Here is a 55,818-nt window from a genome sequence, read left to right on the forward strand (position 1 = left end):
AGCAGCCCGGACGGGTGCGCATGCCCTTTGCGCGCATGGAAAGCTGGATTGCCGCCGTTGACGAGGATCGCATCTATTTCAAAGGCGAAGTAGTGATGGACCCCGGCGGCAACCTTCCGATCTGGGCCAGCAATTTTGTGCAGCGCCAGGGGCCTTACATCACCATGATCAACCTGCTGAAACGGCTGGACCGGAAGTCCTGAGCCTCGGACACCAAGCACAGGCCATTCAGCCCCCCCGATTAAAGAAACAGCAACAAAGCCCCGGCTAAACCCCGCCGGGCTTTGCTAGACTCAGACAAAACCGAATCACGAGCCGCCATGCCGTTGCGCATCAGCTTTTTCCTGTGCACCCTGCTGCTCTTGGCCGGGTGCGCCAACAACAGTGTCTTCACCCCTTATCCGGTTCGCGCCGGAGTCTATACCCACGCCATCAGCTCCCATAACCTGACCCCCGCCCTGACGGAAACCCGTAAAATCGGCAGCGGCCGTGATGTGCTGCTGGCGCGCCTGGAAGAAGGACGGCTGGCCCAGCTGGAGGGTGACTATCCCGCCAGCCTCAAGGCCTTTGCCGAAGCCGACCGCCTGATCCGCCAGGCAGAAGACAAGGCGCTGATTTCCGCGAGCCAGACCGCCAATCAGGGACTGTCGCTGGTCAGCAACGACAACGCCATTCCCTATCGCAGCCCCGCTTATGAGCAAGTGCTGCTGCACAGCTACCAGGCGCTGAACTATGTGGCCGCCAACAATCGTGAAGGCGCGCTGGTGGAAATGCGGCAGGCGCAGCGCCTGCAGGACAAGGCCCGTGACGCCCATGACGGCGAGGACACCTCCACCGGCCTCTCAACTGCCGCGATGGAACACTATAACGGTGAACTGACCAACCTCGACAATCTGGCCAAACGCACCGGCTCCGCCGTGCAGAACCCGTGGTCGCTGTATCTGGCCGGGGTGCTGTATGAGTCCGGCAAGCAGTGGGACGACGCCTATATCGACTACAAGCGCGCCCTGTCGCTGGCCCCGGACCATCCGCAACTGCAACTGGACGTCATCCGCCTGGCCCTGCAACTGAACCGCCGTGAAGACCTTTCACCGCTGAAGCTACCGGCCGCACCTGCTCCGCGCAAACCCAGGGAGAATGAAGGCTTCGTCGTGGTGATGTACGAAGAAGGCCTGGCGCCGCCGCGTCAGGAACTGTTCCTGCCCTTCCCGTGGCCGGAAGCCTGGTATGTGCTGGCCATTCCCTACTATCCGCAGGCCTGGCAGGCCGCCACCCCGTTGCGGGTGGAGGCCGCCGCCCTGAAACAACCGGTGCAGACGCAACCGCTGGCCGACATCCAGGCCTTGTCCGCCCGCGCCCTGCGTGACCGCATGCTGTCGTTGCTGACCCGGCAGACACTGCGCGCCCAGACCAAGCACCAGATGCAAAAAGAAAGCCGCGACAAAGGCGGTGAACTGCTGGGGATGCTGGTGGGTGCTTACAACCTGATCAGCGAACAGGCCGACCTGCGCAGCTGGCTGACCTTACCCCGATTCGCCCATATCGCCCGCTTTCCCTTACCGGAAGGCGAGCATGAAATTCGCCTGAACGGCGCTTCCACCGTCCGGCTGACCGTCAACCGCCAGCGCCTTACCCTGTTGCGGGTGGTGCAGGTGGACAACCAGTTTTACACGGCCGCCTGGCCGCTTTAGGAGAACACCATGAAACATACCGCCCTGATCAGCACCGCCATCCTCACGGCGGCTTTGGGAGGCTGCGCCAGCGTCCATTATGGCGATGCGCAGGCCCCGGAGACCGTCACTGAACGCTTCGGCTCCACCGACCTGCAAATGACTGCCAAGAGCATGACCGAATCGCTGCTGGCCTCGCCGGTGATTGGTGAAGCCACGGCCGCCAGCAAGCGCCCGGTGCTGTTTGTGGAACGCATTGCCAACAAGACTGACGAACACATCGACACCGAGTCCGTGCTGGACAGCATGACCACCAAGCTGCTGCAATCCGGCAAGGTGCGGCTGGTGGACATGTCGCGGGTGGAATCGGCGCGCTCGCAATTGAAGTTCCAGAACAACGATGAGCTGGTGGACCCCAAGACCGCCATCCGTTTCGGACAGATGATTGGCGCGGAATACATGTACTACGGCAACCTGAGCAGCATCTACAAGGAAGCGGGCGGCACCGGCGATGTGTACAGCAAGTTCACCAAGACCAAGTCGGTCTATTACAAGTTCACGCTGAAGCTGATGAACCTGAAGACCGGACTGGTGGAATGGCAGGACGAACAGGAAATCCGCAAGACCGCGAAGAAGGGGTTGCTGGGGCTGTGAGTGTCAGGCGGAGTGATTTACTCCGCCGCTACATCCCGCTCCAGCACCGCCAGCAGTTCCCGGAAATCTTCCGGCAGGGGTGACTCAAAGCTCATGTCCTCACCGCTGGCCGGGTGCACCAGGCCCAGCCGCCGGGCATGCAGCGCCTGACGAGGAAAGTGCTGCAACATCTCCAGCAGCTCCTGCGTGGCGCCCTTGGGGTGGCGGTGACGCCCGCCATACACCGGGTCGCCCAGCAGCGGATGGCCCTTGTGCGCAAAATGGACACGGATCTGGTGGGTGCGGCCGGTTTCCAGCTGCACCCGCACATGGGTATGGCCCCGGAAACGCTTGATGACCCGGTAGTGCGTCACCGCCGGCTTGCCGCCGGTGATCACGGCCATGCGCACCCGCTCGGTGGGGTGGCGGCCAATGGGGGCATTAATGGTGCCGCCGCTGACCAGCACGCCCTGCACCACCGCCTCGTATTCCCGATGCACTGACTTCTCGGACAACTGCTCCACCAGATCCGCCTGGGCAGGCAAGGTCTTTGCCACCACCAGCAGGCCGCTGGTGTCCTTGTCGATGCGGTGCACCAGACCGGCGCGGGGAATGTGCTGCAGGTCGGGGCAATGCGCCAGCAAGGCGTTCAGCAGCGTACCGTCCGGATTGCCCGCGCCAGGATGCACCACCAGTCCGGCGGGCTTGTCCAGCACCAGCAGGTGTTCGTCTTCATAGAGGATGGTCAGCGGCATCGCTTGCGGCAGGGCATGGGTTTCAATGTCCAGCACCACGTTCAGCACCAGATCCTCGCCGCCGGCCACGCGGTCTTTGGGGCGGCCGGTCTTGCCGCCGACGGTGAGGTGGCCGTCCTGAATCCAGGTTTTCAGCCGCTCACGCGAATATTCGCCGAACAGGTGCGCGGCCGCCTGATCCAGCCGCATGCCGGACATATCGGGCGGCACACGGGATTCCAGGATCTGGCAATGTTGGGTTTCTGTAGACATATTTGGCGCGCCGTTGGATAAAGTGCTTAAATACGCGCAATTCTACCCCCTTTTGAGAGAGATTATGCGTCGGTTCGCCGCCCTCGCACTGGCCGCTGCACTGGCTGCGTGCAGTTCCGCCCCTGATAAAAACCGTTCACTGACCGAAAAAGAGTATTACGACGCCGCCCAGAAGTCGCTGCGCTACGGGAATTTCGAAACCGCCGGCAAGCATCTGGAAGCCCTGGAGTCGCATTACCCGGTTGGCGCCTACACGGAACAGGCGCAACTGGAACTGATTTTCGCCCGTCTCAAGCACATGGATTATCCGGGTGCGCAGTCCGCCGCCGACCGCTTCATCCGCCTGCACCCGCAGCATGCCAAGCTGGACTACGCCTATTACCTGAAAGGCCTGGCCGGTTTCGAGTCCGGACGCGACTCCTTTCTCACCTTTTTCAACCAGAACGAGGCGCATCGCGACCAGAGCAACGGCCGCAAGGCCTTTGACCAGTTCCGTGAACTGCTGGCACGCTTCCCGGACAGTCCCTATGCCGCCGACGCCCGCCAGCGCATGGTCAGCCTGCGCAACCAGTTTGCCGAAGCCGAGATGCACTCGGCCCGCTATTACCTGAAGCGCGGCGCCTGGGTCAGCGCCCTGAACCGCGCCCGCTGGGTTATCGAGAACTACCCGCAAACCCCGCAGACCCCGGAAGCGCTGGCCATGACCGCCTATTGCCAGCAGCAACTGGGCATGACGGACTTGGCCGCCAACAACTTGGCGCTGCTGAAGCTGAACCACCCGGACTATGTGGACGAAAAAGGCCGCCCGCGCATTGACCTGGGGCCTCAAAATGAAAAGCGTTCCTGGCTGAACATGGCCACCTGGGGCCTGGTGGGCAGCAAGAATGCCGACAATGACTTCCCGGCGAGCCCTCCCGTCCCCCCTGTGTCCGCCCCCCAACCCTGAACCCGGAGCCTGCCATGCGCGAGCCGCTGAAAATACGTATTACGCGGGAAGAAGACTACCGCTTTACCGTCGATTTCGGCGAAGCCATGGCCTTACTGGAAGCCGACCTGCCCGCACCGCTGGGCCAGGGCGCCGGTCCCTCTCCCGAACATCTGCTGGCCGCCGCCGTGGCCAATTGTCTTTCCGCCAGCCTGGTGTTTGCCCTGCGCAAGTTCAAGCAGGACGCGGGCGCCATGGAAACCGTAGTCAGCTGTTCGGTCGGCCGCAACGAGCAGAACCGCATGCGCATTTCCGGCATGGAAGCCGTGATCAATCTGGGCCGTCCGGCCGAGGGCATTGAGCATCTGGAACGGGTGCTGGGCCAGTTCGAGGACTTCTGCACCGTTTCACAAAGCGTGCAAAGCGGCATTCCGCTCAGCATCCACGTGGAAGACAGCACCGGCCTCCGCCTGAAGTGATCGCGCTTAATTGACACCGATGACCTGCCGCTCCTTGTAGCGGTAGTAACCCGAAGCCTCCTCATTACGCAGCAGTTGCGCCTCGCCTTCGCCAAACAGCTTGTTCTGCAAGGCGTTCAGCTGCAATTGCAGGGTTTGCCCCTGATACTGCTTTTCCAACGCCGCCCGTTGCGCCATATAGCTCTCTCCGGAGCTGAAGCGCTGGGTGCGCTGCTCGTCCAGCACCTCCAAGCGCTCCAGGGCGTCCTGCTTCAACCCCAGCTTGCTGCGCAGTTCGCGCAATACCTGCCGCTGCTGCTCGGGTGTTTGCCGGTGCAAATCCTCCTGTACTGACCCCAGCTTCAGGAAGCCTTCCATCAACTGCACCGGATGTGACTGCTCCGGGTTGAGCGAGTCCTGACCATAAACCGTTGCCAGCGTCTTCACATAACTGTCCACTTTATGGCTGACCGGCTGTCCGGACTGGTCAATCTTGCGCAACGCATCCTCCACTTTCTCCTGCTTCAGATCCTGTTCCCAAATGACATAAGCATCCTTGCCGAAAAACTGCACACGCTTGTCCCACAAAGCTTTGCGCCGTTCTTCCAGACTGGCGTAAACCAGCTTGCCCTGCGACATCTTCAGCCAGTCGCTATAGCTGTCGTAGGCTTCCAGAGTGGCTAGCAAGGCCTCAGCCTGTTCCGGGAATATCTGCCGCAGCAAATCCCGCAGCCGGGCCTGCCAGTCGTTGGGATATTTCTTTTGCAGCATCTTGGTCAGGGTTTCAATGACGCGGATGCGCCAGTAGGGTTGGTCCAGCTTGTCACCGAAGCGGTCCCGCATGGCCTTGGCCAGTTGCTGCTCGTCGGGCGGCAACTGGCTGAGCGGGCCGCTGGTGTAGATGGGAGCCGCCAGCCGGACATCGGCCGTTGTCGGCGGCGTGTCCGTCGCGGCGATCGCCTCTTCAGCAACGTCCGGCTTTTTCAGCGCCAGAAACAGCAGCACACCAATGCTGGCCAGCATCACGGCCAGACTGGCGAATACCCACAGACGTTTTTTCACAACCCTGCACTCCTCGGCTGACGCCGTATTCTTCTTCTGCCCCGATTATGCCCACAGTGATGATGAAACGTACAGTTACCAGCGGTTTAATTAGTCGACGAACGGCTATTGCATGTTTTTCAACCATACGCATAATTGTGAGCAAGGTCTCGCTTTTTGGGGACTGTCAGGGAACATGTTCTTAAGGACAGATTCAACACGCCAAACCACGAGCAATCGTGGGACGGAAAGCCGCGAGTCCCTCCGGGATAGTCGGGCCGCCTCAGGGGCTGAGCATGCCTCCACAGACGCCAAATTTCCGCCTTGCGTGTTGCCGCAGTCAAACCAGAACTATAAAGGTCGGCGCACATGAACTTCAAGAAACTGGCAGCGGTCGCTGCCACCGTCATGATCACGCTGGGGCTTGGAACCCAGCAGGCGGCAGCCGAAGAAGCTGCCAAAACCAAATATCCCGTTGTTCTCGCCCACGGCATGGCCGGTTGGGACTCGCTGTTGGGCATTGATTATTTTGGCGATGAATGGGGCACCTTCGCCCTGGACGGTTGTTCCTTCCTCGAAATCAACGGCTGCAATGACTGGGTGCCCGGCGACCAGAAAGCCGAAGCCTTCCAGGTGACCTCGCTGGGCTCTTCCGAACTGCGCGGCCTGCAACTGGCCGATCAGGTGGAAAGCTACATGGCGGCCCAGGGCACGCAATACATCAACCTGGTGGGCCACTCGCAAGGCGGTTTCGACATCCGCAAAGTGGCGCATGTGCTGAAGGCCCGCAAGGGTTATGTGGTGGTGAAGGACCTGATCAGCTTGTCCTCCCCGCATCGCGGCAGCCCTTATGCCAAGAAGATCCTGGACAAGTATGCCCGCAACGGCGACCAGTTCTGCTGGAACCTGCCCTGGGACGGTAATCCCGCCAATGACCCCTGTGGCGTGTTGGTCGCCCAGATGGCCGACATCCTCTATAACGCTGTCAACACCGTGTCCGGCCAGTCGGCCCGCAACAGCATCATCGAAGGCGGCCTGCAACTGGTTTATAACGACTATGACCCCGATGACGGCAAGACCACCGGCTCCAAGGTCTTCAACCAGAACTACAACCTGACCGGCAGCGGTGGCGCAGCGGTGGCGGCACGCATCAGCTCGCTGATTACCGCACAGGACGACGGCAACCTGATGCCGCTGCTGAGTGCACTGGGCGCCATTATCGGCTTCAATGCGGACGGCGACGGCTATTGCGTGGATGACTGCGACAACGACGGCGCCTCCGGGGCCGGTGACGGCAGCACTTATGACATGGACGACGACGGTCTGGTGGGCATCAACTCGCAGCAGATCGGCACCCGCCTCAGCTATAACGAAAATGACTGGAAATGCGCCTGGTACGGTTGCTGGAACCCGCTGGACACCCTGGCCTCGGTCAGCGCCACCGGTTATGTGTCTGACGTGAACAACCCCAGTTCTATCCAGATGACCAGCCACACCGGCAAGATCAGCCAGGACCATCTGGATGTGACCGGTCTTGGCCCCGACACCTTTGACGAAATGGAGTTTTACGCGTCTATCAGCCAGTTCATTGCAGCCGGCGGCAACTGACGTTCTCCCTACCCCGGAGTCGTGCAGATCGAGAATACCCCCGCTTACCGGCGGGGGTTCTTGTTTTCGGGGTGCACGTGTTTCCCGCTTCGCCATCCTCCCGCCGCTTGTGCTAAGGTTCGCCTTCCCCGATTTTGCAAGGACACCGCCATGTTTTTCCCCACCGCCCCCTGGCCTGGCCTGTTGTATGTGATGACCGGCTTTGGCACCGTCTTGCTACTGGGCCTGACGCTGGTGCTGGGCGGCCAGGAGTCCACCCGGCTGGTGGCGGGTGCGCCCTTTGCGGTTTGGGTGTTGTGCGCGGTGTACATGGTGCGCGGTTTCCGGCTGGAGGGCCAGACGCTGTACATCAAGCGGCTGTTTCAGGAAACAGCCATTCCGCTGCAAGGCCTGGAGAAAGCCGAACATCGCCCGGCCGCACTGCTGGACGCGCGCCGCACCCTGGGCAACGGCGGGTTGTTTGCCTTTACCGGTCATTTCAGCAACGCCACGTTGGGCAGTTTCCGCATGTATGCCACCGACCCGGCGCTGGCCGTGACGCTGTACCTGCCCGACCGGATTGTGGTGGTGACCCCGGCCGACACGACCGCCTTCCTGAAAGCCGTGCAGCACCCGGAACCGGTGGCGGTGATTGATTAAGCGGGTCGCCAATCCGCTTTAAATATGATACTTTTACAATCATCGAATTAACTTGCGGCCTTCGCCATGACTTCCATTCACGATCTTTCCCAGGCGTTCAAGGCGTTGTCCAACCCCAACCGCCTGCAGATGTATCTGGAACTGTTGCAGCAACGGGAAACCGTGGTGGCTTCGGAGCCGGAGAAGGAATGCCGTTGCGGGCTGACCGAGCTGATGACCAAGCTGAACGTGGGCGCCCCGACGGTGTCGCACCATGTCAAGGAACTGGTCAACGCCCGACTGATTCGGGTGGAGCGTCAAGGCAAGTATTTGACCTGCTATTTGAACGAGGAGATGCGGGCCGCGCTGGAAGGATTCTTTGCGCAGGTGAAGTGAGACCGACTCCCTCTCCCCCTGTGGGAGAGGGCTGGGGAGAGGGGTGCGGAAAGGCGCCCGAACACCCCGGCATCTCTGAAGCCACGGCAGCACCCCTCTCCCCGACCCTCTCCCACAAGGGGAGAGGGAGCTTCAAGCCCTCTCATCCCCCTGCAAATACCGGCCTGTGACACGGTAAAACGCCGTTGAGGTCTTCTCCCCGGCCTTGCCGTCTTCCAGCAACTGGATACCGGCAATGCGGTTCAATTGCTGCTGCAATTCCTTGGCCAGCGGGTTGAACTGCGCGGGGTTGTAGCGGACGCTATCGAAACGCGCCCACACCGAGACCGGTTGCGCCTCCCCTGCCACCAGCTCCCCATTCGGCCCGAAAGCCACCTCTCCCCTTTCCGCCAGCCGCCGCAAGATGGCGGCCACGCCCAGTTGCTTGTTGATGTAGGTGGCGGACCAGACGCCGTCGCGCGGGTAGCCGCCAGCGGTGTAGTGATTGGTTTGGCCCCACAGGTACGGGGTGAGGACGTCGGGGTGGTACAGGCGGTAGCCGAAGCCGTTGTAGCTTTCCAGTTGGTAGAGCATGCCGGGCAGGCTCCAGTCCTTGCATTGGTGGAGCTTTTGCAGGGTGAGTGCGTCGCGGGCGCTGTCCTCGAAGCTGAACGGGGGTTTGCCTTTGAGGGGGCGTCCGGCGGGCACTTGCACGGTGCGGGCGGTGAGCGGGTCGCCGTTGTGCAGGTGTTTGCTGAAGACGAGGCTGCATTCGCGGTAGTGCACCAGGCCGATGAAGAACCAGGGGATGCCCAGCGGCTGGCCGATGCTTTGGTAGCGTTGGCGGTTGGCGGCGATTTTTTCGGCCAGGGCGGTGACGGCGGGCAGGGATTTGGGGGTGATGCGGCAGGTCTGGAACAGGTGCAGGTAGTGGTTGCGCAGGGTTGGGGTGAGTTTGAGGGTGGGCATGGGGGTGCTCCTTGCGGGTTCAGATTCGGTCGAGGGGGCTGGCGACACCCAGCGGGCCTTTGTTGAGTACGTGGGTGTAGATCATGGTTTCGTAGCGGAATTTGGCGTTGACGATGCTGTCCAGCCAGGGCAAATCTACGTTGAGCACATGGCGGTACAGGAAAAGCAGTGCGGCTTTGGCCTGGTTTTGAGTGGAGGCGAATACTTGTTGGTCGGTGGCCAGCCATGAGAGGAAAGCAGTGACTTCTGTGGCTCCCATTTTGGCGGGGTGCTGCATGTTGTTGTGCCGGATGTATTTGATAATCCAGTGTCGATAGGCTTCTTCGGTGCGTTTGCTGAAGTTGCGGAGGCGGATTGCGTTGTGCAGCTGTTCCAGCAGGCGGGGTTGACGAGGCGTGTCTGTGGTGCTAGTTTTCATGAGGTTCCGTCCATTGGATTTCGGTCGCCTAGAGCCGGAAACTACCGGAAGATTGGCGTGTAAGCTGCTAATCTTAAAGGAAGTTCGCTGGAAGGCAACCCTTTTTAGGCGAATTTGATTTATGGCGACAGGTGTCGTCGAAGTGAAGTTATACGAACTAAACAAACCGAGAGTCCATCATTGATAAGTAAAGCGTCTGAATTACTTGAACTCTTTATCAAAGAAGAGACCAAAAAATTAGCCGGCATTAAAATGCCACATATGCCGACGTTGGGTAGCGCATATGAGGAAGTAACAAAGCAAGGCATAGATCAAAACTTTGCCATACCTAAGCATTTAGATTTGAGCGTGGTTTCTGGCTTTGTATCCATAGGTGGCGAAATGCTACCCGAGCAAATTGACTGCATGCTTGTTCATGGGCAAGGTGAGAGATACGGACTTACAGAGCAATATATTTATGATGTAGAGCATATTCTCTGCATTTTTGAGGTAAAGAAAACACTAAAAAAAGCTGATTATATTGATGCGATGGATCATCTTGCTAGCATACGAAGGAGGTTTGCTGAGCATTTCGAGTACAAACTAATCAACGAAGGTTATGAGCCGGATATTACTGCAGCGAGAAGGCACTTCTCTCAAATAACAGGAAAGGTTGCCCCTGAGTATTATTCAGGAATCCATGAGTTATCTGAGAGTGATGGCATTCTATTTTACTGTCTTGTGCAAGAGTCTTTAGCGCCAGCCTCTATTATTCATGGTTACGATGGATACAAAACTGAAAGTGGATTGCGGAAAGCTTTTATAGATATTTTGAAAGAAAAGAAAAATGAAACTGGTGTCGGATTTGGAATTCCAAGCATTCCATCTTTGGTGACTTCAAACCAACATTGCCTTGTAAAGGGGAATGGCATTCCATTCTTAGCAATAAAAGATAATAACGAATGGATAGCTGTTTTTTCTACCCGCCACAACTCCGCAAAACTGATACTAGAGTTAATCTGGTCAAAAATATCATGCCAATTTGATATAAAAATGCCATGGGATGACGGTCTTCATATGGACAACATTGAGCCTCTTTTAGTGGCAAAGGCAGTGCGAGTAGAAGATAAGGCTGGCTGGATGTACAACCCGATTGAGTTTAAAGAAGAGCGCCTAAAGCGCGATGACAATCATGTATGGGAACCAGCGATTATTGGCAAGGCAGAAATGTCTGCGATAAACATTATGGCAATGCGTGGAGGGTATTTGCCCTTAGATAAAGGGATGAATGAATATCTTATAACTGAACATCAAGCCACTATGGATGAAGTAAGTCAAAATTTGATTCTTACTAGGTTGTTTATGAAGGATGGGGAATACATTCGCCCCATTCATAACGTAACACACATCGCAACGCTAGATGATGATACCGGCTATGCTTCGTCAGAAAGAGACAGATTCGATCTTTGGTGTGAACAAAATGGAGTAGCTCCAAATTATCTAAACATAGTGTTTTTGGAGTGAATCGTATAACAAGTCCATCAAGCGGACGCCGTACCGGCGCCGCTTATGTCCAACGTTAGATATTTAAATGAAGCTAAGTAATAGTTTTAGTGGGGCGTTGAGAACATTTGCATATTTTATGGCAAGTGGTACTCACTGTATGCTTGAAGGTATAGATTATTTGGCACTATACGGCGAAGAGCCTAGTGCAATTGAAATGGTCTTTGCTATATTTGCAAATGTTATTGAGCTTGATGAAAATGGAGAAGTGCTAAATTTTACTTATGCACAAAAAAGAGCAACGGATTATTTACGTTCATACTGTGAGCCAACTTATGAAGTTTTTCCTCCGTATGAAGATTGGGAACTTTCATTATATTGATATTGTCCATCTCCAGTACGTTAAACGGTTATTGGCTATAAATAAGTAATGCGGTTTTATATTTTTTTGACGATATCGGCTATTATTTAGGAAGTTTAATTTTGAAAAATGGGGTTTAAAAAGCGTGTAAGCTCCGTAAACATATCTAACTTCGGCTTCAACTGCGACAAGTACCCAGCCGATTATTGTGTTAATTTTTATGGTTCTGAGGTAATCTCAATTTTTAATTTTGTTGTGGGTACTTGCGCGTTAAGTACTGTCATGGTTTCCCCCCTCCTCTCAGTAACATGAACTACGCTGTATGAGGCGACCGGATAATACCAACCCATACTGGGTCAGGAGTAAACCATGAACAAGATCACGCGAATCGGCCTCGACATTGCCAAAAATGTCTTTGCACTCCATGCGGTCAACGAACACGGCAAAACCGTGAAACGCCAAACCCTGAGCCGCGCCAAAGTCTTGCCATTCTTTGCCAACCTGGATCCCTGCCTGATCGGTATCGAATCCTGCGCCTCCTCCCAATACTGGGCCAGAGAGCTCACCCGACAAGGCCACACTGTCAAACTGATGAACCCCAAATTCATCATTCCCCATCGTAAAAGCGGCAAAAATGACGCCAACGACGCCGAAGCCATTTGTGAAGCCGTCGGCAGGCCCAACATGCGTTTCGTCGCCGTCAAAAGCGTTGAACAGCAAGCCGTGTGCGGCCTGCATCGCAGCCGTCAGCATTTGAGCCATTCACGCACCGCCCTGATCAACCATTGCCGAGGCTTGCTGGCCGAGTTCGGCGTGGTGCTGCTCCAAGGCGCGGAGAAGCTGCGAAAGGAATTGCCCGCGTTGCTGGCGGACGAAAGCATCGGCATCCCGCCCATCTTGCACGCCATGATGCAGGAACATCTGGCCGACCTGGCCCGTATGGATCAGCGCATCCATGCCATTGACCAGCAGTTGAAGGTCTGGATGTCGCAACATGCCGAAGCGGAGCGGCTGGAGCAGATCAAGGGGGTGGGCGTGATTACGGCCACGGCCTTTGTTGCCAGTGTGGTGGACGCTCATTTGTTCAAGAACAGCCGCCAGTTTGCAGCTTGGCTGGGGCTGGTGCCCAAACAGTATTCCAGCGGTGGCAAGTCCCGGCTGGGCGGCATTACCAAACAGGGCGATGTGTATTTGCGAACCCTGCTGGTGCAGGGCGCACGGGGGATTGTCTATCAGGCGGGAAAACGGGAAGATAGACTCTCGGGTTGGATCAAGGCGCTGGTGGCACGCGCAGGCGTGAACAAGGCAGTGATTGCCGTGGCGGCGAAACAGGCGCGCATCATCTGGGCGATGCTGGTTCACGATGCAGCGTTTCAGCCGGAAAGAATTGGTGTGGCGGCGTGAGGTCTGCGCGGTCATCAAACGGGTAATACCCACCTTTGCGAGACGGACGGAAATCAATCACGGTCAGACCGGGCCTGAAGAGAACCTGATAACTACCTTGGCTATGACAAGCCGGTTATGCACTGAGGACTTCGGGCGCGAATGACAAAGGGGCTGCGTGTGTACACGACAAGCCGTATAGACAGTTGCAGTCTCAACCGTGAAAAGATGTTCGTTGGCTTGTGAAGCGGGGGGAAACCATAGACGGGTAGTTAGCAGGCATAGAAAGTATGATGCTCATTCTCAAGCTGATTCTCCTCGCTATTCTGTTTCCGCTGCACGTTGGTATGTTTTCGTTCTCAAGCGATGAGTCTCTTGCATCAATCATTATTGGTGCCTCTTTCGCTATCTACGTAATTCCTTGCATTCGCTACTACCTGATAGTGCAGCGTGTGATCCGACAGGGCGGGCTCAAGTGGACATACCTGTTGGCGGGCACCGCAATCATCGCGGCTGCACTCTTCGCGCAATTCATTCCGCGCGAGTACCGGGTATCCGACGAACAAGCAGTCAGCGCGTCGCCTTTTACCCCGGAGTGGGCAAACGTGTCAGGTACCGGCTATGGCTGGCCTGCCAGTGTGTATGTGGCGCTCGAGCGCGACACCTCGTGCTGCGGTCGAGTAGCTGTCTTTTACGGTGTGCCGGTGTTCAACGCAGTGTTTCCGGCCGCTGCCCTGCTTATGCTGGCTTGGGTTACATCGGTTGCTTCCCGTCTCTTGAGAAAGCCTGGGTAGTCTTGGTCGCAGCGCGCAGAAACCGTGCGCTGCCTGCTAACCATTCTATAAGGAACCTCCCCGTCAACCCTTTGTCACGGTGAAGCCCGGGCCGGACTCAACAGGCCGCCGATCGCCAGACCGGCCATTCAAACACCCATAGCCCCACCCTCCAAAGCCTGAACCTTCCCGCAGCAAACGCGCCATATCCACGGATATTGGACTGCCAATCTATAACCGTGTTGGGCATCAGCGCCCGGCCCCTTGTAAAAACCGCACCGGAAGGCCTCTCTCGTTCCCCGGGTATGCCACCCGCCTGTGATCAACAGGACAGGTTTACAGCAGCCGCCAGGCTAGTCAGGCTCTCTTCCGGTCGGTCCAACCCGTTTGCACATCACGCATTCCACAGGAGCTCTGTCAGGCTATCGCCAATGCGTTCTTCACAATCCGCCAGCCGCTCTTCCAGATAGCAGCAATGAGCCTGCTGTTCGGCGATCAGCACCTTGAGTCCGGCGGGTGCAGGTCTCCATGGCGACAACCGTGCCGGGTGCCTGCTGGGCCAGCCATTCGGCGAGCTTGGGGTGTCGCAGTTGCAGGCGGGCCTGAACCCGGCCTTGGGCGTCAGGACGCAGAGGAAAAAAACGTTCTTGGCGAGGTCTATGCCAATCGTGGAGGCGGTTGTAGTATTCATGGGGGAACCTCTTCGTCTTGGAGATGATTGATGGCTCTATCATCTTGGCACCCTGATGCCGAAGCGCCAGTCGAGCTGGTCGCGGGCGGGGAGGCTCCTTTTTACTCGCTGGAGGCTGCCGGCCCTGACGGGCCGCAGCCTCAGCTCAAATATTAGAAATCGATGATATGAAGCTTAAGGATTCAATAGAAAAAATATTTGGAAAGACAGCTTTCGATCATGGGATATTTTACAACTATGACTATGGGCTACGATTCGAATTATCCGAATCAGGTGACCCCATCGGAATGTTCACTGTGGCATACCCAAAAGCAATGGAGATCGCACAAGAGGCGTTGAAGAATAGCAGTGAAATACAGATATGCTGGACTTTCTATGGAGGTGGAAACCACCTTTCTTCGCTATCTGCTTTTAAAGAGTTCTTTGATTTAGGTATAAAAATTCCTGAAGATCGGGAAATTTGGGCAGAAAAGGACGAAGAAGACCTTTTCCGTCATTTTATTCTTTTTACTGTGCCCAAAAAGTATCTAAAAAACGTAATATGGGGAGCTTTGGCTCAAGATTTGGACATACGACCCAGAGTAGTAGGAAGCTTGTATATTTACTGCCTTACTACAGAGATCCTTCTACATCCGTACGACGATAGAGGTATGGATCTGATAGCACCCAATAAAGAATATGCCAAAGATCTATTCATAAAATTTAATCACTATTTACTAGACTATGATCGAGCAGCTATGGAATCCGCGTATGGCCGCTTCTAACTTGCTCAAGTGGGATAACGCCCCAGCCACTTAAGGGGCATTTTTTTGCGCATCATCTGGGCGATGCTGGTTCACGATGCAGCGCTCCAGCCGGGAAGGATTGGGGTGGCGACGTGAGGATGGCGCGGGTTGCAGTCTCAACCGTGAAAAGATGATTGTTGGCTTGCGAAGCGGGGGAAAACCATAGACATAGACGGGTAGTTTGCCCGCCATATCACTTTCGAAAACCAAGGCGGAAATTGAAATTCATGGATACCGTAGCGCTTCGAATTATCGTCGGGATAATTACAACAACTCTCTTTAGTACAAGCTGCGTTGCGATCGAAAACAGGACTCGGCCAGATCAGGTCATGGCAATTAATATTCTCCTGGAGCCCGATGAGAACATGATCCGGCACGTTACAGAGAACAACGCACTATTACGAAAGGCCTATCCAGAGGGGTTTTCGCTTGATGCCGCGCATACCCCGCACATGACTCTGGTTCAGTGCTTCGTACGATCGAAGGACCTGAAAAAGGTTTACGCAGGCGTCAAAAAAGCGCTCGGCAGAACCCACGTGAAGGCAATTCAATTGGAGGCATATAAATACTATTACTATGTGCCTAGCGGACCAATCGGCCTTGCAGGTATCGTAGCAAGACCTACTACGGAGTTGCTGAAGTTGCAGGCCGATATAGTCGCTTCTGTCGCCCCGTACACCGTAGATATCGGAGACTCTTCTTCATTTATCACTACAAAAGAAGATCCGGTAATTGACCCCGTACTTATCCGCTACGTTGCGACATTTGTGTCAAATCAAACGGGAGAACACTTCAGTCCCCACGTCAGCACAGGTGTCGCGCTCAAGGAAGATCTTGATGAATTGCTGGCCAGACCATTCCAGAAATTCACATTTTACCCAACAGGCGCAGCCGTCTATCAGATTGGGCAATTAGGTGCGGCGGCAACGAAGCTTCAGGGGCTGAAGTTGCAGCAGTAAGTACAAATGCATCTTCATATATCGTACGTGGCGAGCTAACAATTCTATAAGGAACCTCCCCGTCAACCCTTCTCCACGATGAAGGCCCTGGCCGGATCAAGCCCGACCGCCGATCACCAGACTGGCCGCTTATGCACCCATACCCCACCCTCCAAAGCTTGAACCTGCAGGTATCAACAGGCTTGTAGCGGACCATGAGGCAAGGCATCATCAGAGAATGGTGGCGCATAAATTTTGAGCCGGGAAACTGAAGATCAACAAGGAACAAGGGGCTATTTCCACAGCCTCGTTAGGTGTCGCAGTATCGCGACCATTAGATGATCAACAATAGATGATGAATCAGTATTGTGAATTGAATGAACTGGGCTGGAGCGACTGGTTTGCGCAGAGGGCAGACTGCAAACCGCCAGATACCGTCGCCCGCGTAGCGGCGGTCGACCGCGACCAATGGCTGCTTGTCGGTCAGGACGGCCACTTTCGGGCAAAGTTGGCCGGCCGTTATTTGCACCATCACCACCTGAACCAGGAGCTGCCGTGCGTAGGCGACTGGGTTTGCGTGGAAAGACAGCCTGGCGACGACTTTGGTGTAATCCACGCGCTACTGGAGCGCAGGACTTCTTTGCGCAGGAAGGCCGCTGGCAACGTCATGGACTACCAGATGATTGCAGCGAACGTGGATTACGTGCTCATCGTGCAGTCTTGTCACTTCGACTTCAATCCAAAGCGTTTGGAACGCTATCTGGTCATGGTGATGGAAGGTGGCGCCGAGGCGATCATTCTGCTGACCAAGACTGACCTGGTGAATTCTGAAGTGCTGGCCACTCAGTTAGCGGAAATCCGGTCTATCGGGATCACCGCTCCGATAGTGCCTTTGAGTAACATGACACGAGACGGCCTGGAGGATGTTACCCGGCTGCTGCTGCCTGGGAAGACCTATTGTTTCGTCGGATCGTCAGGAGTAGGGAAAAGCACCCTGATCAACCAGTTGGTCGGCCGTGACAGGATGGAAACCAGGTCGGTCAGCGGAACAGGAGAAGGTCGGCACACGACCGTTCGTCGTGAGCTGATACGTCTCGACGGTGGCGCGTTGGTCATCGACAACCCGGGAATGCGCGAATTCGGCATCCTCGGCGCGGAAAACGGCATAGCGAACAACTACGCCAACATCATTGCTCTCGCGTCCCGCTGCCGCTATCAAGACTGTAGCCATACTGGCGAGCCAGGCTGTGCCGTACTCGCGGCCGTACTCGCTGGCGACATCAGTCAGGAATCACTGGATAGTTTTCACAAGCTTAAAGAAGAAACGGCATTCAATGACATGTCCTATGCGGAGAAACGGAAAAAGGATCGGGACTTTGGTCGATACCTCAAGTCGGCAAAAAAAGATTTGCGGGACAAATAGCATGTTCGCTTCGCATAAGCTGGCAGTCGCGCGAACCAGCGCGAAAAACCGCGTAGACCGAACACTTCCTCGTCACGCCGCCCAGCCGGCACCGGTTGGCGCAATTCCCGGAGGATAAATGACTGGACCAGCAAGAACCGGCGTTCTCTTCTACGCCAAGAATATGGATGGCCTTTCAGCATTTTACGAAGCTGTATTGGGCGCCAAGGTATTACATTCAGACAAAGAGCACCGGGTTCTGCAGTCTCCCGATATTCAACTCATCATTCACGCCGTCCCGGAACCCTATAGAGATGCTATTGAGATCAAAGTTCCTCCCGTTCCGCGGGAGGAACAAGCCATTAAGCCGTTCTTTACCGTGCAAAGCCTCAAAGACGCAGAGACGGCAGTGGAGCAGTACGGCGGCAAGGTCCTCGGACCTGTTTGGCCTGGCCCGGGTATGAGGGTTCGCAATGTTTGTGACCCGGAGGGAAACATCTTGCACTTACGTGAAGGCGCGGCGTCAGCAATCGATGCTTCGTCCTGAGTGACCGTGATTCAACCGGCTTTCGCCCGCAAAGACAACGTGTCGGCAATTCCAGCAATTTGTACGACAATTTCTTGTGCCATATCCGACAACCCTTTCCTTACCAGATATATAATTCTATTAAAATCAACAATTTATGATTTGGATCACTTATTGCATTGGTCTGTGAACATTCAACTGTAGTGAGGGTTTTGCAATGGCCAATGTCTACTTTTCATCCCCGACCATGGTAAAAAACAAGAAGGTCATCGCTGTTGCCGGCAAGCGTGACACCGTATTGGGGCTTGCCAAGGCCAACGGGATCAAGATTCCTTGTGACTGTGAAAATGGCGAATGCGGGGCTTGCCTGATCAAGGTTATTCATCTTGACGGCATGCGCATCAAGGCCATGATGTTAACGGACAAGGAGAAAAATGTTTTAAAATCCCTGGGCAAGTTACCCGCCCGGGAAGAGGAAAGAGCTGCCGTGCGGGATCTGCCGCCGACCTATCGTTTGGCTTGCCAAACCATCGTGACCGATGAGGATCTGCTGATTGAATTTACCGGCGAACCTGGCGGCGCTTGATTCGGGATTATGCGGAGCAGTAACCGTTCACAGCTGAAATCAAGCCATTTTCACCGCCAAGAGCCTTACGGCGGCATTGCGTGAGGTTCGGCCTGGCATGCCTAAGGCGAGAGGGTCAGCAATGTTTGAGACCCTGAGGCAGCATCATGCGGAAAAAAACTGCGCCTTATAATGTCAAATCAACTGCGCTAGAAGCCGTGCAAGACGATCTCTCGACGCTGGCAACAAGAGCCAGGGTCAGTATTGCCAATGAGTGCTGCTCTGTTACTCTTCGGCTATATGGCTGTGGGTGGGTTAGCAGCAGTTGTAGCGCAACCTGTATCCTATCCTAAACAACCACGTAATCAGGGAGCCACAGATGGAAGAAAAATCCGGTCTTGCCAAGTCATTTATTGCTATAACACTGGTCATTGTGCCCCTGTGCAGTCACGCGGGCCTTTATAAATGCGTTGATGGCTCCGGGCGAGTCAGCTTCCAGGAGCAAGAATGCCCGGGCACCAGCTCCGGCTCCGAGATCACCCTGAAAAGCTATAAGCCGGCCGTCTCTGCAAAAACGAAAGCAACATCGGATACCCAAACCCCTGATAACCAAACCGATATGCCCCTTGTTGAAATCAACACAGCCTCGGAAGCGGACTTGCAAAGCGTCGTACACGCAAATATTGCAAAACAGATTATTGCCGAAAGGGAAAAAGACCATTTCCGTAACTGGGCCGACGTGGTGCACAGAGTCGTCGGACTTAGTGCTGCGCAAACCGCGGTCATTGCTTCCATTAGCGGCCTGACAGTGAATGGCAAAAGCCTGGATGGCGCACCGCCCGATGCGGCACTGGCTGCCACGATAAAAAGCCGGCGCCGCTGAATTATGCAACCCCTTCCCAACACCACCTGCCCGCTGTGCGGCGGCTCCAACCAGTGCACACCCGCCAACACCGGCCGCTTTGACCCTGAATGCTGGTGCACCAAGGCCGCCATCAGCCCGGAAGCGCTGGCGAAAATACCCCCCGAACTGGTCAACCAGGCTTGCCTTTGCCCGCGCTGCGCCGCCGGGCTGCCTCCAGTCATGCCCCACAGCGAACTTTAAGGCCGAATGCAGGTACAACCTGCCGAAATCCGGAGAGCCGCACCGAGGCCACCGATTTGGACCTCCATGCTTCTTGTACGGGAATAATCACTCCGGCAAAGGCCTATGCCGTCACAACAGGCGGCTGTAGTATTCATAGACAGGAAGATTCCCGGACGTTGCCGCCGTTGCACTTGCCACAACCAGGACAACGCCGGACATCCGGACACGGCAAAATGCAAGCAAAGAGGTGCGAAAGATGATCTGGTTGATAGTCGGTCTGCATTTAGCAATCCTCGTCTGGTTATTGTTCCTTGGCGGTGCCGAGAGGCTGGGCGACACCCATTGGACATTCCTTTTCCTGCAAGCTGACGTCACTCCGAGAGAAATCCGATTCTATGCTTGGGTATCATTGCTCTTGTTCCCTGTTTACGCCAAGCTCTCCCCGGAATCATTGGGAAACCTGAGTTGGTTCTGGCTATAACAGCCAGGAGGAGATGAACACTGCCATGACCCTGAACACCACCCACCCCGCTCCGGCATCGCCCGAACCCTCCGTAACGGCAGCCCGCACCGCCCTGATGCTGGCGGCCGCATTCGCACTGTCCGGTGCCCTCTACCTGCTGCTGCCCTTTGACGACGCCGCCAAAAAGGGATTGGCGCTGCTGGTGTTCATTGGCGTGCTGTGGCTGACAGAAGCTCTGCCACTGGCCATCACCGCACTGCTGGCGCCCGTGGGTGCACTGTTGCTGGGCTTTCCCGGCCTCACCACCACCAAGGCCTTTGCCCCCTTTGCCGACCCCATCGTCTTTTTGTTCTTCGGCGGCTTTGCCTTGGCCACGGCCCTGCGCACCCAGCAACTGGACCGCAAGATGGCTTTCGCGTTACTGGCCATGGCGCGCGGGCATCTGGGCGTGGCCATCGGCCTGATATTCACCGCCACCACCGTCATTTCCTGCGGCATCAGCAACACTGCCACGGCAGCCATGATGCTCCCTTTGGCGCTGGGGCTGCTGGGGCCGCTGCATGGTGCGGATGAACAGCGAACCCGCACCTTCGTACTGCTGGGTGTGGCTTATGCCGCCAGCCTGGGCGGCATGGGCACGCTGGTCGGTTCACCGCCCAATGCCATTGCCGCGCGCGCAGCGGATATCGACTTCGCGGAATGGCTCTGGATCGGCATTCCGCTGGTGCTGGTGCTGACCCCCGCCATGGTGCTGGTGCTGTGGCTGCTGCTGCGGCCAAAACTGAACCGCACCGTGGATATCTCCATGGAACAAATTCCCTGGACCCTGCCGCGCGGCCTGACCATGGCGGTTTTTGGGCTGACCGCTTTGGGCTGGACCCTGGGCGGCGATCTGCTGAAAGGACTGGGCATTCAAAGCCCGGACACCTTTGTCGCCATTGCCGCCGCCATCGCGGTGGTCTCCCTGGGCCTGTGCAGCTGGCAACAGGTGTCCGAACAAACCGACTGGGGGGTATTGATCCTGTTCGGCGGCGGGCTGACGCTGGGCATGGTGCAGGAGATGTCCGGCGCTTCCGCCATTCTGGGGCATGAAGTGGCGCAGGCGTTGCAGGGTGCCAGTCCGTGGCTGATGTTTATGGCCATCGCCGCCTTCATGGTGTTGCTTAGCGAGTTTGCCAGCAACACGGCGGCGGCGGCATTGATGGTGCCGGTGTTTGCCGGTGTTGCCGGCCGCATGGGCCTGCCTGCGGAAACCCTGGTGGTGCTGGTGGCGCTGGCGGCATCCTGCGGTTTTGCGCTGCCGGTGGCCACGCCCCCCAACGCCCTCGTTTTTGGAACCGGCCATATCCGGCAGCGGGACATGCTGAAAACGGGATTGACGCTGGATGCGGCCTGCATCGCTACTTTGACGGTCTGGGCCTTGCTTACGCTTTAGTCCGTCAATTTTTACACATAGCCGACTCCCACTGCCACGCTGGATTCGGTACCATCGCGCCATTCATTTTTACTCAGGGAAAGTTGTCATGCGCACACAGAAAAACGTCATTGCCAGTATCATCTTCTGGAGCCGCTGGCTGCAGTTGCCCATGTATCTGGGCCTTATCGTGGCGCTGGGCGTCTACGCCTGGAAATTCATGGTGGTGCTGTATGATCTGCTCATCAACCTTAACCAGCTGAAAGAAACCGACATCCTGATCCAGGTGCTGACGCTGATTGACGTGGTAATGATCGCCAATCTGCTGGTCATGGTCATTATTGGCGGCTACGAAATCTTCGTCAGCAAGCTGAACCTGGGGGAAAGCCAGGACCAACCGGAGTGGCTGGACCATGTGGATGCCGGGGTGCTGAAGGTCAAGCTGGGCATCGCCCTGATTACCATTTCCTCCATCAACCTGCTGCGCAGCTTCATCAATGCCGCCAACATGGACGAACATACCCTGAAGTGGGAAGTAATTATCCATGTGGTGCTGGTGTTTTCGGCCATGTTCATTGCCGCCACCGACTGGATGATCCAGAAGAAGGGCCACGCCCCAAGCCTTGCGCCAAAGGAACATTAAGCCGCCTGCCCTGGCAGACGCCGACCGGTCGGGAGTGTTTTCGGGAATGGACTCCCGTGTTGCTGCATCTCTGCCGGCGCTACCCCGAAGCTGTCCGGTAGCGGCGGTGTACTGCCCGGTCATTAGTCAGTGTTGGCGGAGATGGCTTAAAATTCTGATCGGAGGTTTATGCGGTCCGGTGTTATTCTTCGACACAACCCAATATATAACACTCCTGTAATATTCAAGGAAAAACCAAATGCCCTCTGACTCTATCCGCCTTGATTCCCGGCACACTGCTGCACTCCTCCCTCACCAGATTGCCTGACCTGCGTTCATGACATCTCAGCCCCCCCGCCCCGAACTCCCCGAATGGCTGCATTTGCAACAACTGGCCAATGCCATGCAAAAGCGCCATCTTCGTGAGTTTGCACAGGATACCCGGCGGGCGCGGCACCTCCGGGTAGAGGCGGGGCCCATCATCCTGGACATGTCACGCCAGCGGATTGATTTGCCCGTCCTGGACGGTTTGATCCGGCTGGCCGAACAGTGCGACCTGCCTGGCGCGGTGCAAAAGCTGATACGGGGCGACCGGGTCAACCTGACGGAGAATCGGCCTGCACTTCATACCGCACTCCGTCAAACAGCAGACTCGGCCTTGTTGCCGGAGCAGCAAAACATCATTGGCGACGTCAACAACAGTCTGGCGATGATGAGCCGCATTGTGGAAAGGCTTCAAACACGGCAATGGCTCGGTTATTCCGGCGCTGCCATCAGCGATGTGGTCAATATCGGGGTTGGCGGTTCCGATCATGGTCCGCTGATGGCTTCGGTAGCGCTCAGGGAGTTTGTCCCGGCAGAATCGTCCCATCTGAACATGCATTTCGTCAGTTCCATTGACGGCACCCAGCTTTCCGTCCTGCTGGACACGCTTTGTCCGGAAACCACATTATTTCTGATTTCCTCAAAGTCTTTTACCACTCCGGACACACTCGCCAACGCCAACCTGTTTTTGAAGTGGATGCTGGAGAGCCATGACAACCGGACGACTGTGCTCCAATGCCATTTCATCGGCATCTCGGCCAACGATGCCAAAATGCAGCAATGGGGCATTCCGGCTGATAACCGTATCCCCTTCTGGGAATGGGTTGGCGGGCGGTATTCCATGTGGTCCGCCATCGGCTTGCCCATCGCCATACACATCGGCATGAACCAGTTCCGGGAGTTGCTGGCCGGCGCCCGATTCATGGACACCCATTTCCTCGAAACACCGGTCACAGCCAACCTGCCTGCCCTGCTCGGCCTCACCGCCGTCTGGAACGCCACTTTCCTGGGAATCAGCGCCCATGCTGTGCTTCCGTATGACGGCCGGCTCAAGCATCTTCCCGCCTACCTCTCCCAGCTTGAAATGGAGAGTAACGGAAAATCCGTCGACAACGCGGGCCGCTCCATCGACTATCCCACCAGCCCTATTGTATGGGGGGAAGTCGGCTCCAACGCCCAGCACACGTTCTTCCAGTTGCTGCATCAGGGCACCCACGATGTATCGTGTGACTTTATTGCCCCCATCCACCGCTATCGGGGTGAAACACACCACCCATCCCTGCAGGATCAGCATCGATTGGCATTGGCCAACTGCCTGGCGCAATCCAGGGTGCTGATGCTTGGAGACGACTGCATGGATAACAGCGAAAAGTTACCCGTCTGGCGCCATTACAAGGGTAACCAGCCCTCAAGTACGCTGCTACTGGAAGAGCTGACCCCTTTCTCACTGGGCGCCCTGATTGCACTGTATGAACACAAGGTTTACACCATGGCCGTGATCTGGAACATCAATCCGTTCGACCAATGGGGCGTTGAACTGGGTAAAGTCATTGCGGACAGCATGAATTCCATTCTGGCCGGCAAATCCAGTGCCACGGTGGATGCCCCTACGCAGCAACTGCTGGATGCCATTCAGCAGAGTCGGTGAGCCCGGATACGGCGCTGGGCAGATGATGCCTCCCTTCATGAACGTTGATCGCGGCTTGCCGTCCGTCTTGTTAACGTGGGCTTAGAAACTCCCGAAAACGAACTCCACCACCCTCCGGGCTCCTTCACCATCAACCAAACGGGCCGACTGCTCACTCAGGGTGCTCCGAAAGCCGGCATTCATCAGCATGCAGGACACTCCCTTTATGTAGCCGTCTACGTCAACCTGTTCGAAGGTTCCAAGATATTTATGGATATTCATTTCATCCAGATATTCCGCAGACTCTACCTGATTGCCCGCAACAGCAGCAACCAATGAAGGCAGGCCCAGGCAAGCACGCTCCCAACTCATGGTGCCTGCCGCACCAATGCCCAAGTCCGCGCGCGCCAAACGGACGGCCATATCGGGAGCATCAACCACCACCTCCAGACCCGGCCAATCCACTTTCTGTCGCCGTACTTCCGGCAGACTGGGCGAGGAAGAGCCGACAATCACCTCGACTGACAGAGACAGCTGCTCGGGCAAAACCATCAGAGCCTGAAGCACCTTAGGCAGTTCGCCGGTAGGGTCCGACCCCCCAAAACAAACCGATACCCGCTTGACGGGTTCAGTAGGGCGCCGATGACGTAGCTGCTGGTGGCGGACCGCCATAAAATCCGGGCGCAACAACGCGTATGCGGGTCCCAGCAGGCATTGGCAGTCAGCCGGTACCAGACCATGGTACCGGTCTTCAGGTGACCGGTAGTAGTTTTGGTCAAGCAGAAAATCCGCGCTGTGGTCGCGGTCGGCCAGGTCGTCAATGACCAGCAGCCGGGTGACGGCGGCGCGTAACCTCCGCTCCCAAGCCGCATCCAGCGCATAGTGGTCCAGCACCAGCAAGTCAACTGTCCTTAAGGCCCGGACCACTGCCAGTGTGTCTTCGGCATCCTGCTGCCAGCTTGATTCCAGCCAGTGTGCATGGGGTATCGCCGCCGTTTGCCGCACCATGGCCCCCGGCGAAGTATCACCGGTGCGATGCAGGGTATACCCAAAAATGGCTACCTGTTCTGCGAGAAACGGTGTAATGCGGCGACAGACAAAATGAATGTCAGCACCGCGTTGTTGCATGGCGGCGGCCAGCGCCAGGCATCTGACAACATGCCCGGTCCCCATCCCTACCGAAGCATCCACCCGAAAGATGACCCGCATCAGCGCCCCCCCGGAGTCAGGCCGGCGGCGCGGTGGATGCCGCGACGGGAAGAGAGTCTCCGTTCAGCTGCCGGACTCCTTCCGAAGTCACGACATCGCCACGCGGTTGAATTCGCGGATTTCGTCCACGCTGAGGAAATGCGGGTTGGCGCCGGAGTTGTATTCCGCGCCCATTGCCACCGGTTTGCCCTCTTCCCCCAGCTTGTTGACCGTAAAACTGTTGCCACGACTGGTAAAGGTAATCGTAGGGCAAAGCACAAAATGATCGGCAAACTCCAGCGTCAGATGCGAATCGTCAGCAGGGCACATGATTTCGTGCAGTTTTTCACCCGGGCGAATGCCGACAATGTGTTGCTGCAATTGAGGGGCTATGGCTTTGGCCAAGTCCACGACCCGCACCGAGGGAATCTTAGGCACAAAGATTTCACCGCCGTGCATGCGCTCGAAATTCTTCAGTACGAAATCCACCCCCTCCTGCAGGGAAATCCAGAAGCGGGTCATGCGCTCATGGGTGATGGGCAGGCTGGTCGCACCTTCCGCCACCAGTTTCTCGAAAAACGGCACCACAGAGCCGCGCGATCCGACCACATTGCCATAGCGGACCACACCAAACAGGGTGCGCTTGTTACCGGCCATATTATTGGCGGCGACAAACAGCTTGTCGGATGCCAGCTTGGTGGCGCCATAGAGGTTAATCGGATTCGCAGCCTTATCCGTGGACAGTGCAATCACCCGCTCAACATTATGGATCAGGGCGGCTGAGATGACATTTTCGGCGCCGTGAATATTGGTCTTGATGCACTCCATGGGGTTGTATTCAGCGGCGGGCACTTGCTTCAAAGCGGCGGCATGGATGATGAAATCCACTCCTTCTGCGGCCTGGATCATGCGCTCCCGGTCACGGACATCACCAATGAAGTAGCGCATGCAGCGATGATTGTAGTCTTGCTGCATCTCATACTGCTTCAGCTCGTCACGTGAATAGATGATCAGGCGGCGGGGCTCGTATTGTTCGAGGATGGTTTTGACATAACGCTTGCCGAAGGAACCGGTGCCGCCAGTGATCAGAATGCTTTTTCCATTGAACATACAGGTTAACCTTCGTTAATTGAGAAAAATCGGGAATCACCGGAAACGGTGTCCGGGGTTACGTCGCCAATCAGGCATTGGTTGATTCGGCTGCCCATGGAATTATCAGTCCGGCACATGCAACGGGATCACCGGTATGCCGCGTTCCCGGTAATTCACGTACAAACTGCGCATCACCTCCACCTTTTCAGGCTTGAGCAAGGCTTCGGGAATCATCAGCACCTCGGCAGGCAGTCCATAAATGTCCGTCAGGGTATCAATGGCAGAGGAGCAGAATGTAGAGATGCCCGCAGGCAACGCACCCTCCTGATACAAGGCGTACTCCAACAGCGTCGGATAGCGGATGACCTTTATCCCGGCCAGCGCCGGTGAGGCCCGCATCGACTCGACATTCTCGTAACGATGGGCACTGTAGACCACTTCGCGACCGGCATAATAAGCGGACATGGCTGCAAAAAGCCTCTCCTCGGTCGCGGAGTCGGGAATGATGTTGCCCGCCAGATCCGAGCCGATAAACAGCAGCCGGCCAGTGTGCGGCAGGCGGGCCGCCTTCGCGCGAAAAGCCCTGAAATCGTTATGAATCATGCGTTCTACCGGCCAGCCGTCCGGCCGGTACACCGTGAACAGCTCTGCGCGGTCGGTGTAGTCCAGCCCCACCCGTCGCCCCAACAGCCGGTCTACCACGCCTGGCGCCCGGATGGCCCGATAGGCAGGGTCATCCAGCAATTGCATCAGGTGCAAGGTGGCGTGCCCGTCGTCAAGCAGGACAATGCGGGGGGGGGAAAGCACGTTGGCGACATGGGCCCTCACGTTCAGCGGATAGCCCAGGTAGAGCACTTCCGCACCGGCCATAGCCGCCAGCCATGGCGCCAGCAATTGCGCGTACCACGCTCTGGCCCAGCCACCATGCCGCAGCCAGCGACAGGACGCCCAACCGTCATCCAGCAAGGCCTGCATCTGTTCATTGTCGATGATTTTCTTCCAGATGATCAGCAGATGGCTTGGCTGGCCGGAATGAAAGCGGTCCCGAGCCTCAATGGCATTGAATAATTGCAACGGCGAACTGACGACAAAGACCACCGGCGGCAGGCCGGCAGAATTAACGGAAACTGGGGAAGAAGTCATTCCAGCACTCTGAGAAGGAAGTCAGCGGAAACCCGCACCCTTAGGTTAAAGCCAGAGACAGCGAGACCGCAGCATCCGGCAGGACAATACCGAAATCGCGGGCGATTCGTGCGTTATCCAACCGGGAATTGGCAGGTCGGCGGGCGGGCGTCGGGAATTCGGCGGAGGAAATCGGCACCACGCGCTCAGCCTGCACCGTCAGGCCCAGTTCACGCGCACGCGCGAGGATTAACTCCGCAAATCCGCACCAGCTCATTGCGCCGCTGCCGGTCAGGTGATAGATACCCCGACCGCCCCGGCCATCACGTCGCGCTTGCAGCATCAAAGCCGTTGCATCAGCCAGATGGCGCGCCCAGGTCGGAGCGCCGGTCTGGTCAGCCACCACCCGCAACTCCGGGCGCTCCCGGCCTAGCCGGAGCATGGTGTTCATGAAGTTTTGCCCGCGCGCAGCGTACACCCACGTGGTGCGCAGGCACAGGTAATCCGGTCCCACCGCCGCCAGCGCCTGCTCGCCCTTGAGTTTGCTGCGACCATAGGCATTCAGCGGCGCCACCGCATCGGTCTCAACATAGGGGCTGTCCTTGGCGCCGTCAAACACATAGTCCGTGGAGTAATGCACCATTATCGCCTGATGACGCCGCGCCCACTCCGCCAGCACGCCCACAGACTCCCCGTTGACAGTATCAGCCAGCGCCTGCTCCTGCTCGGCCTTGTCCACGGCAGTATAGGCAGCGGCATTGACAATCACGGACGGCTTCACCGAAGCCAGCACAGCATTCAGACTTTCCGGACGTGACAGATCGCAACCCTGACGGCCCAGGCCCACCACCCGTCCCAACGGCTGCAAACTGCGCACCAGCTCCCAGCCGACCTGCCCGTTCGCACCGGTTACCAGAATGGTCATGGAAAAACCTCAGCCACCGCCAGTGAAAGCCCGGCCCGGTCCTTGGCGGACAAAAGCGGAGCCTCTTCGCCCGGCCAGTCAATTCCAATCTGCGGGTCGTTCCACAAGAGGCAGCGTTCATGCTCGGGGGCATAATAATCGGTGGTCTTGTACAGAAAGTCGGCGATATCGCTCAGCACCAGAAAACCGTGGGCGAAACCCGGCGGCACCCACAACTGGCGGTGGTTGTCTTCAGACAACTCAACCCCCACCCATTGCCCGAAAGTGACGGAGTGGCGGCGGACATCAACCGCCACATCGAATACAGCTCCCCGCACCACCCGCACCAGTTTGCCCTGCGTCTGACGGACTTGGTAATGCAGGCCCCGCAGCACCCCGCGCGCCGATCGGGAGTGATTGTCCTGCACGAACGGCAGAGTGACGCCGGTCAGCGCGCGAAACTCCCCTTCATTGAAGCTTTCCATGAAAAAACCGCGCGCATCGCCGAATACCTTCGGCTCCAGAATCTTTACGTCAGCAATAGCCGTTGCTATCACTTTCATCAACATTCACCCGCGATTTTGCGCAGGTACTGTCCGTAACCGGTTTTACCCAGCGCTTCAGCCTGGACCAACAGTTGCTCACGGCTCAGCCAGCCGTTGGCATAACCTATTTCTTCAAGGCAGGCCACTTTCAAGCCCTGCCTGTGCTCGATAGTCTGGACGTATTGCGCAGCCTCCAGCAGGCTGTCATGGGTGCCGGTATCCAGCCAGGCAAAGCCGCGACCGAACTTCTCGACCCGCAAATCGCCGCGCGCCAGGTAGGCATTGTTGACTGCCGTTATTTCCAGCTCGCCGCGTGCGGAGGGTTTCACAGCCCGGGCGATTTCCACAACATCATTGTCATAGAAATAAAGACCGGTGACAGCATAACTTGACTTGGGCTTCAGCGGTTTCTCTTCAATGGAGACCGCCCGGCCCTCGGCATCAAACTCCACCACGCCGAAACGTTCAGGGTCACTGACCCAATACCCGAAGACAGTGGCGCCGGACGGATGGGCTGCAGCCCGCAGCAGCTTCTCGGTGAAGTGCTGGCCATGGAAAATGTTGTCGCCCAGCACCAGGCAGACCGGGTCCTGACCAATAAAATCAGCCCCGAGAATGAAGGCTTGCGCCAGCCCGTCCGGGCTTGGCTGTTCGACATAGGTGAACTCGACCCCGAACTGCTCCCCGCTGCCCAGCAAACGCCGGTAGTGCGGCAAATCCAACGGGGTGGAGATGATCAGGATTTCCCGGATTCCGGCCAGCATCAATACGGAAATGGGGTAATAAACCATGGGTTTGTCATAGATGGGCAACAGCTGCTTGGAGACGCCCAGCGTAATGGGATGGAGGCGGGTACCGGACCCGCCTGCGAGAATAATGCCTTTCATCAAATCTCCCTCCTGAATTTCATCATATAGCCACGCCCGTCTGGAAATCTCAAGAAGACAGGTGGCCGGGGTGGTATGCACCGCTCAGTACACGCTGCCACCACTCAGGATTATCCAGATACCAGCGGACAGTCTTGCGCAACCCGCTGTCGAAGGTTTCACGGGGTCGCCAACCCAATTCACGCTCAATTTTTCCGGCATCGATGGCATAACGGTGATCATGACCCGGACGGTCCCGGACAAAGGTGATCAAATCGTGATAGTGAAGGACGCCGTCCGGCTTTTGCGGCGCCATTTCTTCCAGCAGGTCACACAGGCAGTTTATCACATGAAGATTACGCTGCTCGTTGTGCCCGCCGATGTTGTAGGTCTCCCCCACCGCTCCGCGTGTCAGCACTTCCACCAGTGCACGGGCATGGTCCTCTACATACAGCCAGTCACGGACTTGCGAACCATCACCATACACTGTCAGCGGTTTGCCGTGCAGGGCGTTCAGGATTACGCGCGGAATCAGCTTTTCCGGGAAATGACAGGGGCCGTAATTGTTGGAGCAGTTGGTGACGATAACGGGCAGGCCGTAGGTACGCAGCCAGGCGCGCACCAGATGGTCACTGGCGGCCTTGCTGGCGGAATACGGCGAACTGGGTGCGTAGGGCGTAGTCTCGGTAAAGAGATCGTCGGTACCGTGCAGGTCGCCGTAGACTTCATCGGTGGAAATGTGATGAAAGCGGAACGCGGAGCGGCCGGCTTCATCCAGCGTCAGCCAGTAAGCGCGCACCGCTTCCAGCAAGGTATAGGTGCCGACGATGTTTGTTTGAATGAACGCGGCCGGGCCGTCAATTGAACGATCAACATGGCTCTCAGCCGCCAGATGCATGACTGCATCCGGCCGGTGTTGCGCCAGCACCCGGTCCATGGCGGCGCGATCGGCTATATCTGCATGAACAAAGGCGTAGCAGGGGCTACCGGATACACTGGCCAGTGAGTCCGGATTGCCTGCATAAGTCAGGGCGTCCACGTTGACCACGGAATGTGCGGTGTCGTTGAGCAGGTGGCGCACCACTGCCGATCCGATGAAACCGGCACCCCCGGTAACCATGATTTTCATTGTTAGCACTCCTGATCCTGATAAACCGTCATAGCCTCAATCGCCTGCGCGGCGGACGACGCGCAGGCCCAGCTGTTGCGCCTTGTCGCCATAGTCACGGACACTTTGCCAGCCTTTGGCGGCGATGAAAAAATAGGTATACCTCAGCGGATGCTTGAGCCACTGTTTCCAGAAATAAGCGGGGTAGAGCCAGCACAGCTTGGCCATCGACAGGGCCTTGATGCCCAAGCTGCGCCGGATGTGCGGCTTGTGCTTGCGGCACTCCAGTATGACTTCGGGGACAAAGGCCCCATGGTAGCCCTTGCTGAGCAGGCGGATATACAACTCCCAGTCTTCACGCAGGGAGCGGAACCCGTTGTCGTAGCCGCCGGCCTGAAGCAGTACATCACGGCGCAGAAGCGTGGTGGCGCATACATAGTTATTGCGGAACAATTGTTGCGCATCAAAGGGCCGCGCCGGGAACAGGTCGTCACGCAGACCAAAATACTGCATCTGTCCATAGGCGTAGCCCACATCCTCCCCGGCGGCATCCAGCGCTTCCGCCAGCAGGCTGACCGCACGGGGCGTCAGCCGGTCATCGGCGTCGAGGAAGAGCACGTAACGGCCGCTGGCATGGGTCAATGCATTGTTGCGCGCCAGGCAGAGACCGCCGTTGCGCTGCGCCAGCACGGTGACAGGATAACGGCAGGCCACCTCCAGACTGTTATCGGTGGAGGCATCGTCCAGGACCAGTACCTCGCAATCCGGATAGTCCTGCGCCAAGGCCGATTCAATGGCTTCGGGCAAGAAACCGGCATAGTTGTAGTTGGTGATGATGATGCTGACTCGCGAGGGGGTCATGGATGCTCCGATCAGGGGTTCACGAGTTGGCGCAGCACGTCTGCGATCACCCGGTTGGAGAAATACGACTCGTAGGTGTGACGCGCCGCTGCCGACAGATCCGGAAGATGGTCTCGGGCAGCATGCAGCCGGCGCACGGCCTGACGGATACTTTCGGGATCGCCGGGGGTTGCCCAGAAAATACCGGAGGCGGCCGTATCATCAGTGGTGAGTTCCAGCGGATAGGCGCCTGTCCGGGCTGTGATGACCGGCCGGGCAATGGCCAGTCCCTGATAGACCTTGTTCGGTATGACGCGCAGCGCCTTCTCGCTGTCACCAAAGATGCCAAGGATTGCATCCGCACGATAAAGCCGTCCCGGCAGCTCCGCCAGCGGCCCCCAAGGCTCAAAATCGATCCGGGAGTGCGTAACTCCGTCGAGCAGCCCGGCGCAACGCTCCTTGAGCGGCCCTTCGCCGATCAGTCGCCAATGCACAGCCGGTCCGTCCCAGCCGCGAATTGCTTCGGCCAGGACTTCCACTCCCTGCAAACCAATGAAGGTCCCGAAAAAAGCCAGCTCCAGCGGTGCATCCGCCGGGCGTTGCCGCAGCGGCGCGGGGCGGAACAAGGCCTCTTCCGCCCCCACCGGAATGACGCGAATCCTTTCGACCGGCACTCCGTGCACTTCGTGATAATAATCGGCATGGCCTTGCGTGTCGGCAACCAGAACATCAGCCGCCTGGAACAAACGGGCTTCCCAGGCCAGCAGGCGGCGCGCGCGCGGCGAGTCCGCCGGGAATTTCCGTCTCTCGCTCACTTGCTTGTCATAGGAGCTGATCAACGGATCAAACACCAGCGGCACCTTGTGGCGGCGGGCATACCGGGCCGCCGCCGCAAGGTCGCGCTGGCGGAAGCAGGGAACCCAGACCAAGTCCGGAGGACGACCGCCGCGCAAAACATATTCCCAGTCGGCCAACGGCGATAGTACCGGCAGGAAGCGGCTCACCGTGCAGCCCAAATCCCGTAATACCGACTCAATAACGCGGTTGCGCGGATAGTCAGGACCATAGTTGCCGTAGCGGCCCCAAATCAGGATATTTTTCATGGCGCAGTCTTTTCCAGCAGGGGCAGGAGGACAGCGGCGATTTCCGCCGGCACATCGGGGACAGCGTGAGACTCTCCCGGCAACTTGATGGAGCCCAGATCCGTAACCAGACAGCGCTGCAGCAGGCTGCGGTGTGTATAAGCCTGCAAGGCCCCCTCATCATTGGCATTGGCATTGGCCTCGGCCGGCCGGACCGCCACTGACGGCCGGCCGGAGTAGATACTCTCGGCAACCATGGTCAGACTGTCTTCGGTTACCACCACCCCGAACGCGTCCGCCAGAAAATCACGAACCACCGGCCGGGGCGCCTGCGACCACCATACTGCGTCCGCCAGCAGTTCGGCAGGGATATTATCCTGCAACAAGCGCTCCGCCTCTGCACCGGTGCGACGCGAGGTGCTCAACAGCAGCAAGGCTTCGTTGCGACGCGCCAGTTCAGACAGTGAGCGGCCAAGCGCCTGCCAGTCCCCGGTGCGCCAGACATAACCCGCACCATCGCCACCCACCAGCACCGCCAGCCTTTTCCCGCCCGTAGCCGGCGGGAATGGCCGGGACAATTGACCCGGCACCGGCGGCAAGGGCAGCACATGGTTGACCGGGACGCCAAGCGGCGTCACGGTGAAGACACAATGGTAAGCATCAGGGTGATAGCCTTTAAGAGTGCCGCTGTAGACATTGGCGGCTCCCGTGTGGCGCGCCAGCAGGGCGCTGGCCAGCAGGGTATTGGCTCCTGAGGAGACCAGCAGATGCGGCCGGCCCTCTGGCAGGATGATATCGTAAACCCTGGACAGCCAGAAACCGGGGTCACGGATCCAGGGCAGGAAAAAGCGGCCCAGCCGCTTCCACAGCGAGCTGCGCACTTTCAGCGGCACCGTGACCACCCGCAACGTCGTTACCGCCTGCAAAGCATCGACAATGCCGCGACTCTGGCTGAGGTGGCCGGGTGCGCCGTCGCTTAGCAACCAGACCACATATCCGGTCATTTGCGCAGCCCCCGCTTGCCGCCACGCATGCGCATGATGAACGCCAGCGCATTGTCCTTTCCGCTGACCTTGATCCGCAGCAATCGCAAAGGATCAGGGCGCGGCCGACTTTGATCAATGCCGTCAACCGTTGTCACCGCCGTCTCATAGCCGGCTTCACGCACCAGGGCAACGTCTTCTTCGCCCCACAGACCAAAGGGATAGGCAAAGCTTCGTACAGGCACGCCAAAGTTGTGCTCCAGTTGCAGTCGGGAGGCTTTCAGCTCATGCCGGCGGGTTTCGAGCGGCGTTGCCGGCATATTGATATGGGTAAGGGTATGAGATCCTAGCTCGATACGGCCGGAAGCCAGCAATTGCCGGACCTCATCGTCGGTCAACTTGCGCTCTCTGGCCAGCTCACCGGAGTTATGATGCTTCTTCTTGGCTATCGACCAATCGCGATCATGACGATCCACCACCAGATAAAGCGTGGCACAGGCGTCAAATTTCTCCAGTAACGGCAAAGCATTCAACAAGTTATCAGCATAACCGTCGTCAAAGGTGATCGCCACTGATTTTGGCGGAAGGGTGTCCCACTGATCCCACAAATCGCTGATGCTGAAGAAGCGGTAGCCATGGCGGCGCATCCAGGCCAGTTGCCATTCGAACCTTTGCGGAGTCACCCTTAAGCCATTGAAGCCTGCCCCGGATGGATGCCCGCTGATCATGTGATACATGAGAATGCGCGGACAGCGGTCATCAACGGGAGGTCGCCACCACGCATAGCGCCAGCTGAAATAAAGGACCCCGACAACTAACAGCCAACCTGCCATACGATTGCGGCTCCTCAGCCTGACAATAAGAAAAACAATTTTCTATTCTATCGTCAGTTGAGGTGGTTTGCCGATGCCTGTTTTGGGAATATCACGCAGTAATGCAGCTTGCTCCGGACGTCAGGCCGGACTTGCCACCGCACTTCCAAACCCTTTCCCCCGCAACCGCCGCAGGTACTCCGCAATGCGGCTGCCCGCCGCCTGCTCCTGCACATTTTCATTCTTCTCCACCCGCACTGCCTCGCGCAGCACCGGCACCGCCTGCAACTGGCGGTAGCGCTCTACGGTGGACTCCAGGCTCTTGCCCAGCAACCCCTTGCGCAGCGGCTTGGGCAGGTAGCGGTACACCTGCGCCTGGTTGATCAGCGACGCCACCCGCATCGTATCCTTGAACGAGGTGTGGACAATGGTTTGCAGTTCCGGATACTCCTGCTTAAGCGTCTTGATCATCACCGAGGCATCGCCGTCCGACACTTGCAGTTCACTGACCAGGATGGCGACTTGCTGCGTGGCCAGCATCGTCAGCGCACTGGCCATGGTGGTGCGCCACACCACCTGATGCTGCGCCCCCATCAGCTCCTTGACCGCCTCATAAACCGCCACATCTTCATCCAGCACCAGGCAGGTCAGGCCGACGGTGCGTGTATCCAGCGCCACCTTGACATCCTGAACGTGCTCCAGTTTCTGCGCTATACCCACTGCTTCGGCTATGGTGTCACGCAATTCCTTCGGCCCCCAGGGCTTGTTGATGTAGCGGAAAATCTCACCCTCGTTTACCGCATCCATAGCCGCATCGACATCGGCATAGCCGGTCAGCAGGATGCGCATGGTGTTGGGCGAAATCTTTTTGGCCTGACGCAGCAACTGGGTGCCGGTGATGACCGGCATGCGCTGGTCGGAAATGATCAGGTGAATTTTCTCCCGTTCCAGAATTCGCAGCGCTTCATGACCGTCGGTGGTGGTGAACACCTGGTATTGCATTTTCAGCAGCATGCCCAGCGTGCGCAGGATGCGTTCCTCATCGTCCACCAGCAGGACCTTCGCTTTGACCATACTCATGAAATTTTCCTCAGGCAACGGCTGAAAGGGGGACGGCGATGGACGTCAGCGGGAGGGCCAGCACGAAGCGGGTGCCCTTGCCGACTTCCGAAGCCACGCGGATATGGCCGTTATGTTGCTGGATGATCTTGAAACTGATGGACAGGCCCAGCCCGGTGCCCTCGCCCACCGGCTTGGTGGTATAGAACGGATCGAAAATACGGCGCAGGCTTTCGGGGGGAATACCGCAGCCGGTGTCCTGTACCGAGACATAGGCCATTCTGTCGTCACACCAGGTCTTGATCAGGATGTAGCCGCGATCCTCAATGGCTTGCGCTGCATTGGTCAGCAGGTTGAGCAGCACCTGATTGATCTGCGAGGCGGCGCAGCGGATCTGCGGCAGGTCACCCAGCCGCTTCAGCACCTCCACCTTGTATTTCAGGGTGTTGCGGCCAATCAGCAGCGCATTTTCCACGCAGTCGTTGAGCGAGACGTTATCCGTCGGCGACTGGTCCAGACGGCTGAAATTCTTCAAGCCGGTCACCAGTTCGCTGATCTGTTCCACGCCGTAAAAGGTATCGTTGAACAACTGGTCGAGGTCGCTGAACCACTGGGTGAAGTCCAGGTCCGCCTTCATGTCATCCACCGCGGCCAGGCACTCGGCGATATCGACGTCGGTGGCGTCTGGCGACAGCAGGGTCGCAGCCAACTGTTCATGCGCTTGCAGGATGAACTGCATCTGGGCAAAAAACTCCCGCACCATTTCCACGTTGTTGTTGACGTAGCCCAACGGGGTGTTGATCTCGTGCGCCACCCCCGCCACCATCTGCCCTAGGGCCGCCATCTTTTCGGACTGCACCAGTTGCGCCTGCGAGGAAGCCAGCTGGGTGTAGGCGCGGTTCAGGTCGGCGACGTTGCGCGTCATCTGCTGTTCCATGGCACCCAGCAGGTGCAATACTGCACCCATGCCCAGGTAGCGGCCGTTCTCGGTGATGACAAAGTCCTCGCTGAGCGGAAAGTGCATGTTCGCAGTGATGAAGGACGCGGCGGCCGACAACGAGCTGTCCATTTCGACCGACAGTACATCGGTGCGCATGAAGTCACTGACCGGCCGGTTGCCGAACAGGTCACGGCCGAATTTCTTCATGAAGATGTCATTGAGCTGGTGACGGCTGATCATGCCCACCGGCACTCCCGCAGCGTTGACAACCGCGACGGACAAGGCATTGGCCAGGTCTGCCTGCAGCATGCGTTCGCCGACCTCGTTGATGGTGGCGTCGGGCGTGAATACCGGTACGGGGACCGCAAAGGCGCTTAATGCGGACATGATTTCTCCTGCGATGGTTCCGGAACTTCCCGTGCCGGGTGAAGGTATTGATTTCATGTGGGAACTTAGGCAGGAGGGATGACGAAACGGTGACAGTTGCTTGACGATTTGATGCCGAACCATCAGTGTGTGACGCTGGTCACGCGCTTGACGGCGGCAGACAGGCGGCAGAGACTGGAATAACCCGAATCACGGAGCAAAGACGATGTTGACGCTGAAGGTAGAAGGCATGAGTTGCCAGCACTGTGTTAAGGCCATCACCAAGGCGGTGGGTGACGCTGATCCCTTGGCCATGGTTGAGATCAGCCTGGAACAGAATACCGTGTCCGTGGAGAGCCGGGTGCTGGATGAAGCCCGGCTGCGAAAACTGCTGGCTGCGGAAGGTTATGAACCGGCGCCGTCCCTGACCTGACGAATGACCTGAAAAAGTTCCTCCTGCCCGAAGGGCTTGGTGACGTAATAATTGACACCGGCGGCAAAGGCCTTGGCTTTCATCTCCTCCAGCGCATGGGCGGAAATGGCGGCCACCGGTGTTTGACCGCCGGGCGCGGGCAACGTCCGGATCCGCCGGGTGGTTTCATAACCGTCCATCAACGGCATTTCACAATCCATGAAGATCAGGTCATAACAGCGGCCGGACGCCATCTGCTCCAGGGCATCCAGGCCGTTGACCGCGCTGTCGGCGCGGATGCCGAAATAGCGGTCCAGCATGCCCAGGATCACCTTGCGGTTGGTGTCGTCATCTTCCACCACCAGGATATTCATGCCCGGCAGCCGCACGCGCTCAGGCTTCAACCGGGCAGGTTCAGCCCCGCCGGACACGGATTCGGCCACCTCCGCCAGCGGCAGCCTGAGGGTGAAAACGGAACCCTTGCCCGGTTCGCTGACCACCTCCAGCGTACCCTGCATCAACTGCGCCAGGCTGCGGGCAATGGCCAGACCCAGGCCCGTCCCCTTTTCTCCGCCCGCCGCCGGGTGTTCGCCCTGCTCGAAAGGCTCGAAAATGCGACCCAACAACTCAGGCTCAATCCCGTCACCACTGTCGGTGACGCTGATGCACCATCGGGTGTTTTCTCCTGACTCCTGCAGCCAGGCGTGGATACGGACGGAACCCTGACGGGTGAATTTAAGGGCATTACCGATCAGGTTGACCAGAATCTGCTGGACACGCCCGGCATCACACCGCAGAAGCGTTGGCAGGCTGTCGTCAATACGCCATTGCAGTTGCAAGCCGGCGGCATTGGCCTGGCTCTGGAACTGACGCCCCAGATTGTGCAGCAGATCCGCGATATTGCAGGGTTGGGGGTTAAGGGCCAGCTTGCCGGCCTCGATCTTGGAGTAGTCAAGGATGTCGTTGATGATGTGCAGCAACAGGCGGCCCGATTGTGCAATCACATCCAGGTATTCGCGCTGCTCGGCGGTGACAACCGTATGCTGCAGCAGTTCCGTCATGCCCAGCACCCCGTTCATGGGCGTGCGGATTTCATGACTGAGCCGCGCCATGAAGTCGTTCCGGGCACGGATGCTGCCGCGTTCCTCGTTCAACAGCCGCATGGCTTCCAGCTTGTCCCGGGAAATCAGGGACTGGGCCATCTGGTCGGCAATTTCACCGGCAAAGGAAATCTCGTCGGCATACCAGCGCCGCACGGGGCCAGTATGCTCACAGCAGACAATACCGACTATTTTGCCGTTGACGCGGATGGCCGCGTCCAGCATGGCGTTAATGCCATGCGGTTCCAGATAGGATTCGCGGAATTCACAGGTGCGGGGGTCATGCCGGGCATCGGCGGCGTCAATGGCGCGACCGCTCATCAGGGCGGCAAAGTAGTCGGGATAATCCGCGGCAGCCAGCGTCAGACTTTGGGTAAAACTGTCGGTCTGGCGGTCATAGACGCACAGCTGCGCCAGGCTGGACTGATCCGTGTCCATCAACCAGATACCGGCGAACTGCACATGCAGGGTGTCGCTCAGCAGCCGGGTCAGCACCCCGGCATAAGCCTGGATGTCCCCCGCCCCCTGCAAGGGATGCTCGGCGGCCCGGACAATGGCGCGATGCGCCAGCTCCAGTCGTTCCTGCTGGGCCACCCGCATGCTGCAATCACTGACAAAGCCGACCAGCTCCCGCCAGCCGCCCTGCCCGTCCGGCACGCCCTCCCCGTGCTCCTGTACAGGCTTGACACCGCCGTCCGCCGTAATGATGCGGTACTCCAGGTCAAAACAACCGTCGTGCGCCAGACCTTCCTGAATCTGCCGCCACACCCGGTCCCGGTCCCGGGGCTGAATCAGGCCTGCCAGGCCGGAGGCGTCGCCGGTGAGACGGGCGGCGCTGAACCCGGTCAGCGCCTCCACCTTGCCGGAGACCTCAATCAGCGGTCGCTCCGGATCGTTCAGGCTGCGATAAGCCATGCCGGGCAAACGGGCGAACATCATGGTTTGGGTGGCGTGATCGGACATAACAACTCCCTGCGTGTCCTGAATGCTTCATGGGCTAATCATAGAACAAAATCAGCCGTGGCGGGGAATACGGACTGGCGACATTCAATCCTTGGGCCTCCAGCGTTGCAGCAGCAAGGCGTTGCTGACCACTGACACCGACGACAGGGCCATGGCCGCGCCCGCCACCACCGGGCTGAGCAGGCCAAAAGCTGCCAGCGGGATGCCGACGACGTTATAGAAGAAGGCCCAGAACAGGTTTTGCCGGATCTTGCGCACAGTGGCGCGCGACAAGTCGATGGCGGCGGCCACCAGCGACGGGTCGCCGCGCATCAGGGTAATGCCTGCCGCATGCATCGCGACATCCGTACCGGTGCCCATGGCGATACCGACATCCGCCGCCGCCAGCGCCGGGGCGTCATTGATGCCGTCCCCGACCATGGCCACCACGGCCCCGCCCTGTTTCAGCGCCGTCACCAGCGCCGCCTTGTCGGCGGGCAGGACATTGGCGCGGACCTCATCCATGCCCAGCTGAGACGCCACGACCTGCACGGCTCCCGGATGATCGCCGCTGACCAGCACCGTGCGGATACCCTGCGCCCGCAACCGGTCAATGGCGGTCGTGGCGCTCTCCTTCAGCAAGTCTCCACAGGCAATCAGGCCCAGCAATCGCGGGGTTGCGCCCAGCTCCGCCAGCCAGGACAAGGTCTTGCCCTCGGCAGCCAGCGCCTCGGACGGCTGCTGCAAGGCCGCCATGGAAACACCCAGTTCCTGCAGATAACGGGAACTGCCCAAGCACAACGTGCGGCCCACCACCTCGCCACGGAGGCCGCGTCCGGCCAGTGTCTGCAATCCGCTGACCGGCGGCAGGGTTTCAGCGGCTGCCGCCTTCAGCATGGCCTGCGCCAACGGATGGGTGGACGACTGTTGCAGCGAGGCCGCCAAGCGAAGTACCGGATCGGTTTCATCAACCGCCAGCACTGCCGCTACCTCCGGCTTGCCCCGGGTCAGGGTGCCGGTCTTGTCAAAGGCGACCAGCGTCAGCCGGCGGGCGGTTTCCAGGGCTTCCGCATCCTTGATCAGAATCCCGTACCGGGCGCCCACCCCGGTTCCGGCCATGATCGCGGCCGGCGTCGCCAGCCCCAACGCACAAGGACAAGCTATCACCAGCACGGCCACGGCATTGATAAGCGCCGTTTCCCAGCCGCCGCCCGCCCATACCCAGCCCGCCAGTGTCAAGGCGGCAATGCCCAGCACCACCGGCACAAAGACAGCAGCCACCCGGTCCACCAGGCGCTGGATCGGCGCTTTGGCGGCCTGCGCGTCTTCCACCAGCCGGATGATATGGGCCAGCACCGTCTCATTGCCGGTGGCGGTGATGCGGATGCGCAACAGCCCCTCACCGTTGATGGCGCCGCCAGTCACTGCATCGCCGGGCTGCTTCGCCACCGGCAGGCTTTCTCCGGTCATCAACGACTCATCCACACCGGAGCTGCCTTCCAGCACCTCACCGTCCAGCGGAATGCGTTCGCCGCTGCGCACCTGCACCACCTGGCCAACCACCGCCACGGCCAGCGCCATGTCCCGCACCGCGCCGTCCACTTCCAGATGCACCACCTCCGGACGCAGGGCTTGCAGGGCGCGAATGGCGGCCGTCGTCTGGCGCTTGGCGCGGCTTTCCAGCCACTTGCCCAGCAGCACCAGCGTAATGACCACGGCGGACGCCTCAAAGTACAAATGATGCACCTGTTCGCCATGACGCCACCACAGGAATACCGACAGCCCCCAGGCCGCCGAGGTGCCCAGGCTGACCAGCAGATCCATGTTGCCGGTTCCCGCACGCAAGGCATGCCAGCCGGCGCGATAGAAACGGGCGCCCAGCCAGAACTGCACCGGCGTGGCCAGCAGGAATTGCCACAGCGGCGGCAGCATCAGGTGATAGCCGAACGGCTGGCCCAGCATGGGCAGCGCCAGCGGCAGGCTGAGCAGGAGGGCGGCCAGCAACGGCCAGGTGTCGGAATGATGGCGAACGGGAGCGGTGTCCGGCGTCGGCAAGGACGCTTGATAACCGGCCCGGGTCACCGCGGCAACCAGTGCGGATTCCTGGGAATCCTGGGCCACGAAGCTGACCTGGGCGCTTTCCGTCGCCAGATTGACGGTCGCCGCCAGCACGCCCGGCACGGCGGCCAGCGCCCGCTCCACACGACCGGCGCAGGTCGCGCAGCTCATGCCCCCCACCGTCAGCGTCAGTGATTGAAGGGGAACCTGATAGCCTGCTTTCTCAACAGCGGCCATCACCGCCGGCAGGCTGCCCGGTTCAGCGGTGATACGGGCGCTCTCCCCGGCCAGATTGACCGCCGCCGCCGAAACGCCTGGAGCCTTGAGCAAGGCCTGCTCAACCCGACCCGCACAGACGGCGCAAGTCATACCGGCAATGGGCAGACGGATCTCTTCAGGCATGGTGTTTCCAGCACAGGGTCAATGTTTGTGGAAGACAGTATCCGCCCGGTTGCACAAACCAACAAGAACCCGTAGAGCCACAAACTCCGGAATATGTTAATATCCCGTTAATTCGACATTAAACCATCACCCTGCATCGTGGCTTAACCGACAATAACAAGCGCCCGATTAAGGAGGATGTGGCGGGAGAATTATCATGAAACTGGAAAGTTGCCAGAATACCGGCTGTCTGCGGGTTTTTGAAACCCGTGAGGTAGGCAATGGATTGCCGCTCAGTCCGCGTCAGGAACCGTATCACTGCCCCTACTGCAACCACGGCCATTTCCGCCTCACGTCTGGCGTCATCATCGTCAGCATGTTGTCGCGGGAGACCGAGCGGGTGGTGAAAGCCATGATGGGGCAAACGAGTAAAAGCTAGGCCGGACAAGACAGGCTGGCTGCCGCTGGCTTATAAAACCAGCGGCTTGTTCACCTGCCGGGCGCAGGCAACCAGATCTTCCAGGGCGCGAACCATCCCCTCGATCTCTGCCGGCCAGTGCCCGACGGCCTTCCGCAAGTCCTGCAACTCCATCGCCAGACTGTCGACAGCGGAGGACTCCAGAGCTTCGTCCTGTCCTGGCTGATGCGCCAGCACCCTGCCTTCAAGCACCGGGCACCGGCATCCCGATGCGGCTGTCATTTCCTTGAACCGGGCAATGGTCTCGGCGGAGGCCACTGTGCGGTGCAGCAGAATACCGTAGTCGTGGTGACAGGCTGTTTCATGCCACAAACCAAAAGCCCCGATGGCACCGTGATCGGATGCCGCACATTCCCGGCAACCATCACTCTGTACATAGACCTGCCATTCCGGTCGGGGTTGCCTTCGCAACGCGCCCCGCTCCAGGCAGTCACAAAACACCAGGGCGTCAATGCTCATGGTTTTCCCTATAATGCCGTCCCCTAGCCGGGACTCATGCTCCGATTATAGAGAACACACAGGAAAAACGAGACATCCATCACATTATTGGCGGGAAATGCCTAATTCGCACTGACATTTGAACCCAGCAACTGGGTAAGGGCCACCGCATACTCCACAGCCTGCACACCCAGCGGCGTCAGATAGCCGCCGTCCGGCAGGGTCACCATGCCGCGGTCAAAAAGACGCTGGCAGGCGTCCACGGTGGCGGGTTCGGCGCTGTGATGCACCTTGATGCCCTCCTGACCGTTGTCAGGATTGAACAGCATCAGCACATGCAACTCGTCCAGCATTTCCAGGGTAAACATGGATTAACTCCGTTCAGGTCAGTCGGTTAGCGCCTACGGCGTCTTCCAGCAGCGTAGCGCCGCCGCCGCGTGACTGCAAGACAAAACACTGCACAGCGGCGGCGGCCGGGCCTTCAGGCCGAAACCGGGAACACCGGCCAGTTTGCCTCGATGACCCCCTTCTCCGCGTTGTAGACGGCAATATCACCAAACTGCAGGAAGACCGCCTCACTCTGACGCGGGCGGAAAAAAACGAAGTCATCCGGCAGCAGGCTGACCGAGCTGGAACCCAGATACAGCTCCTGATTGCTGGACTGCCCGTAAATGCCGCTTAGCGCCAGACCGGGGGGCGACACCGGGTCGGCCAGCCAGTGCCCGCCATGGATGAAGTAACCGCGCCCGGCATTCGGATCCCACCAGCGGCGCAGTCCGTCACTCCACTCCAGGCCCGGCATCAATGCCGGATTCACTTTTTTCAGCAACGGTGTGGCAATAAAACAGGCGGCCTGATGGTCTTGCAGCGAAGGTTTGTCGAAATCCGACGGCATGACAAAGGCCGACCCCAGGGAAATATCATTAGCAGCGGTGGATACGCCGTGCCGGGCATAGGTCAGGCTGCCGCCGGAATTGAGGGTCATTTTTTCCGGGGATAGACCGGACTCCCGCAGCACCTGCACGCAGTCCTTGTACATTTTCTGGCAGGAGTCCCACGCCTTTTCCTGCATGTTGAAAACCGTCGGCAACTTACCGACATGAGCCTCATAACCCATCAGGCCGCTGACCTCCAGCATGGTCTGGGCCTTGGCGGCTTCCAGGGCTGTCTTGACCTCCTCCGGCGTGGCAAAGCCGCCGCGATGCAGGCCGACATCGATCTCCAGGCTGATGCGCAGGGTTTTGCGCAACGATCCGGCCAGACCGGCATACTCAAGCAGTCGTCCCGGAGAATCCACCAGCCACTGCACCTGCGGCAGCTTGTCACGGTTGGCTTCGGTGTAAAGCCATTGGCGGACAGCCGCCACCGGCATGGGCTTGCCGAACAGGATATCGGCATCGGGATAAAGCTTTAACACCTGATCCAGCATCGGCATGTTGAACACCATTAGCCGCTGGGTTTGCAGCACCTGCATCAGCAAGTCCATGAACGCCGGAGCGGGCAGTGACTTCACCACCAGCCGGGCGGGCAGGCGCTCCGGCCCTTCGACCAGTTTTTTCCGCACCTGCTCCGCGTTGTGCAGCAGGCGGGCGTAATCCAGCACCAGCACCGGCCGCACCAGTCCCGCATCCTGCAAGGCCTTGCCCAGTCCGCGAAAATAGTCATTGTGGGCGCCACCCTGATCCCGGGGCTTGATGCCGAAGGCGGCAGCACCGGCGGCAACAGCCCCGCCCAGCACCACGGTTCTGCGACTGATCTTCATGAGTGATTTCCGTTGGCTATGCTGTTCCGGCATTTGGGGGGACGCATCAAACGCCCCACACTTTCCGCAGGAACGGGTTCAGTAATTTGCCTTGCGGGTCCAATTGCTGCCGGACGGCCTGGACATCCTTCCATTTCGGATACAGCTTTTCCAGATCCGCCGCCGCCAGCGAGTGCAGTTTGCCCCAGTGCGGACGACCGCCGTACTTGCGCAGGATCGGTTCCACCAGTTCGAACATGAACTTGTGGTCATCCTCGTAATAAGCATGCACGGCGATGGAGCCGGAGTCCCGTTCGTAAAACGGCGACAGCCAGGCCCGGTCATCACGCTCAATCACACGCGCTTCAATCGGGAAAAAGACATCAGGGCGCTTCGACTCGATGACGGCAACAACTTCTTTCAACGCCGCCATCTGGTTTTCCAGTGGCAGGTGGAATTCCATTTCATTGAAACGCACCGACCGCTCGGAGGCCATCAGCTTCCAGCTGTAATCCACCGCCACCTCAGTGCCGTGCTTGCCAGCCAGCGCCTCCGCCACCCGACGCCGCAGCGAAGGCGACCAGCTCAGGTAATCGCGCAGCTTCTTCAGGTCCATCAGCGTTTCCATGTCCTTGTCCGGGCCGCGCGGCGTGGCATCGGCCATGGTCTGGTTGTGGACAATTCGGGCGGCAATGCCGGTGAACGGGATATAGAAGAATTCCGCGTTCCGGTTGTTGAGGTAGAGTTTCTCCCAATCCCGCAGCAGTTCGTCAAAGGGCACGATGTCCACCTTGCGCTCGGTGCGATGCAGCGGCCAGTTTTTCAGGGTGTATTCGGTGACTATGCCGAACGAGCCCATCCCCACCAGCGACGCATGGAAGATGTCCGCATTCTCGGTTGGGCTGCAGTTCAGTTCATCACCGTTCACTTTCATCATCCGGAAGCTTTCCACCCGGCCATGCAGCGCCGGCAGGCGGATGCCGGTGCCGTGGGTGCCAGTGGCGATGGCCCCGGCCAGCGATTGCTTGTTGATGTCGGGGATATTGAGCATGTCCTGCCCGATGTCGGCCAGCAACTGCCCCATCTGTTGCAGGCGGGTGCCGGCCTTGAGGGTGGCGAGCTGTGTCACCGGGTCGTGACTGACCAGCCCGGCCATATTGTCCAGGGTCAGCAAGGTGCCTTCCGACGCACACAAACCGCTGAAGGAATGCCCCGCGCCCACCGCCCGGATCGGCGCCGGAGCCATGCCAAGCAGGTTCTTCAGTTCCTCCGCTGTGGCCGGCGCGGCGCGGTTGGCCGGATAGGCGTGTTCCAGCCCGGACCAGTTCTGCCACAGCAAATGTCCATTTTTGTCCTGAAGGGGAAGGACGGGGACTTTTGACTCTTTCGAGCAGGCCGGCAAGACGACCGCAGCGCCGGCGGCGGCGCCCGCCCCGATAAACTGTCGACGATTGATCATGGTTCAGTTCCCCTGTTGGGTGGCGGCCGGTGCGGCCATATGGCGGATCAGCGCTTCAAAATCCTGAGGCGTGCAGGTCAGGCACATGCCCCCGGCGGGCATCTGGTTGATGCCGGTAATGGCGTTCTTGACCAGGGTGTCCAGCCCCTTTTCAACCCGGGGCGCCCAGGCGGTCATGTCGCCCGCTTGCGGCGCAGGATTGCCGGGCATGGCATGGCAGTTCTTGCAGCTTTGCTCGAACAGCTTGGTCTGGGCGGCCGTCAGGCTGACCGGCTCCAGGGAGGCCGGAGCTTTGCCGCAGGCGGTAATCAGGGAGGAAAAAACAAGGATCAGTGCCAGTCGCTGGATCATGTGGGGGAACTCGCTAGCCGGTTTATTCTTATGCTGAGGGGGCAGGCCCTTTTGCATGCTAGCAGAATAGAATTAGCGGGGCTTGTCAACCAGAACCGGGACGGACATCTTTAGGGGATAATAGCGGCCAATTCCCAGGAGGTCTTGGGGCGGATACCCGCCCCGCCAGGCTTACTTGGTGCGCTGGTCGCCATAGTTGACGGTTTTACTTTGACCGCCGCCGGTGGTGATTGTCGCTGCGCCACCGGTTTGGGTTCCCGAACCCTCCACGGTGGCGGTGTTACCGCTGCCGGTGGTGGCCGTTACCGTGCCGCTGCCCCCGGAAGCCGAGCCTTCCGCGGTCACCGTCTTACCGCCGCTGGTGGTGGTGGTCGCCGTTCCCGACTTGACTCCGTCCTTATCTTCGCTGACCGAGGCTTCGGTTGTGGAGAACTTGCCACCGCCGGTTGTGGTGGTATTGGTGACCGTGACACCGTCACGGGTTTTGGCGGCGCTGCCTTCGGTGGTGGCGCTCTTGCCGCCGGACGTTTCAGCACTGCCCGACCACGCAGCCTTGTTGCCCTTGACCGTGCTCTGGATGGAGCCGGAAGCGGATTTGCCGCGCGGACCGCTAACCTTGCCGGTGGTTTGGCCGCCGGTATCGGTGGTGGTGCGGTCCACCTGCACCGAGCCGCCGAATTGCCCGGTCTGCTGGAAACTGCCGGTGGGACCCGGCAGCGCCAGGGCGGAGCCCGCAGCCGTCATCAGGATGCACAGGGAAAGAATACGGATTTTCATCATGTTACTCCTTTGCATTTTTTGGAACAGGCTGAATCCGCCTGTTTTGTTTTACCGGCCGTTTTCAGCAACGACCGGCGTTGAACTTGCCTCTTCTCGCACCGCTCAGGCCGGTTGGCGTCGCCAGGCCTGCGGCGTGTGTCCCGTCCAGCGCTGGAAGGCGCGGCGAAAACTGACGGCCTCGCTGTAGCCCAGCACCGCAGCCATCTGCTCCACCGTCACCTCGGGATTTTCCAGCAATTGCAACGCCAGTTGGTGGCGAACGGCATCGATTTCACGCTGGAAATCAGTGCCGTGCTCCTGCAGCCGCCGCCGCAGGGTGCGTTCGGACATGCCCAGCTGCCCGGCCACGTCCACCATGGACGGCCAGTGCCCCACCCGGGCGCGAATGGCGGCATTGACCCGTTGCAGCAGATCACCCGGCGCTGCGGCGCGGTCTTGCTGTAACAGGGTTTCACACAGGTTGAGCAAATGTTTGGCGGTGAGCGCATTGGCGGTGCGCAGCGAGACATCCAGCAGCCGCGCATCAATAAGGAAACGGTTTTCCGGCTGGTTGTAGCGCACCGGACAGGCAAACCAGGCCTTCATGCGTTCCGCATAGGGCGGCGGAGAAATGGCGAAGTCGATAGCCAAGGGACAGAAGTCGCTGCCCAGCAGGTCGCGGGCCACGGCGGTGACACCCACCATCTGCTCTTCCGGGGCGAAACGCTGCAGATGCGGCAACGGGTAGTCCAGCCGCGCGGTCATGATCAGGGCTTCGGGAATGGTCTCGGCATTCAGCGTCATGAAAGCGCTGGTGAGGCGGTAGTATTCCAGCCCGATGCGGATGGCCTCGCCCGCCGTGGCTGCGCTGAGCATGGCATGTCCCAGCACACCGTAGCTGGAGACGGTCAACCGCGAACCGATGGCCAGCCCCAGATCTTCGCGACCGGTTTCACGGTACACCAGCGCCAGCAGCGACTCATAATCCGCCGGAGTCAGCCGCAACTCCTCGTCCTGCAGCGCGGCAAGGTTTTCCACCCCCAGCGCCACCGCCAGCGATTCTTCAGACAATCCGTGCTCCATCGCCCATTCGGTCAGGGTAATGGCAATCAGGGCCGGAATGCGGGCGTTGGGAATCATGGACGGAGGCTGTTCTGGTCAAAACTGAATGATATGACTGTTGTAGCGCAGTCCCGCTAAAAAAACCAGTCCGGCGTCCGTATCCGGAAAGCATCCCTGAACAGGCGTCTTTTTTGCTATTGTAGTACCCTCGTACCCGAATAAACCTTCCGGAAGCCTCCATGATCCGCGACCCGCTGAACACCATTCTCCCCTACCTCAAGTCCGGCGGCCGCCGCGTTGCCATGTCCGCCAACCTGGATGATGTCACCACCATCAACCACGACCGCGAATGCCGTCCGGAAGAAGCGGGACTGCGCCAAGCGGATATCGACAAGATATGGGAGGCTGTCACTGCCTATTACCAGACGGGCCTGCACCCGTCGATCACGCTGGTGATACGCCGTCATGGCAAGGTGGTGCTCAGCCGTGGCATTGGTAAGGCCCATGTGGGGGCCGCCGGTGAATCGCCCACCGACCATCACCGACTGGCCGACGCCGACACCCCGATCTGCCTGTTTTCCGGTTCCAAGGCCATTTCCGCCATGCTGATCCACAAGCTGGCGGAAGAAGGCAAGCTGCGCCTGGACGACCCGGTCGCCAAGCACCTGCCCGCATACGGCAGCAACGGCAAGCACCGCACCACCATCCTTGAACTGCTGACGCACCGCGCCGGCATCCGCGCCCTGCCCATTGAAGACATCACTCCGGAGCTGATGTTCGACTTCGATGCCGTGGTGAAGATTCTCTGCGATTACCCGCCGGTGGACCGCCCCGGCCGCGACCAGGCCTACCACGCCACCACGGCGGGCTACATCCTGGGTGCGGTGGCCATGGCTGTCTCCGGCGAAACCCTGCCGCAACTGCTGAAGCGCATCATTGCCGACCCGCTGGGTTGTGAACACATGACCTTCGGCATGCCTGAACACCGTCGCCACGAAGCGGCGCTGAGCCTCTCGACCGGCCCGAAAAAAGTGATGATTGCCAGCCAGTTGCTGAAGCAGTTGCTGGGGGTCGAAGAAGGCGAAATCACCACCGCCATCAACTCGGCAGGCGGGCTGTCGGCGATCATTCCCGCCGCCAACATTTACGCCACTGCCGAAGAGGCCTGCCGCTTCTACCAGATGCTGCTGGACGGCGGCCGCTGGAACGGCAAGCAGATCTTCAAACCGGAAACCATTGCCGCCGCCATCAAGCCGGGCAAACTGATGCTGGACCGCTCGATGAACGCACCGGTGCGCTACACCCCCGGCTTCATGCACGGCGAAAAACTGTGGAGCCTGTTCGGCTTCAATACCCCGAAGGCGGTGGGTCATCTGGGCTTCATCAACATCCTGTGCTGGGAAGACCCGGAACGCGATATCTCGGTCGCCTTCCTCAATACCGGCAAGAGCCTGGCGCCGGAAGGATTCATCGGCTTTGCGAATGTGTCGCGGATGATCAGCCAGGTGATCCCGAGGGATGCGCGCTGACCCCCTGTAGATTGGGCTTCAGCCCGACAACACTCTCCGCTCGGAGGGCATTGTCGGGCTGAAGCCCGACCTACAGTAGACGATTGCATCCAACCCTGATATCGGGTGCAATACGCACCCCACGCCCCGTCCGGACCCCCGCCCCATGCCCGCGCTGATCTGCCCGCTTTGCCGCCTGCCACTGGTGCGCGATTCCAATACATGGCGCTGCGACAACCGCCACAGCTTTGATGTGGCGCGCGAAGGCTACGTCAACCTGTTGCCGGTGCAGCAGAAGAAAAGCCGCGACCCCGGCGACAATCCCGAGATGGTGCAGGCACGTCGCGACTTTCTGCAGGCCGGGCACTACGGCCCGCTAAGGGATACCGTGATTGAACGCCTGCAGGCGCTTGCCCCGGCGGCGCTGCTGGACCTGGGTTGCGGCGAAGGCTGGTACACCGGCGCCATGGCGGCCGTTGCTGCGGACATTGTCGGCCTCGACATCGCCAAACCGGCGGTGCGGCTGGCCGCGAAAAAACATCCCGGCATTACCTGGCTGGTGGGCAGCGGCGCATCACTGCCGCTGGCGGACGCTTCGGTGGACGTGGTGTGCAGCCTGTTCAGCCCCTTGCCGGTGGCGGAAATGCAGCGTGTGCTGAAACCCGGCGGCTCTGTTCTGGTGGCTCGCCCAGCCACCGATCATTTGTGGAAAGTGCGCGAGGGCCTGTTCGGCGAAGTGCAGGCGCACCAGCCGGAGAAGTTCCTGCCGGAACTGCAAACAGCGTTCGAACTGCTGGAACAGGCGGAAGTGCGCTTTCCGCTGCACCTGACGCAAGCCACGCTGAAGCAGTTGCTGGCGATGACGCCCTATGTGTGGAAAGCCAGGCCGGAACGGCGAGCGGCGCTGGAGGCCAATGAATCCTTTGAAACGGAAGCCGCGTTTTCGGTAATGGTGTTGCGGAAGCCGGGATAGTCCCCTCCCCACTTGTGGGGGAGGGTTAAGGAAGGTGCGGAGAGTCGCCCCAACACACCGCCAGTTCCGTGACTGCCTCAGTACCCCCCACCCCTGCCCTCCCCCACAGGTGGGGAGGGAGTTTCCCTACTGGAAATGCAGCAAACCCGGCGTTATTGTCATGGTATCCCCTCCCGGAAACCGACGATAACCATGAAGTCCCTTAGCCAGCTGATCGACCCCGCCTTCCGCAAGCTGTTGTACAAAGCGGACCATGCCGACCGTCAGGACGGCCTGCCCTTCGACCGTCCGGAGATGCTGGTTCCGCATACCGACTCAAACTTCTATGGTTGGACGCACTACGGCCTGATGATTCCCGACTTGCCCGCACCGCACCGCTATTTCTCGATCATGTCGATCATCGGTACGCCCGGCGCGCAATGCTTCGACATCGACTACGCCCGCCGCGACACCCCGCGCTGCAACGCCACGGTTGTTTCCGGCACCGCCGCCACTTATCCGTCACACTTCGGCTCCTACGCCATCGGCAGGCAGGGCGAATTCAGCGCCGACGGCCGCCTGATCCGCTTCGGCAACGACGTCATCATTCGCGGCAGCTACCCGGAATATCATGTGCAGGCCAACATTGGCGGCTATGAAATCGAGTTGCAGGTGCTGAACACCGACAAGGTCAGCTGGTTCATCAAGAACCCGGTCTACGAGCACATCAGCCTGCTGTCGGAATACCGGGGCATGATCTGCGGCCCCAGCGGCTCCATGACCGTTTCCGGCCTGTGCGCCTTTGAATACGGCGCCTGCATCAGCCCCTATGTGCTGCGCGACAAGCCGCTGCCCTGGAAGCGCAAGGTGCCGCTGGACTTCTTCTTCTACAACATCATCAACCTCGACGAAAACACCCAGTTGCTGCTCAGCTACTGCACCATGAAAGGCCTGTCGGTGAATCGCAGCGTGCTGATCCGCGGGCTGGACCAATACACGCAAACCCTGCGCGACGTGGAGGTGACCGTGGAGGAATACCATCCGCAGCCCGCCGTTTCCCCGGATGGCATCAGCATGAAACTGCCCGCCGTCTGGCGCTGGCAGGCCAGTGAAAACGGCATTGTGGTGCTGGAACTATGCATGCGTCAGGACACGCCCTTCACCTACGGGCTGGGCAACGGCTATGTCGGCGGTTGTTTGTACGACGGGGTTTTCCGGGGCGCGCCCGTCAAGGGCCGTGGTTACGTCGAGTACATTGATGTGCGCGGCGTGGAATGACCTTGGGGAGGTTACGGGAATGCCCGGAATGGTCTATGCTGGGGGCACTTATTCAAGGAGAAACACCATGACCATTTGCCCGATTGCCATTGCCGCCGGTTGTGCCAAGTGCCCCGCCTTCAAGGTGTGCCCGCTGAAGAGCGTGCTGGGCGACCAGAAAAAGGAAGAGAAGCCGCAGGACAAGAAGTAATATCCCCCTCTCCCCCTGTGGGAGAGGGTCGGGGAGAGGGGTGCGGAAAGTGCCCCAAACACTACGTCAGTGCCGCAGCCACCGTAGCACCCCTCTCCCTAGCCCTCTCCCACAAGGGGAGAGGGAACTTTCAAGGCTTCAGCTTCCTGAACAGACTCGTCCGCTGCACCGCATCCATTACCCCCGGCAGCAAGCGCTTGCCCGCATACAGCACCCACGCCTCCGGACTCACTGGCACCACCGCCCGGTTGTGGATCACGGCTTCGGCAATGGCTTCCGCCACCTTCTCCGGTCCATAGTTGCGCTTGCGGTAGATATCCACCACCTTGCCCTGCGACTGCACCATGGCGCCGTTGGTGCGCATGGCCGAGACAATGTTGGTGTTGATGACGCCCGGACAAATGGCGCTGACGCCGATGCCGAATTCCGCCATTTCCAGCCGCAGTGACTCCGACAAGCCCATCACCGCATGCTTGCTGGCAGAATAAGCCGACATTTCCGGGGCGGCGTAAAAACCGGCGGCGGAAGCGATGTTGACGATATGACCGCCACCCTGCTCCGCCATGCGCAGGCCAAAGGCCTTGCAGCCATGTACCACACCCATGACGTTGATGCCGAATACCCAGTTCCAGTCTTCCACCGGCGTGCTGAGGAAATCACCGGAGGTGGCGACCCCGGCGTTATTGACCAGGATGTCCAGCGTACCGGCCTTGTCGTGAACCCGGGCGGCCAGCGCCTGCATCGCCTTCCAGTCGGAAACGTCCACCGACTCAGTGAGCACGTCCACGCCCTTGCTGCGCAGCAGCCTGGCCACTTCTTCCAGCGTGGAGGGATTACGGTCGCACAGCACCAGACGAGCGCCCAGATCGCCGAACAGCAGCGCCGTGGCGCGGCCGATACCGGATCCGGCGCCGGTAACCAGCGCCAGCTTGCCTTCAAAACGGGGATGGGACTTGGCTTTCATGTCGCGGCTCCTGGCGCTTAGCGCTTCTTTTTCAGCAGCCCGTCGTTAACGACCTGCTGGAAATGTTCAATGAAGGTTTCTTCCACCGGCCGGTATTGCACTCCCAACGCCCGGCTGCGGCTGTTGTCGAAGCGGATTTTATATCCGACGTTCTTGCTGACAAAGCTGCGGGTGATGGGGCCCATTAGCGGACCGAACGCCCAGACCAGAAAAGTGGGAGCCTCCATCCGGGGGAAGGGGTAGGCCTTGCCGAATTGTCGGCGCAGGATGTTGGCGATCTGCAACATGGTTAATTCGGTGGCGTTGAGGATATGGCGACCCGATGCTTCCGGCTTGAAGGCGGCCAGCAAATGGGCGCGCGCCACTTCCCGCACATCCACCACGCCATAGGTCAGCTTGGGCACACCGGTGCGCAGGCGGCCGTCACCCATTTGCACCAGCGTGTCGATGCTGGCGGACTGGCTGCCGGGCGTCAGCGACGGGCCGTAAACCATGGAGGGGTTGATGGTGACCAGGTCCCAGCGAGTTTGCATCTGCTGCATTTTCCAGGCTTCGCGCTCGGCCACGGCCTTGGAGAACTGGTAGGGGTTATGGCTGACACTGCTGGTATTGTTCCAATGTTCCTCGGTAAAAACCTTGTCCGGCGTCTGTCCGATCTCGTCGTTGTCCCCGAAGACAGCGGCAACGCTGCTGGTCAGCACCACCCGCTTGACGGAGGCGCAGGCATTGACCGACTCCAGCACATTGCGTGTGCCTTCCAGGGCGGGGCGCACCAGCGCCTCATTGGCATCGGTAAAGCCTTCCAGCACAAAGGGAGACGCCGTGTGCATCACGATTTGGCACCCTTCCATGGCGGCGGCAAAGGAGCCCTTGTCCAGCAGATCGGCCTTGAACAGTTTCAGCGTGCCGGGCGCGCCTTCCGCCATTTTCAGCAGGTGGCCGACACTCGAGGGCTTGTTGGGGTCACGCACCGTGGCATGCACGGTATAGCCTTCTTCCAGCAGGTATTTGATGATCCAGCCGGCAATGTAGCCGGAGGCGCCGGTTACGAGAACGGTGGGGCGGGTGATACCGGGTTGGGTGGCTTGGTTCATGAACAGAAAATCCTTTGGTGGGTCACGGTCTGGCGGACGACTCAGTATCCGAGACTATCACTGAATCGGAAAGAAACGCATGACTTTGCAGACGGCCATTCATGAACGATTCGCCACTATCACTCACGACACGTTTTCATGAATCACCTTAAAGCAGCTATCATTTGCCCATGAAAACCCTCGACCTTTTCTGCGCCATCATCGACAACTTCGGCGACATTGGCGTCTGCCGCCGCCTGGCCCTGCAACTGAACCGCGAATACGGCTGGCAGGTACGCTTGTGGGTGGATGACCTGACCGCCTTCGCCCGGCTGGAACCGGAACTGCACCCGCAGGCTGCCGTACAATTTCTGAAAGGGCTGGAAGTGCGCCACTGGACCGACAACGCCACCGTGGGCATCATTCCCGGCGACCGCGTCATTGAAGGTTTCGGCTGCCGCTTGCCGGAAACTTTCCTGCAGGCCATGGCAAAGCGCCAACCCGCCCCGGTCTGGCTCAACCTGGAATATCTGACGGCGGAGGCCTGGGCATTGGGTTGCCATGGCCTTCCCTCGCCGCACCCGCGCCTGCCGTTGCGCCAGTATTTCTTTTTCCCCGGCTTTGATCCGCGCAGCGGCGGCTTGCTGCGCGAACACGACCTCATCGCCCGTCGTGACGCCTTCCAGCAGAACCAGACCGCTCAAGCCTCTTTCTGGCAACAACTCGGCTTTCCCGAAGCCATGAACGCCACTCGCCGCCTCTCGCTGTTCGCCTACGAAAACACGGCTACCCATGCCTTGCTGCAAGCCCTGAAATCGGGCCCTGACCCCGTTTTCCTGGCCGTACCTGAGGGCCGTGCGCTGGCGGACGTCAATCACTGGATAGGGCACACGCTGAAGGCGGGGGATTACCGTGCTGAAGGCAATCTCCGCCTCGCCGTGCTGCCCTTCCTGCCGCCGGAAGACTATGACCGGCTGCTGTGGGCCTGCGACCTCAATTTCGTTCGCGGTGAAGACTCCTTTGTGCGGGCGCACTGGGCCGGGCGGCCCCTGATCTGGCACATCTATCCGCAGGAGGACGAGGCGCACCGGGTAAAGCTGGAAGCTTGGCTGGACCAGTGCCGTCGCTGGCTGCCGGAAGCCTGGCTGCAGCGGCAGCGTGACTGGAATTACGGTCACGACTACATTGAAAGCTGGCAGCGTGTTTTTGTAGATTGGCCGCAGATTGGCGCCGGATCACGGAATTTCTGCAATCATCTGGCGCAACAACCGGACCTGGCGGCCCGTCTGGAAGATTTTTGTGCCGAACGGTGATGCGTTTTCAGCCGTCTCAGGTAAAATGCGCGCTTTCTTTCCTCCCAAATATGTGAAGCACCATGAAGACTGCAATGGAATTCCGCGCCGGTAACGTATTCATGTCCGGCAACGACCCGATGGTCGTGATCAAGGCCGAATACAGCAAGTCGGGCCGCACCTCGGCTGTTGTGAAAATGAAACTGCGCAACCTGCTCAACGGCTCCATGACCGAAACCGTGTACAAGGCCGACGACAAGCTGGATCAGGTCATCCTCGACAAGAAGGATGTGACCTACTCCTACTTC

General features: G+C 59.0%; 59 protein-coding genes and 1 riboswitch (2 of these 60 only partly in view). Of the genes, 30 read left to right on the forward strand and 29 right to left on the reverse strand.

The features are described 5' to 3' along the window. The 3 genes from Q7T36_RS14235 to lpoB all read left to right on the forward strand — a co-directional run. Positions 1-203, forward strand: the 3' end of a protein-coding gene (locus tag Q7T36_RS14235; RefSeq protein ID WP_304849935.1) for a hypothetical protein. Its footprint begins 475 nt before the window's first position; 203 of the gene's 678 nt are visible here — the last part of the coding sequence; its start codon lies off the left edge, out of view; its stop codon occupies positions 201-203. Between the two features lie 117 nt (positions 204-320). Then, entirely contained in the window at positions 321-1,691 is a 1,371-nt protein-coding gene (locus Q7T36_RS14240) for a COG3014 family protein (protein ID WP_304849938.1), read from the forward strand. A 9-nt stretch (positions 1,692-1,700) separates the two neighbouring features. After that, a complete protein-coding gene (gene lpoB, locus Q7T36_RS14245) occupies positions 1,701-2,324 on the forward strand; it encodes a penicillin-binding protein activator LpoB (protein WP_304849940.1) in 624 nt (207 codons plus the stop codon). A 17-nt stretch (positions 2,325-2,341) separates the two neighbouring features. On the opposite strand, the gene rluD is transcribed toward lpoB, so the two are convergent. After that, the gene (gene rluD, locus Q7T36_RS14250) at positions 2,342-3,310 is read right to left on the reverse strand and encodes a 23S rRNA pseudouridine(1911/1915/1917) synthase RluD (RefSeq protein WP_304849943.1); all 969 of its coding nucleotides are present in this window, start codon (positions 3,308-3,310) and stop codon (positions 2,342-2,344) included. Positions 3,311-3,374: 64 nt separating this feature from the next. Between rluD and Q7T36_RS14255 the strand changes: the two genes are divergently transcribed. Together Q7T36_RS14255 and Q7T36_RS14260 are read left to right on the forward strand one after the other, a co-directional pair. Further along, positions 3,375-4,256 (forward strand): outer membrane protein assembly factor BamD, encoded by an 882-nt coding sequence (locus Q7T36_RS14255; protein ID WP_304849946.1) that lies wholly within the window; start codon positions 3,375-3,377, stop codon positions 4,254-4,256. 14 nt (positions 4,257-4,270) lie between these two features. Next, positions 4,271-4,714, forward strand: a complete 444-nt coding sequence (locus Q7T36_RS14260; RefSeq protein WP_304849949.1) for an OsmC family protein — start codon at positions 4,271-4,273, stop codon at positions 4,712-4,714. Between the two features lie 6 nt (positions 4,715-4,720). Here Q7T36_RS14260 and Q7T36_RS14265 read toward each other — a convergent pair whose 3' ends face one another. Further along, positions 4,721-5,755, reverse strand: a complete 1,035-nt coding sequence (locus tag Q7T36_RS14265; protein WP_304849952.1) for a hypothetical protein — start codon at positions 5,753-5,755, stop codon at positions 4,721-4,723. A 190-nt stretch (positions 5,756-5,945) separates the two neighbouring features. Further along, a riboswitch (cyclic di-GMP riboswitch) is annotated at positions 5,946-6,020 on the forward strand. Positions 6,021-6,103: 83 nt separating this feature from the next. Between Q7T36_RS14265 and Q7T36_RS14270 the strand changes: the two genes are divergently transcribed. The 3 genes from Q7T36_RS14270 to Q7T36_RS14280 all read left to right on the forward strand — a co-directional run bounded on the left by Q7T36_RS14270 (position 6,104) and on the right by Q7T36_RS14280 (position 8,356). Next, entirely contained in the window at positions 6,104-7,342 is a 1,239-nt protein-coding gene (locus Q7T36_RS14270; RefSeq protein WP_304849955.1) for a triacylglycerol lipase, read from the forward strand. 150 nt (positions 7,343-7,492) lie between these two features. Continuing rightward, positions 7,493-7,981: a PH domain-containing protein gene (locus tag Q7T36_RS14275; RefSeq protein ID WP_304849958.1), complete on the forward strand. Its 489-nt coding sequence runs from the start codon at positions 7,493-7,495 to the stop codon at positions 7,979-7,981. A 66-nt stretch (positions 7,982-8,047) separates the two neighbouring features. Continuing rightward, entirely contained in the window at positions 8,048-8,356 is a 309-nt protein-coding gene (locus tag Q7T36_RS14280) for a helix-turn-helix transcriptional regulator (protein ID WP_304849961.1), read from the forward strand. Positions 8,357-8,488: 132 nt separating this feature from the next. On the opposite strand, the gene Q7T36_RS14285 is transcribed toward Q7T36_RS14280, so the two are convergent. Both Q7T36_RS14285 and Q7T36_RS14290 read right to left on the reverse strand, forming a co-directional pair. Continuing rightward, positions 8,489-9,304, reverse strand: coding sequence for a hypothetical protein (locus Q7T36_RS14285; RefSeq protein WP_304849964.1), 816 nt, complete (start codon positions 9,302-9,304; stop codon positions 8,489-8,491). Positions 9,305-9,323: 19 nt separating this feature from the next. Then, positions 9,324-9,722 carry a phage integrase N-terminal SAM-like domain-containing protein gene (locus Q7T36_RS14290; RefSeq protein ID WP_304849967.1) on the reverse strand — a complete coding sequence of 133 codons (399 nt, stop codon included), beginning with the start codon at positions 9,720-9,722 and terminating at the stop codon, positions 9,324-9,326. Positions 9,723-9,902: 180 nt separating this feature from the next. Here Q7T36_RS14290 and Q7T36_RS14295 point away from each other — a divergent pair, with 180 nt between their 5' ends. The 4 genes from Q7T36_RS14295 (at position 9,903) to Q7T36_RS14310 (ending at position 13,742) form a co-directional block, all read left to right on the forward strand. Next, complete coding sequence (locus Q7T36_RS14295) at positions 9,903-11,225, forward strand: DUF6602 domain-containing protein (protein ID WP_304849970.1); 1,323 nt, start codon at positions 9,903-9,905, stop codon at positions 11,223-11,225. Between the two features lie 67 nt (positions 11,226-11,292). Then, positions 11,293-11,586 carry a hypothetical protein gene (locus Q7T36_RS14300; RefSeq protein WP_304849973.1) on the forward strand — a complete coding sequence of 98 codons (294 nt, stop codon included), beginning with the start codon at positions 11,293-11,295 and terminating at the stop codon, positions 11,584-11,586. A gap of 348 nt (positions 11,587-11,934) precedes the next feature. Continuing rightward, a complete protein-coding gene (locus Q7T36_RS14305) occupies positions 11,935-12,969 on the forward strand; it encodes an IS110 family transposase (protein WP_304849976.1) in 1,035 nt (344 codons plus the stop codon). 269 nt (positions 12,970-13,238) lie between these two features. Further along, a complete protein-coding gene (locus Q7T36_RS14310) occupies positions 13,239-13,742 on the forward strand; it encodes a hypothetical protein (protein ID WP_304849979.1) in 504 nt (167 codons plus the stop codon). Between the two features lie 373 nt (positions 13,743-14,115). On the opposite strand, the gene Q7T36_RS14315 is transcribed toward Q7T36_RS14310, so the two are convergent. Further along, on the reverse strand, positions 14,116-14,412 hold the full coding sequence (locus Q7T36_RS14315; RefSeq protein ID WP_304849982.1) for a hypothetical protein: 297 nt from the start codon (positions 14,410-14,412) through the stop codon (positions 14,116-14,118). A 167-nt stretch (positions 14,413-14,579) separates the two neighbouring features. Between Q7T36_RS14315 and Q7T36_RS14320 the strand changes: the two genes are divergently transcribed. From Q7T36_RS14320 to pgi, 10 genes are all read left to right on the forward strand, one after another. Beyond that, positions 14,580-15,176: a DUF3885 domain-containing protein gene (locus Q7T36_RS14320; RefSeq protein ID WP_304849985.1), complete on the forward strand. Its 597-nt coding sequence runs from the start codon at positions 14,580-14,582 to the stop codon at positions 15,174-15,176. Between the two features lie 248 nt (positions 15,177-15,424). Continuing rightward, positions 15,425-16,156, forward strand: a complete 732-nt coding sequence (locus tag Q7T36_RS14325) for a hypothetical protein (RefSeq protein WP_304849988.1) — start codon at positions 15,425-15,427, stop codon at positions 16,154-16,156. 331 nt (positions 16,157-16,487) lie between these two features. Next, positions 16,488-17,558 carry a ribosome small subunit-dependent GTPase A gene (gene rsgA, locus Q7T36_RS14330; protein WP_304849991.1) on the forward strand — a complete coding sequence of 357 codons (1,071 nt, stop codon included), beginning with the start codon at positions 16,488-16,490 and terminating at the stop codon, positions 17,556-17,558. 118 nt (positions 17,559-17,676) lie between these two features. Further along, entirely contained in the window at positions 17,677-18,084 is a 408-nt protein-coding gene (locus Q7T36_RS14335; RefSeq protein ID WP_304849994.1) for a VOC family protein, read from the forward strand. A 196-nt stretch (positions 18,085-18,280) separates the two neighbouring features. Continuing rightward, positions 18,281-18,649 carry a 2Fe-2S iron-sulfur cluster binding domain-containing protein gene (locus tag Q7T36_RS14340; RefSeq protein ID WP_304849996.1) on the forward strand — a complete coding sequence of 123 codons (369 nt, stop codon included), beginning with the start codon at positions 18,281-18,283 and terminating at the stop codon, positions 18,647-18,649. A gap of 358 nt (positions 18,650-19,007) precedes the next feature. After that, complete coding sequence (locus tag Q7T36_RS14345) at positions 19,008-19,511, forward strand: DUF4124 domain-containing protein (protein ID WP_304849998.1); 504 nt, start codon at positions 19,008-19,010, stop codon at positions 19,509-19,511. Positions 19,512-19,514: 3 nt separating this feature from the next. Then, entirely contained in the window at positions 19,515-19,733 is a 219-nt protein-coding gene (locus Q7T36_RS14350) for a cysteine-rich CWC family protein (RefSeq protein ID WP_304850001.1), read from the forward strand. Between the two features lie 494 nt (positions 19,734-20,227). Further along, a complete protein-coding gene (locus tag Q7T36_RS14355; RefSeq protein WP_370690137.1) occupies positions 20,228-21,613 on the forward strand; it encodes a DASS family sodium-coupled anion symporter in 1,386 nt (461 codons plus the stop codon). A gap of 88 nt (positions 21,614-21,701) precedes the next feature. Continuing rightward, positions 21,702-22,235 (forward strand): TIGR00645 family protein, encoded by a 534-nt coding sequence (locus Q7T36_RS14360; RefSeq protein ID WP_304850007.1) that lies wholly within the window; start codon positions 21,702-21,704, stop codon positions 22,233-22,235. 316 nt (positions 22,236-22,551) lie between these two features. Further along, positions 22,552-24,186: a glucose-6-phosphate isomerase gene (pgi, locus tag Q7T36_RS14365; protein ID WP_304850010.1), complete on the forward strand. Its 1,635-nt coding sequence runs from the start codon at positions 22,552-22,554 to the stop codon at positions 24,184-24,186. An 81-nt stretch (positions 24,187-24,267) separates the two neighbouring features. On the opposite strand, the gene pseG is transcribed toward pgi, so the two are convergent. The 13 genes from pseG to Q7T36_RS14430 form a co-directional block, all read right to left on the reverse strand. Further along, on the reverse strand, positions 24,268-25,374 hold the full coding sequence (gene pseG, locus Q7T36_RS14370; protein ID WP_304850013.1) for a UDP-2,4-diacetamido-2,4,6-trideoxy-beta-L-altropyranose hydrolase: 1,107 nt from the start codon (positions 25,372-25,374) through the stop codon (positions 24,268-24,270). Positions 25,375-25,461: 87 nt separating this feature from the next. Then, positions 25,462-26,463, reverse strand: coding sequence for a UDP-N-acetylglucosamine 4,6-dehydratase (inverting) (gene pseB / locus Q7T36_RS14375; RefSeq protein ID WP_304850016.1), 1,002 nt, complete (start codon positions 26,461-26,463; stop codon positions 25,462-25,464). 105 nt (positions 26,464-26,568) lie between these two features. Next, positions 26,569-27,588 (reverse strand): hypothetical protein, encoded by a 1,020-nt coding sequence (locus tag Q7T36_RS14380; RefSeq protein WP_304850019.1) that lies wholly within the window; start codon positions 27,586-27,588, stop codon positions 26,569-26,571. A gap of 40 nt (positions 27,589-27,628) precedes the next feature. After that, a complete protein-coding gene (gene rfbD / locus Q7T36_RS14385) occupies positions 27,629-28,492 on the reverse strand; it encodes a dTDP-4-dehydrorhamnose reductase (RefSeq protein WP_304850022.1) in 864 nt (287 codons plus the stop codon). Next, positions 28,489-29,034: a dTDP-4-dehydrorhamnose 3,5-epimerase gene (gene rfbC, locus Q7T36_RS14390; protein WP_304850025.1), complete on the reverse strand. Its 546-nt coding sequence runs from the start codon at positions 29,032-29,034 to the stop codon at positions 28,489-28,491. The genes rfbD and rfbC overlap by 4 nt, the downstream gene beginning before the upstream one ends. Then, positions 29,034-29,903 (reverse strand): glucose-1-phosphate thymidylyltransferase RfbA, encoded by an 870-nt coding sequence (rfbA, locus tag Q7T36_RS14395; protein WP_304850028.1) that lies wholly within the window; start codon positions 29,901-29,903, stop codon positions 29,034-29,036. Before rfbA ends, rfbC begins: the two co-directional genes overlap by 1 nt. A 49-nt stretch (positions 29,904-29,952) precedes the next feature. Then, positions 29,953-31,011 carry a dTDP-glucose 4,6-dehydratase gene (gene rfbB / locus Q7T36_RS14400; protein WP_304850031.1) on the reverse strand — a complete coding sequence of 353 codons (1,059 nt, stop codon included), beginning with the start codon at positions 31,009-31,011 and terminating at the stop codon, positions 29,953-29,955. Positions 31,012-31,047: 36 nt separating this feature from the next. Continuing rightward, complete coding sequence (locus tag Q7T36_RS14405) at positions 31,048-31,851, reverse strand: glycosyltransferase (protein ID WP_304850034.1); 804 nt, start codon at positions 31,849-31,851, stop codon at positions 31,048-31,050. A gap of 11 nt (positions 31,852-31,862) precedes the next feature. Beyond that, positions 31,863-32,933, reverse strand: a complete 1,071-nt coding sequence (locus Q7T36_RS14410; protein ID WP_304850036.1) for a glycosyltransferase — start codon at positions 32,931-32,933, stop codon at positions 31,863-31,865. Then, positions 32,930-33,916: an ELM1/GtrOC1 family putative glycosyltransferase gene (locus Q7T36_RS14415; protein ID WP_304850039.1), complete on the reverse strand. Its 987-nt coding sequence runs from the start codon at positions 33,914-33,916 to the stop codon at positions 32,930-32,932. Before Q7T36_RS14415 ends, Q7T36_RS14410 begins: the two co-directional genes overlap by 4 nt. Further along, entirely contained in the window at positions 33,913-34,728 is an 816-nt protein-coding gene (locus tag Q7T36_RS14420; RefSeq protein WP_304850044.1) for a polysaccharide deacetylase family protein, read from the reverse strand. Before Q7T36_RS14420 ends, Q7T36_RS14415 begins: the two co-directional genes overlap by 4 nt. 120 nt (positions 34,729-34,848) lie before the next feature. Next, complete coding sequence (locus tag Q7T36_RS14425; protein ID WP_304850047.1) at positions 34,849-35,787, reverse strand: response regulator; 939 nt, start codon at positions 35,785-35,787, stop codon at positions 34,849-34,851. Positions 35,788-35,797: 10 nt separating this feature from the next. Continuing rightward, positions 35,798-37,093, reverse strand: coding sequence for a sensor histidine kinase (locus tag Q7T36_RS14430; RefSeq protein WP_304850050.1), 1,296 nt, complete (start codon positions 37,091-37,093; stop codon positions 35,798-35,800). Positions 37,094-37,298: 205 nt separating this feature from the next. Between Q7T36_RS14430 and Q7T36_RS14435 the strand changes: the two genes are divergently transcribed. Next, positions 37,299-37,505: a heavy-metal-associated domain-containing protein gene (locus Q7T36_RS14435; RefSeq protein ID WP_304850053.1), complete on the forward strand. Its 207-nt coding sequence runs from the start codon at positions 37,299-37,301 to the stop codon at positions 37,503-37,505. Here the strand turns inward: Q7T36_RS14435 and Q7T36_RS14440 are convergent. Together Q7T36_RS14440 and Q7T36_RS14445 are read right to left on the reverse strand one after the other, a co-directional pair. After that, complete coding sequence (locus tag Q7T36_RS14440; protein WP_304850056.1) at positions 37,478-39,547, reverse strand: ATP-binding protein; 2,070 nt, start codon at positions 39,545-39,547, stop codon at positions 37,478-37,480. The genes Q7T36_RS14435 and Q7T36_RS14440 overlap by 28 nt on opposite strands. Positions 39,548-39,631: 84 nt before the next feature. Further along, on the reverse strand, positions 39,632-41,986 hold the full coding sequence (locus tag Q7T36_RS14445) for a heavy metal translocating P-type ATPase (RefSeq protein ID WP_304850059.1): 2,355 nt from the start codon (positions 41,984-41,986) through the stop codon (positions 39,632-39,634). Between the two features lie 196 nt (positions 41,987-42,182). On the opposite strand from Q7T36_RS14445, the gene Q7T36_RS14450 reads away from it, so the two are divergent. Next, complete coding sequence (locus Q7T36_RS14450) at positions 42,183-42,404, forward strand: hypothetical protein (RefSeq protein ID WP_304850062.1); 222 nt, start codon at positions 42,183-42,185, stop codon at positions 42,402-42,404. Positions 42,405-42,434: 30 nt separating this feature from the next. Here Q7T36_RS14450 and Q7T36_RS14455 read toward each other — a convergent pair whose 3' ends face one another. The 7 genes from Q7T36_RS14455 to Q7T36_RS14485 form a co-directional block, all read right to left on the reverse strand. After that, on the reverse strand, positions 42,435-42,902 hold the full coding sequence (locus tag Q7T36_RS14455; protein WP_304850065.1) for a hypothetical protein: 468 nt from the start codon (positions 42,900-42,902) through the stop codon (positions 42,435-42,437). Positions 42,903-43,003: 101 nt separating this feature from the next. After that, complete coding sequence (locus Q7T36_RS14460) at positions 43,004-43,249, reverse strand: TIGR02647 family protein (protein WP_304850068.1); 246 nt, start codon at positions 43,247-43,249, stop codon at positions 43,004-43,006. Between the two features lie 113 nt (positions 43,250-43,362). Next, positions 43,363-44,643 (reverse strand): alanine racemase, encoded by a 1,281-nt coding sequence (locus tag Q7T36_RS14465; RefSeq protein WP_304850071.1) that lies wholly within the window; start codon positions 44,641-44,643, stop codon positions 43,363-43,365. Positions 44,644-44,689: 46 nt separating this feature from the next. Next, positions 44,690-46,081, reverse strand: a complete 1,392-nt coding sequence (locus tag Q7T36_RS14470; protein WP_304850074.1) for a D-arabinono-1,4-lactone oxidase — start codon at positions 46,079-46,081, stop codon at positions 44,690-44,692. Between the two features lie 3 nt (positions 46,082-46,084). After that, the gene (locus tag Q7T36_RS14475; RefSeq protein ID WP_304850076.1) at positions 46,085-46,432 is read right to left on the reverse strand and encodes a cytochrome c5 family protein; all 348 of its coding nucleotides are present in this window, start codon (positions 46,430-46,432) and stop codon (positions 46,085-46,087) included. A 171-nt stretch (positions 46,433-46,603) separates the two neighbouring features. Next, a complete protein-coding gene (locus Q7T36_RS14480) occupies positions 46,604-47,212 on the reverse strand; it encodes a hypothetical protein (RefSeq protein ID WP_304850079.1) in 609 nt (202 codons plus the stop codon). A 102-nt stretch (positions 47,213-47,314) separates the two neighbouring features. After that, complete coding sequence (locus Q7T36_RS14485; RefSeq protein WP_304850082.1) at positions 47,315-48,331, reverse strand: AraC family transcriptional regulator; 1,017 nt, start codon at positions 48,329-48,331, stop codon at positions 47,315-47,317. A 161-nt stretch (positions 48,332-48,492) separates the two neighbouring features. On the opposite strand from Q7T36_RS14485, the gene Q7T36_RS14490 reads away from it, so the two are divergent. The 4 genes from Q7T36_RS14490 (at position 48,493) to Q7T36_RS14505 (ending at position 52,181) form a co-directional block, all read left to right on the forward strand. After that, entirely contained in the window at positions 48,493-49,782 is a 1,290-nt protein-coding gene (locus tag Q7T36_RS14490) for a serine hydrolase (protein ID WP_304850085.1), read from the forward strand. Between the two features lie 145 nt (positions 49,783-49,927). Further along, the gene (locus Q7T36_RS14495; protein ID WP_304850088.1) at positions 49,928-50,734 is read left to right on the forward strand and encodes a putative RNA methyltransferase; all 807 of its coding nucleotides are present in this window, start codon (positions 49,928-49,930) and stop codon (positions 50,732-50,734) included. A 192-nt stretch (positions 50,735-50,926) separates the two neighbouring features. After that, a complete protein-coding gene (locus Q7T36_RS14500) occupies positions 50,927-51,991 on the forward strand; it encodes a DUF6670 family protein (protein ID WP_304850089.1) in 1,065 nt (354 codons plus the stop codon). 67 nt (positions 51,992-52,058) lie between these two features. Beyond that, on the forward strand, positions 52,059-52,181 hold the full coding sequence (locus Q7T36_RS14505; protein WP_304850092.1) for a hypothetical protein: 123 nt from the start codon (positions 52,059-52,061) through the stop codon (positions 52,179-52,181). 130 nt (positions 52,182-52,311) lie between these two features. On the opposite strand, the gene Q7T36_RS14510 is transcribed toward Q7T36_RS14505, so the two are convergent. Both Q7T36_RS14510 and Q7T36_RS14515 read right to left on the reverse strand, forming a co-directional pair. Further along, entirely contained in the window at positions 52,312-53,145 is an 834-nt protein-coding gene (locus Q7T36_RS14510) for an SDR family NAD(P)-dependent oxidoreductase (RefSeq protein ID WP_304850095.1), read from the reverse strand. 17 nt (positions 53,146-53,162) lie between these two features. Then, positions 53,163-54,239, reverse strand: coding sequence for an aldehyde reductase (locus Q7T36_RS14515; protein WP_304850098.1), 1,077 nt, complete (start codon positions 54,237-54,239; stop codon positions 53,163-53,165). 170 nt (positions 54,240-54,409) lie between these two features. On the opposite strand from Q7T36_RS14515, the gene earP reads away from it, so the two are divergent. Beyond that, positions 54,410-55,531, forward strand: a complete 1,122-nt coding sequence (earP, locus tag Q7T36_RS14520) for an elongation factor P maturation arginine rhamnosyltransferase EarP (RefSeq protein WP_304850101.1) — start codon at positions 54,410-54,412, stop codon at positions 55,529-55,531. A 62-nt stretch (positions 55,532-55,593) separates the two neighbouring features. Next, positions 55,594-55,818 carry the beginning of an elongation factor P gene (efp, locus tag Q7T36_RS14525; RefSeq protein WP_304850104.1) on the forward strand. The gene runs 342 nt beyond the window's last position, so only the first 225 of its 567 coding nucleotides appear in the window; its start codon is at positions 55,594-55,596; its stop codon lies off the right edge, out of view.

It is taken from the genome of Fluviicoccus sp. (assembly GCF_030646115.1).
In the GTDB taxonomy this organism is placed as follows: domain Bacteria; phylum Pseudomonadota; class Gammaproteobacteria; order Pseudomonadales; family Moraxellaceae; genus Fluviicoccus.

Coding starts and splice junctions, on each gene's coding strand:
- Q7T36_RS14240 (WP_304849938.1), top strand. CDS start 321: ATGCCGTTGCGCATCAGCTTTTTCCTGTGCACCCTGCTGCTCTTGGCC.
- lpoB (WP_304849940.1), top strand. CDS start 1,701: ATGAAACATACCGCCCTGATCAGCACCGCCATCCTCACGGCGGCTTTG.
- rluD (WP_304849943.1), bottom strand. CDS start 3,310: ATGTCTACAGAAACCCAACATTGCCAGATCCTGGAATCCCGTGTGCCG.
- Q7T36_RS14255 (WP_304849946.1), top strand. CDS start 3,375: ATGCGTCGGTTCGCCGCCCTCGCACTGGCCGCTGCACTGGCTGCGTGC.
- Q7T36_RS14260 (WP_304849949.1), top strand. CDS start 4,271: ATGCGCGAGCCGCTGAAAATACGTATTACGCGGGAAGAAGACTACCGC.
- Q7T36_RS14270 (WP_304849955.1), top strand. CDS start 6,104: ATGAACTTCAAGAAACTGGCAGCGGTCGCTGCCACCGTCATGATCACG.
- Q7T36_RS14275 (WP_304849958.1), top strand. CDS start 7,493: ATGTTTTTCCCCACCGCCCCCTGGCCTGGCCTGTTGTATGTGATGACC.
- Q7T36_RS14280 (WP_304849961.1), top strand. CDS start 8,048: ATGACTTCCATTCACGATCTTTCCCAGGCGTTCAAGGCGTTGTCCAAC.
- Q7T36_RS14285 (WP_304849964.1), bottom strand. CDS start 9,304: ATGCCCACCCTCAAACTCACCCCAACCCTGCGCAACCACTACCTGCAC.
- Q7T36_RS14290 (WP_304849967.1), bottom strand. CDS start 9,722: ATGAAAACTAGCACCACAGACACGCCTCGTCAACCCCGCCTGCTGGAA.
- Q7T36_RS14300 (WP_304849973.1), top strand. CDS start 11,293: ATGAAGCTAAGTAATAGTTTTAGTGGGGCGTTGAGAACATTTGCATAT.
- Q7T36_RS14305 (WP_304849976.1), top strand. CDS start 11,935: ATGAACAAGATCACGCGAATCGGCCTCGACATTGCCAAAAATGTCTTT.
- Q7T36_RS14310 (WP_304849979.1), top strand. CDS start 13,239: ATGATGCTCATTCTCAAGCTGATTCTCCTCGCTATTCTGTTTCCGCTG.
- Q7T36_RS14315 (WP_304849982.1), bottom strand. CDS start 14,412: ATGAATACTACAACCGCCTCCACGATTGGCATAGACCTCGCCAAGAAC.
- Q7T36_RS14320 (WP_304849985.1), top strand. CDS start 14,580: ATGAAGCTTAAGGATTCAATAGAAAAAATATTTGGAAAGACAGCTTTC.
- Q7T36_RS14325 (WP_304849988.1), top strand. CDS start 15,425: ATGGATACCGTAGCGCTTCGAATTATCGTCGGGATAATTACAACAACT.
- rsgA (WP_304849991.1), top strand. CDS start 16,488: ATGATGAATCAGTATTGTGAATTGAATGAACTGGGCTGGAGCGACTGG.
- Q7T36_RS14335 (WP_304849994.1), top strand. CDS start 17,677: ATGACTGGACCAGCAAGAACCGGCGTTCTCTTCTACGCCAAGAATATG.
- Q7T36_RS14340 (WP_304849996.1), top strand. CDS start 18,281: ATGGCCAATGTCTACTTTTCATCCCCGACCATGGTAAAAAACAAGAAG.
- Q7T36_RS14345 (WP_304849998.1), top strand. CDS start 19,008: ATGGAAGAAAAATCCGGTCTTGCCAAGTCATTTATTGCTATAACACTG.
- Q7T36_RS14350 (WP_304850001.1), top strand. CDS start 19,515: ATGCAACCCCTTCCCAACACCACCTGCCCGCTGTGCGGCGGCTCCAAC.
- Q7T36_RS14360 (WP_304850007.1), top strand. CDS start 21,702: ATGCGCACACAGAAAAACGTCATTGCCAGTATCATCTTCTGGAGCCGC.
- pgi (WP_304850010.1), top strand. CDS start 22,552: ATGACATCTCAGCCCCCCCGCCCCGAACTCCCCGAATGGCTGCATTTG.
- pseG (WP_304850013.1), bottom strand. CDS start 25,374: ATGCGGGTCATCTTTCGGGTGGATGCTTCGGTAGGGATGGGGACCGGG.
- pseB (WP_304850016.1), bottom strand. CDS start 26,463: ATGTTCAATGGAAAAAGCATTCTGATCACTGGCGGCACCGGTTCCTTC.
- Q7T36_RS14380 (WP_304850019.1), bottom strand. CDS start 27,588: ATGACTTCTTCCCCAGTTTCCGTTAATTCTGCCGGCCTGCCGCCGGTG.
- rfbD (WP_304850022.1), bottom strand. CDS start 28,492: ATGACCATTCTGGTAACCGGTGCGAACGGGCAGGTCGGCTGGGAGCTG.
- rfbC (WP_304850025.1), bottom strand. CDS start 29,034: ATGAAAGTGATAGCAACGGCTATTGCTGACGTAAAGATTCTGGAGCCG.
- rfbA (WP_304850028.1), bottom strand. CDS start 29,903: ATGAAAGGCATTATTCTCGCAGGCGGGTCCGGTACCCGCCTCCATCCC.
- rfbB (WP_304850031.1), bottom strand. CDS start 31,011: ATGAAAATCATGGTTACCGGGGGTGCCGGTTTCATCGGATCGGCAGTG.
- Q7T36_RS14405 (WP_304850034.1), bottom strand. CDS start 31,851: ATGACCCCCTCGCGAGTCAGCATCATCATCACCAACTACAACTATGCC.
- Q7T36_RS14410 (WP_304850036.1), bottom strand. CDS start 32,933: ATGAAAAATATCCTGATTTGGGGCCGCTACGGCAACTATGGTCCTGAC.
- Q7T36_RS14415 (WP_304850039.1), bottom strand. CDS start 33,916: ATGACCGGATATGTGGTCTGGTTGCTAAGCGACGGCGCACCCGGCCAC.
- Q7T36_RS14420 (WP_304850044.1), bottom strand. CDS start 34,728: ATGGCAGGTTGGCTGTTAGTTGTCGGGGTCCTTTATTTCAGCTGGCGC.
- Q7T36_RS14425 (WP_304850047.1), bottom strand. CDS start 35,787: ATGAGTATGGTCAAAGCGAAGGTCCTGCTGGTGGACGATGAGGAACGC.
- Q7T36_RS14430 (WP_304850050.1), bottom strand. CDS start 37,093: ATGTCCGCATTAAGCGCCTTTGCGGTCCCCGTACCGGTATTCACGCCC.
- Q7T36_RS14435 (WP_304850053.1), top strand. CDS start 37,299: ATGTTGACGCTGAAGGTAGAAGGCATGAGTTGCCAGCACTGTGTTAAG.
- Q7T36_RS14440 (WP_304850056.1), bottom strand. CDS start 39,547: ATGTCCGATCACGCCACCCAAACCATGATGTTCGCCCGTTTGCCCGGC.
- Q7T36_RS14445 (WP_304850059.1), bottom strand. CDS start 41,986: ATGCCTGAAGAGATCCGTCTGCCCATTGCCGGTATGACTTGCGCCGTC.
- Q7T36_RS14450 (WP_304850062.1), top strand. CDS start 42,183: ATGAAACTGGAAAGTTGCCAGAATACCGGCTGTCTGCGGGTTTTTGAA.
- Q7T36_RS14455 (WP_304850065.1), bottom strand. CDS start 42,902: ATGAGCATTGACGCCCTGGTGTTTTGTGACTGCCTGGAGCGGGGCGCG.
- Q7T36_RS14460 (WP_304850068.1), bottom strand. CDS start 43,249: ATGTTTACCCTGGAAATGCTGGACGAGTTGCATGTGCTGATGCTGTTC.
- Q7T36_RS14465 (WP_304850071.1), bottom strand. CDS start 44,643: ATGAAGATCAGTCGCAGAACCGTGGTGCTGGGCGGGGCTGTTGCCGCC.
- Q7T36_RS14470 (WP_304850074.1), bottom strand. CDS start 46,081: ATGATCAATCGTCGACAGTTTATCGGGGCGGGCGCCGCCGCCGGCGCT.
- Q7T36_RS14475 (WP_304850076.1), bottom strand. CDS start 46,432: ATGATCCAGCGACTGGCACTGATCCTTGTTTTTTCCTCCCTGATTACC.
- Q7T36_RS14480 (WP_304850079.1), bottom strand. CDS start 47,212: ATGATGAAAATCCGTATTCTTTCCCTGTGCATCCTGATGACGGCTGCG.
- Q7T36_RS14485 (WP_304850082.1), bottom strand. CDS start 48,331: ATGATTCCCAACGCCCGCATTCCGGCCCTGATTGCCATTACCCTGACC.
- Q7T36_RS14490 (WP_304850085.1), top strand. CDS start 48,493: ATGATCCGCGACCCGCTGAACACCATTCTCCCCTACCTCAAGTCCGGC.
- Q7T36_RS14495 (WP_304850088.1), top strand. CDS start 49,928: ATGCCCGCGCTGATCTGCCCGCTTTGCCGCCTGCCACTGGTGCGCGAT.
- Q7T36_RS14500 (WP_304850089.1), top strand. CDS start 50,927: ATGAAGTCCCTTAGCCAGCTGATCGACCCCGCCTTCCGCAAGCTGTTG.
- Q7T36_RS14505 (WP_304850092.1), top strand. CDS start 52,059: ATGACCATTTGCCCGATTGCCATTGCCGCCGGTTGTGCCAAGTGCCCC.
- Q7T36_RS14510 (WP_304850095.1), bottom strand. CDS start 53,145: ATGAAAGCCAAGTCCCATCCCCGTTTTGAAGGCAAGCTGGCGCTGGTT.
- Q7T36_RS14515 (WP_304850098.1), bottom strand. CDS start 54,239: ATGAACCAAGCCACCCAACCCGGTATCACCCGCCCCACCGTTCTCGTA.
- earP (WP_304850101.1), top strand. CDS start 54,410: ATGAAAACCCTCGACCTTTTCTGCGCCATCATCGACAACTTCGGCGAC.